At 68.4% G+C, this 55738-nt stretch carries 58 protein-coding genes, 1 tRNA gene and 1 other RNA gene; 31 read left to right on the forward strand and 29 right to left on the reverse strand.

Going from position 1 to position 55738, the window contains the following annotated elements; genetic code table 11:
• The coding region (locus tag A9W96_RS12975) for an SDR family oxidoreductase (RefSeq protein WP_156765226.1) at positions 1-440 on the forward strand (440 nt) is incomplete at its 5' end.
• A 10-nt stretch (positions 441-450) separates the two neighbouring features.
• A complete protein-coding gene (locus A9W96_RS12980) occupies positions 451-1653 on the forward strand; it encodes a cytochrome P450 (protein WP_066868266.1) in 1203 nt (400 codons plus the stop codon).
• A 26-nt stretch (positions 1654-1679) separates the two neighbouring features.
• Here A9W96_RS12980 and A9W96_RS12985 read toward each other — a convergent pair whose 3' ends face one another.
• The 5 genes from A9W96_RS12985 to A9W96_RS13005 form a co-directional block, all read right to left on the reverse strand.
• On the reverse strand, positions 1680-2237 hold the full coding sequence (locus A9W96_RS12985; protein ID WP_067140233.1) for a TetR/AcrR family transcriptional regulator: 558 nt from the start codon (positions 2235-2237) through the stop codon (positions 1680-1682).
• Positions 2238-2309: 72 nt separating this feature from the next.
• Positions 2310-2636: a hypothetical protein gene (locus tag A9W96_RS12990; RefSeq protein ID WP_066868269.1), complete on the reverse strand. Its 327-nt coding sequence runs from the start codon at positions 2634-2636 to the stop codon at positions 2310-2312.
• Positions 2633-3949, reverse strand: a complete 1317-nt coding sequence (locus A9W96_RS12995; RefSeq protein WP_067140235.1) for an aromatic ring-hydroxylating dioxygenase subunit alpha — start codon at positions 3947-3949, stop codon at positions 2633-2635. Before A9W96_RS12995 ends, A9W96_RS12990 begins: the two co-directional genes overlap by 4 nt.
• Positions 3946-4827, reverse strand: coding sequence for an enoyl-CoA hydratase/isomerase family protein (locus tag A9W96_RS13000; protein ID WP_066868273.1), 882 nt, complete (start codon positions 4825-4827; stop codon positions 3946-3948). Before A9W96_RS13000 ends, A9W96_RS12995 begins: the two co-directional genes overlap by 4 nt.
• 102 nt (positions 4828-4929) lie before the next feature.
• Positions 4930-5895: a TIGR03621 family F420-dependent LLM class oxidoreductase gene (locus A9W96_RS13005; protein WP_066868275.1), complete on the reverse strand. Its 966-nt coding sequence runs from the start codon at positions 5893-5895 to the stop codon at positions 4930-4932.
• 139 nt (positions 5896-6034) lie between these two features.
• Between A9W96_RS13005 and A9W96_RS13010 the strand changes: the two genes are divergently transcribed.
• Together A9W96_RS13010 and A9W96_RS13015 are read left to right on the forward strand one after the other, a co-directional pair.
• Positions 6035-6739, forward strand: coding sequence for an SDR family NAD(P)-dependent oxidoreductase (locus A9W96_RS13010; RefSeq protein ID WP_066868278.1), 705 nt, complete (start codon positions 6035-6037; stop codon positions 6737-6739).
• 143 nt (positions 6740-6882) lie between these two features.
• Positions 6883-7272, forward strand: coding sequence for a PPOX class F420-dependent oxidoreductase (locus A9W96_RS13015; RefSeq protein ID WP_066868280.1), 390 nt, complete (start codon positions 6883-6885; stop codon positions 7270-7272).
• Between the two features lie 12 nt (positions 7273-7284).
• On the opposite strand, the gene A9W96_RS13020 is transcribed toward A9W96_RS13015, so the two are convergent.
• The 3 genes from A9W96_RS13020 to A9W96_RS13030 are packed head-to-tail and all read right to left on the reverse strand — an operon-like array spanning position 7285 to position 9193.
• Complete coding sequence (locus tag A9W96_RS13020) at positions 7285-8271, reverse strand: SDR family NAD(P)-dependent oxidoreductase (protein WP_067140238.1); 987 nt, start codon at positions 8269-8271, stop codon at positions 7285-7287.
• A 26-nt stretch (positions 8272-8297) separates the two neighbouring features.
• Complete coding sequence (locus A9W96_RS13025; protein ID WP_067140298.1) at positions 8298-8993, reverse strand: cutinase family protein; 696 nt, start codon at positions 8991-8993, stop codon at positions 8298-8300.
• Between the two features lie 26 nt (positions 8994-9019).
• Positions 9020-9193, reverse strand: coding sequence for a CsbD family protein (locus tag A9W96_RS13030; RefSeq protein ID WP_066868284.1), 174 nt, complete (start codon positions 9191-9193; stop codon positions 9020-9022).
• A 61-nt stretch (positions 9194-9254) separates the two neighbouring features.
• On the opposite strand from A9W96_RS13030, the gene A9W96_RS32175 reads away from it, so the two are divergent.
• Entirely contained in the window at positions 9255-9419 is a 165-nt protein-coding gene (locus A9W96_RS32175; RefSeq protein WP_197498103.1) for a hypothetical protein, read from the forward strand.
• A 15-nt stretch (positions 9420-9434) separates the two neighbouring features.
• Here A9W96_RS32175 and A9W96_RS13040 read toward each other — a convergent pair whose 3' ends face one another.
• A complete protein-coding gene (locus tag A9W96_RS13040; protein WP_066878799.1) occupies positions 9435-10454 on the reverse strand; it encodes a phosphotransferase in 1020 nt (339 codons plus the stop codon).
• 188 nt (positions 10455-10642) lie between these two features.
• Between A9W96_RS13040 and A9W96_RS13045 the strand changes: the two genes are divergently transcribed.
• Positions 10643-11236, forward strand: a complete 594-nt coding sequence (locus A9W96_RS13045; protein WP_066868288.1) for a TetR/AcrR family transcriptional regulator — start codon at positions 10643-10645, stop codon at positions 11234-11236.
• Positions 11237-11288: 52 nt separating this feature from the next.
• On the opposite strand, the gene A9W96_RS13050 is transcribed toward A9W96_RS13045, so the two are convergent.
• From A9W96_RS13050 to A9W96_RS13060, 3 genes are read right to left on the reverse strand one after another with little or no spacing between them, the layout of a single operon-like run.
• Positions 11289-12344 carry a dihydrodipicolinate reductase gene (locus A9W96_RS13050; RefSeq protein ID WP_067140241.1) on the reverse strand — a complete coding sequence of 352 codons (1056 nt, stop codon included), beginning with the start codon at positions 12342-12344 and terminating at the stop codon, positions 11289-11291.
• 38 nt (positions 12345-12382) lie between these two features.
• On the reverse strand, positions 12383-13522 hold the full coding sequence (locus tag A9W96_RS13055) for a hypothetical protein (RefSeq protein ID WP_067140244.1): 1140 nt from the start codon (positions 13520-13522) through the stop codon (positions 12383-12385).
• The gene (locus A9W96_RS13060) at positions 13519-14847 is read right to left on the reverse strand and encodes a hypothetical protein (protein WP_067140247.1); all 1329 of its coding nucleotides are present in this window, start codon (positions 14845-14847) and stop codon (positions 13519-13521) included. The genes A9W96_RS13055 and A9W96_RS13060 overlap by 4 nt, the downstream gene beginning before the upstream one ends.
• Positions 14848-14891: 44 nt before the next feature.
• On the opposite strand from A9W96_RS13060, the gene A9W96_RS13065 reads away from it, so the two are divergent.
• The gene (locus tag A9W96_RS13065) at positions 14892-15230 is read left to right on the forward strand and encodes a hypothetical protein (RefSeq protein WP_066868296.1); all 339 of its coding nucleotides are present in this window, start codon (positions 14892-14894) and stop codon (positions 15228-15230) included.
• Between the two features lie 3 nt (positions 15231-15233).
• Here A9W96_RS13065 and A9W96_RS13070 read toward each other — a convergent pair whose 3' ends face one another.
• The 3 genes from A9W96_RS13070 to A9W96_RS13080 form a co-directional block, all read right to left on the reverse strand.
• On the reverse strand, positions 15234-16619 hold the full coding sequence (locus A9W96_RS13070) for a CHAT domain-containing protein (protein ID WP_067140250.1): 1386 nt from the start codon (positions 16617-16619) through the stop codon (positions 15234-15236).
• The gene (locus tag A9W96_RS13075; RefSeq protein ID WP_067140254.1) at positions 16616-18349 is read right to left on the reverse strand and encodes a hypothetical protein; all 1734 of its coding nucleotides are present in this window, start codon (positions 18347-18349) and stop codon (positions 16616-16618) included. The genes A9W96_RS13070 and A9W96_RS13075 overlap by 4 nt, the downstream gene beginning before the upstream one ends.
• A 97-nt stretch (positions 18350-18446) precedes the next feature.
• On the reverse strand, positions 18447-18905 hold the full coding sequence (locus A9W96_RS13080; RefSeq protein ID WP_197498105.1) for a lipoprotein LpqH: 459 nt from the start codon (positions 18903-18905) through the stop codon (positions 18447-18449).
• A 175-nt stretch (positions 18906-19080) separates the two neighbouring features.
• Between A9W96_RS13080 and A9W96_RS13085 the strand changes: the two genes are divergently transcribed.
• The gene (locus tag A9W96_RS13085; protein ID WP_066868304.1) at positions 19081-19461 is read left to right on the forward strand and encodes a hypothetical protein; all 381 of its coding nucleotides are present in this window, start codon (positions 19081-19083) and stop codon (positions 19459-19461) included.
• Positions 19462-19469: 8 nt separating this feature from the next.
• Positions 19470-20216 carry an enoyl-CoA hydratase/isomerase family protein gene (locus A9W96_RS13090; RefSeq protein WP_067140256.1) on the forward strand — a complete coding sequence of 249 codons (747 nt, stop codon included), beginning with the start codon at positions 19470-19472 and terminating at the stop codon, positions 20214-20216.
• Here the strand turns inward: A9W96_RS13090 and A9W96_RS13095 are convergent, their stop codons facing one another.
• Both A9W96_RS13095 and A9W96_RS13100 read right to left on the reverse strand, forming a co-directional pair.
• A complete protein-coding gene (locus tag A9W96_RS13095) occupies positions 20217-21023 on the reverse strand; it encodes a hypothetical protein (protein WP_067140259.1) in 807 nt (268 codons plus the stop codon).
• A gap of 88 nt (positions 21024-21111) precedes the next feature.
• Positions 21112-21200, reverse strand: a tRNA-Ser gene (locus A9W96_RS13100).
• A gap of 76 nt (positions 21201-21276) precedes the next feature.
• On the opposite strand from A9W96_RS13100, the gene ffs reads away from it, so the two are divergent.
• The 3 genes from ffs to A9W96_RS13115 all read left to right on the forward strand — a co-directional run bounded on the left by ffs (position 21277) and on the right by A9W96_RS13115 (position 24765).
• Positions 21277-21373: signal recognition particle sRNA small type (ffs, locus tag A9W96_RS13105), an RNA gene on the forward strand.
• A 160-nt stretch (positions 21374-21533) separates the two neighbouring features.
• The gene (locus A9W96_RS13110) at positions 21534-22826 is read left to right on the forward strand and encodes an aminotransferase class I/II-fold pyridoxal phosphate-dependent enzyme (RefSeq protein ID WP_156752937.1); all 1293 of its coding nucleotides are present in this window, start codon (positions 21534-21536) and stop codon (positions 22824-22826) included.
• A gap of 52 nt (positions 22827-22878) precedes the next feature.
• A complete protein-coding gene (locus tag A9W96_RS13115) occupies positions 22879-24765 on the forward strand; it encodes a DNA polymerase III subunits gamma/tau (protein ID WP_067140262.1) in 1887 nt (628 codons plus the stop codon).
• A 14-nt stretch (positions 24766-24779) separates the two neighbouring features.
• Here the strand turns inward: A9W96_RS13115 and A9W96_RS13120 are convergent, their stop codons facing one another.
• Positions 24780-26090 carry a class I SAM-dependent methyltransferase gene (locus A9W96_RS13120; RefSeq protein ID WP_197499506.1) on the reverse strand — a complete coding sequence of 437 codons (1311 nt, stop codon included), beginning with the start codon at positions 26088-26090 and terminating at the stop codon, positions 24780-24782.
• The gene (locus tag A9W96_RS13125; protein ID WP_066878798.1) at positions 26087-27478 is read right to left on the reverse strand and encodes an FAD-binding oxidoreductase; all 1392 of its coding nucleotides are present in this window, start codon (positions 27476-27478) and stop codon (positions 26087-26089) included. The genes A9W96_RS13120 and A9W96_RS13125 overlap by 4 nt, the downstream gene beginning before the upstream one ends.
• Before the next feature lie 82 nt (positions 27479-27560).
• Here A9W96_RS13125 and A9W96_RS13130 point away from each other — a divergent pair, with 82 nt between their 5' ends.
• Positions 27561-27998, forward strand: coding sequence for an SRPBCC family protein (locus tag A9W96_RS13130; protein ID WP_066868313.1), 438 nt, complete (start codon positions 27561-27563; stop codon positions 27996-27998).
• Positions 27999-28055: 57 nt separating this feature from the next.
• Here the strand turns inward: A9W96_RS13130 and A9W96_RS13135 are convergent, their stop codons facing one another.
• Complete coding sequence (locus tag A9W96_RS13135) at positions 28056-28817, reverse strand: Rv3717 family N-acetylmuramoyl-L-alanine amidase (protein ID WP_197498099.1); 762 nt, start codon at positions 28815-28817, stop codon at positions 28056-28058.
• A gap of 98 nt (positions 28818-28915) precedes the next feature.
• Between A9W96_RS13135 and A9W96_RS13140 the strand changes: the two genes are divergently transcribed.
• Both A9W96_RS13140 and recR read left to right on the forward strand, forming a co-directional pair.
• Positions 28916-29260 carry a YbaB/EbfC family nucleoid-associated protein gene (locus A9W96_RS13140; RefSeq protein WP_066868317.1) on the forward strand — a complete coding sequence of 115 codons (345 nt, stop codon included), beginning with the start codon at positions 28916-28918 and terminating at the stop codon, positions 29258-29260.
• A gap of 16 nt (positions 29261-29276) precedes the next feature.
• Positions 29277-29888 carry a recombination mediator RecR gene (gene recR / locus A9W96_RS13145; RefSeq protein ID WP_008263246.1) on the forward strand — a complete coding sequence of 204 codons (612 nt, stop codon included), beginning with the start codon at positions 29277-29279 and terminating at the stop codon, positions 29886-29888.
• Positions 29889-29894: 6 nt separating this feature from the next.
• Here recR and A9W96_RS13150 read toward each other — a convergent pair whose 3' ends face one another.
• Genes A9W96_RS13150 through A9W96_RS13160 form a run of 3 tightly spaced genes read right to left on the reverse strand, consistent with a single transcriptional unit; the run spans position 29895 to position 32306 of the window.
• Positions 29895-30317 (reverse strand): hypothetical protein, encoded by a 423-nt coding sequence (locus tag A9W96_RS13150; protein ID WP_066878769.1) that lies wholly within the window; start codon positions 30315-30317, stop codon positions 29895-29897.
• A gap of 11 nt (positions 30318-30328) precedes the next feature.
• Entirely contained in the window at positions 30329-31024 is a 696-nt protein-coding gene (locus A9W96_RS13155; RefSeq protein WP_156749053.1) for a type 1 glutamine amidotransferase, read from the reverse strand.
• Positions 31025-31028: 4 nt separating this feature from the next.
• Entirely contained in the window at positions 31029-32306 is a 1278-nt protein-coding gene (locus A9W96_RS13160) for a Mur ligase family protein (RefSeq protein ID WP_066868323.1), read from the reverse strand.
• A 78-nt stretch (positions 32307-32384) separates the two neighbouring features.
• Between A9W96_RS13160 and A9W96_RS13165 the strand changes: the two genes are divergently transcribed.
• Complete coding sequence (locus A9W96_RS13165) at positions 32385-33377, forward strand: DEDDh family exonuclease (protein WP_067140265.1); 993 nt, start codon at positions 32385-32387, stop codon at positions 33375-33377.
• A 15-nt stretch (positions 33378-33392) separates the two neighbouring features.
• Here the strand turns inward: A9W96_RS13165 and A9W96_RS13170 are convergent, their stop codons facing one another.
• Positions 33393-34067 carry a response regulator transcription factor gene (locus A9W96_RS13170; RefSeq protein WP_066868327.1) on the reverse strand — a complete coding sequence of 225 codons (675 nt, stop codon included), beginning with the start codon at positions 34065-34067 and terminating at the stop codon, positions 33393-33395.
• A 119-nt stretch (positions 34068-34186) separates the two neighbouring features.
• Between A9W96_RS13170 and A9W96_RS32180 the strand changes: the two genes are divergently transcribed.
• The gene (locus A9W96_RS32180) at positions 34187-34342 is read left to right on the forward strand and encodes a DUF6131 family protein (RefSeq protein WP_165827896.1); all 156 of its coding nucleotides are present in this window, start codon (positions 34187-34189) and stop codon (positions 34340-34342) included.
• A gap of 269 nt (positions 34343-34611) precedes the next feature.
• Here the strand turns inward: A9W96_RS32180 and leuA are convergent, their stop codons facing one another.
• On the reverse strand, positions 34612-36468 hold the full coding sequence (gene leuA / locus A9W96_RS13175; protein WP_082972220.1) for a 2-isopropylmalate synthase: 1857 nt from the start codon (positions 36466-36468) through the stop codon (positions 34612-34614).
• 291 nt (positions 36469-36759) lie between these two features.
• Between leuA and A9W96_RS13180 the strand changes: the two genes are divergently transcribed.
• The 4 genes from A9W96_RS13180 (at position 36760) to A9W96_RS13195 (ending at position 41318) form a co-directional block, all read left to right on the forward strand.
• Positions 36760-38025, forward strand: coding sequence for an aspartate kinase (locus A9W96_RS13180; protein ID WP_066868330.1), 1266 nt, complete (start codon positions 36760-36762; stop codon positions 38023-38025).
• Positions 38026-39060 carry an aspartate-semialdehyde dehydrogenase gene (locus A9W96_RS13185; protein ID WP_067140271.1) on the forward strand — a complete coding sequence of 345 codons (1035 nt, stop codon included), beginning with the start codon at positions 38026-38028 and terminating at the stop codon, positions 39058-39060.
• Positions 39061-39068: 8 nt separating this feature from the next.
• Positions 39069-40199, forward strand: a complete 1131-nt coding sequence (locus A9W96_RS13190) for a DUF4185 domain-containing protein (RefSeq protein WP_067140301.1) — start codon at positions 39069-39071, stop codon at positions 40197-40199.
• A gap of 201 nt (positions 40200-40400) precedes the next feature.
• The gene (locus tag A9W96_RS13195) at positions 40401-41318 is read left to right on the forward strand and encodes a DMT family transporter (RefSeq protein ID WP_066878759.1); all 918 of its coding nucleotides are present in this window, start codon (positions 40401-40403) and stop codon (positions 41316-41318) included.
• A 9-nt stretch (positions 41319-41327) separates the two neighbouring features.
• Here A9W96_RS13195 and A9W96_RS13200 read toward each other — a convergent pair whose 3' ends face one another.
• Complete coding sequence (locus A9W96_RS13200) at positions 41328-41615, reverse strand: GlsB/YeaQ/YmgE family stress response membrane protein (RefSeq protein ID WP_066868338.1); 288 nt, start codon at positions 41613-41615, stop codon at positions 41328-41330.
• Between the two features lie 336 nt (positions 41616-41951).
• On the opposite strand from A9W96_RS13200, the gene A9W96_RS13205 reads away from it, so the two are divergent.
• From A9W96_RS13205 to egtE, 9 genes are all read left to right on the forward strand, one after another.
• Positions 41952-42386 carry a hypothetical protein gene (locus A9W96_RS13205; protein WP_197498043.1) on the forward strand — a complete coding sequence of 145 codons (435 nt, stop codon included), beginning with the start codon at positions 41952-41954 and terminating at the stop codon, positions 42384-42386.
• A 153-nt stretch (positions 42387-42539) separates the two neighbouring features.
• Positions 42540-43070, forward strand: a complete 531-nt coding sequence (locus A9W96_RS13210; protein ID WP_067140274.1) for a hypothetical protein — start codon at positions 42540-42542, stop codon at positions 43068-43070.
• A gap of 243 nt (positions 43071-43313) precedes the next feature.
• Complete coding sequence (locus A9W96_RS13215; RefSeq protein WP_067140277.1) at positions 43314-44762, forward strand: catalase; 1449 nt, start codon at positions 43314-43316, stop codon at positions 44760-44762.
• 32 nt (positions 44763-44794) lie between these two features.
• Positions 44795-45466 carry a sensor domain-containing protein gene (locus A9W96_RS13220; protein ID WP_067140280.1) on the forward strand — a complete coding sequence of 224 codons (672 nt, stop codon included), beginning with the start codon at positions 44795-44797 and terminating at the stop codon, positions 45464-45466.
• Positions 45467-45644: 178 nt separating this feature from the next.
• Complete coding sequence (gene egtA, locus A9W96_RS13225; RefSeq protein ID WP_066868346.1) at positions 45645-46958, forward strand: ergothioneine biosynthesis glutamate--cysteine ligase EgtA; 1314 nt, start codon at positions 45645-45647, stop codon at positions 46956-46958.
• Between the two features lie 44 nt (positions 46959-47002).
• Positions 47003-48316: an ergothioneine biosynthesis protein EgtB gene (gene egtB, locus A9W96_RS13230; protein ID WP_066878794.1), complete on the forward strand. Its 1314-nt coding sequence runs from the start codon at positions 47003-47005 to the stop codon at positions 48314-48316.
• Positions 48316-49038 (forward strand): ergothioneine biosynthesis protein EgtC, encoded by a 723-nt coding sequence (gene egtC, locus A9W96_RS13235; protein WP_067140283.1) that lies wholly within the window; start codon positions 48316-48318, stop codon positions 49036-49038. Before egtB ends, egtC begins: the two co-directional genes overlap by 1 nt.
• Positions 49038-50003, forward strand: a complete 966-nt coding sequence (egtD, locus tag A9W96_RS13240) for an L-histidine N(alpha)-methyltransferase (protein ID WP_066868352.1) — start codon at positions 49038-49040, stop codon at positions 50001-50003. The genes egtC and egtD overlap by 1 nt, the downstream gene beginning before the upstream one ends.
• 47 nt (positions 50004-50050) lie before the next feature.
• Positions 50051-51157 (forward strand): ergothioneine biosynthesis PLP-dependent enzyme EgtE, encoded by a 1107-nt coding sequence (egtE, locus tag A9W96_RS13245; RefSeq protein ID WP_231999674.1) that lies wholly within the window; start codon positions 50051-50053, stop codon positions 51155-51157.
• On the opposite strand, the gene A9W96_RS13250 is transcribed toward egtE, so the two are convergent.
• Together A9W96_RS13250 and A9W96_RS13255 are read right to left on the reverse strand one after the other, a co-directional pair.
• A complete protein-coding gene (locus A9W96_RS13250) occupies positions 51154-51834 on the reverse strand; it encodes a class I SAM-dependent methyltransferase (RefSeq protein WP_067140289.1) in 681 nt (226 codons plus the stop codon). The two genes, egtE and A9W96_RS13250, sit on opposite strands and share 4 nt — an antisense overlap.
• A gap of 10 nt (positions 51835-51844) precedes the next feature.
• Complete coding sequence (locus A9W96_RS13255; RefSeq protein WP_067140292.1) at positions 51845-53317, reverse strand: glutamate--cysteine ligase; 1473 nt, start codon at positions 53315-53317, stop codon at positions 51845-51847.
• An 86-nt stretch (positions 53318-53403) separates the two neighbouring features.
• Between A9W96_RS13255 and glpK the strand changes: the two genes are divergently transcribed.
• On the forward strand, positions 53404-54972 hold the full coding sequence (gene glpK, locus A9W96_RS13260; RefSeq protein ID WP_156765229.1) for a glycerol kinase GlpK: 1569 nt from the start codon (positions 53404-53406) through the stop codon (positions 54970-54972).
• 44 nt (positions 54973-55016) lie between these two features.
• Here glpK and A9W96_RS13265 read toward each other — a convergent pair whose 3' ends face one another.
• Positions 55017-55727: a PadR family transcriptional regulator gene (locus A9W96_RS13265; RefSeq protein ID WP_067140295.1), complete on the reverse strand. Its 711-nt coding sequence runs from the start codon at positions 55725-55727 to the stop codon at positions 55017-55019.
• Positions 55728-55738 lie beyond the last annotated feature (11 nt).

Raw genomic sequence — 55738 nt, forward strand, 5'->3', positions numbered from 1 at the left:
GGAAGACGGTCAAGGCCGGTGTCCCGCACCTGCTGGAGGGCGGCCGCGGCGGTTCGATCATCCTGACCTCGTCGGTCGCCGGCAAGAAGGCCTACCTGCACACCGGGCACTACACGTCGGCCAAGCACGGCGTGATAGGGCTGATGCGCGCGTTCGCAGTCGAATTGGGACACAAGATGATTCGGGTCAATGCCGTGTTGCCGACCCATGTGAACACGCCGCTGCTGATCAACGAGGGCACTTTCCACGCGTTTCGCCCCGATCTGGACAACCCTGGACCCGACGATCTCGCGCCGATCTGCCAGACCTTCCACACGCTGCCGATCCCGTGGGTCACCGCCCAGGACATCAGCAATGCCGTGCTGTTCCTGGCCTCCGACGAGGCCCGCTACATCACCGGGGTCGCGCTCCCGGTGGACGCCGGCAGCTGCCTGAAGTAAGGAAGCATCGATGACGGTCACCAACGACACCGACGTCTACTACGACCCCTACGACGTCGACATCAATGCCAACCCGTACCCGATCTACGCGCGGCTGCGCGAGGAAGCGCCGATCTACTACAACGAGCGCTACGACTTCTGGGCGCTGTCAAGGCATTCCGACGTCGAACGCGGCCTGGCCAACTGGGAGACCTTCTCCAACAGACGAAGCGACATCCTCGAGCTCGTCCAGTCGAAATTCGACATGCCCGGCGGCGTCATGATGTTCCAGGACCCGCCCGAACACTCGAGGCTGCGCGGCCTGATGTCGCGGGTGTTCACCCCCCGCCGGATGGCCGCGCTCGAGGACCAGATCCGGCAATACTGCGTGCGCTGCCTGGACCCGCTGGTCGGCTCCGGGGGTTTCGACATCATCGCCGAGCTGGCATCCATGATGCCGATGCGCGTGATCGGAATGCTGTTGGGAATCCCGGAGTCCGAACAGATCTCGGTGCGCGACGCCAACGACGCCAACCTGCGCACCAAGCCGGGTGCGCCGTTGAAGGTCGCCGACGCCGACTCCATCGCCGACGGCCGCATCTACGCCGACTACGTCGAATGGCGTTCCAAGAACCCCTCGGACGATTTGATGACGACGCTGCTCAACGTCGAATTCGACGACGAGAACGGCGTGCACCGCAAGCTGACCCGCAAGGAGGTGCTGCACTACACGCAGGTGGTCGCCGGGGCCGGAAACGAGACCACCGGCCGGCTGATCGGCTGGCTGGCCAAAGTGCTCGCCGAGCACCCCGACCAGCGCCGCGAGGTCTACCGGGACCGGTCACTGTTGACCCGCACCGTCGACGAGACGCTGCGATTCGAACCCACCGGTCCGCACGTCGCCCGTTGGATGGCAAGGGATTTCGAGTGTTACGGCACGACGGTGCCGGCCGGCAGCGCGATGCTGCTGCTGTTCGGCGCCGCCAATCGCGATCACCGCCGCTACACCGACCCCGACACCTACGACATCCGCCGCGACAACATCTCGCACATCACCTTCGGTAAGGGCGTGCACTACTGTCTGGGTGCCAACCTGGCCCGCCTCGAGGGCCGCGTCGCGCTGGACGAGATCCTCAACCGGTGGCCCGAATGGGACATCGATTACGACACGGCGCAATTGGCATCGACGTCGACCGTCCGCGGCTGGGAGCGACTGCGGGTCGTGCTGCCCTGAGAACGGCTGGCGCTTAACCGGCCGCGTCAGCTGCCGCGGCGTTTCTTCGGCGTGGGCATCTCGAATCGGTCCAGGAAGCGATTGACCAACGCGATGGCCTCGTCATGGCCGCCGTGGGTACCGAGGCCCTGCTCGAGGATCAGTGTGCGCCCGATGGAGGCGATGACGACCGCCAGGGCCGCTGGCGGGAATTCGTCCGTGTCGAGCTCGTGCTCGCGAACGATGAAGTTCAGCGCGGTGATCTGCTGTTCGCGCCAGCGCTCCGACCATGCCGAGATTTCGGCCCGAATCTCCTTGCGATGGTTGGCAAGTCCCATGAACTCCAGCAGCAGCCGGGTGTCCTTGGGTTCGATGAGCGTCGCCCAGAAGGCGTGCAGCGGCCGGTCGGAGGACAACGCCTGCTGCTGGCGCTCCAGGTAGATCGCGGCCCCGCGGCGAAAGACGGCCAGATACAGCTCGTCCATGGTGGGGAAGTAGTAGTGCACCAGGGCCGGTTTGACGCCGGCCTTCGCCGCTACCCGCCGTGACGTGGCCGCGGCGTAGCCCTCCTCGAGCATGATCTGACTCGTGGCGGCCACCAGCATGTCGCGCGTAGTCGAGTCACGCGGCTTCGGTCGATGGGATGCGGTCACTGTGTGGTCTTATCACAGGTCCGGTCAGGGAACCGGCTCGGCGACCATGTCGAAGAACGCGGCACCGGAGTCCGGGATGCGGTTCTGTTTGAACACGTTGACGGCGTAGGAGACCAGGATCATCGAATACAGCAGGTGCAGCAGCCTGGTCGCCTCGTCCGGTAACGCGTTGATGTCGAGCCCGTTCAGGTATGCGATCGCCTCCTCCGCTCGTGGGGCGATGGCGTCGTAGAAGGTGACGAGGTCGTCGTAGGGCTTGGCCAGTCGCGCCTCGTAGCGCTGCGCGCGGGTCGGCAACGCCCAATCGTCGACGAACGGTTCGAGGTCGGTGAAACCGGCAGGCAGCGTCATGACGACTCTCCGGATCGATAGGCATCCACCGTGTCGCGAATGACGGTGTGGAACTGGCGGATGAGCAGTTCCTGGTCGCTGAGGTGAAAGCTGTTCTGCGCGCGGGTTTTCAGGGCAGAATGGGTCGCCTCGATCGTGTTCACGTCCTGCATCGCGAACTCGATCGTGCTGTCGACCACCAGTTCCTGGGCCAGGCGTTCGGCGGCGTTGGCCGGTGGCAGGAAATACATGTCGATCTCGTAAATGTGCGAGTCGACCGTCTCGGGCCAATAGGTGTAGGTGATGTAGTAGCCGCGGGCCCAGATCTGGATCGAGATGTTCGGGAACACCCAGAACTGGTCGTTGCCCCACGAGGCGATGTCGCCGCGGTTGAGGAAATTCGGTTGCGGCGCTCCGAAGCCCAGGTCGGGAACGTCGTCGGGCCCGAACAGCCCGGCGCGGAACAGCTTGTACACCCAGCGCTGGTCCTGGCGGGCCGGTCCCGCGGTGCCGGGCTCGCGCGGTGGCAGCGGTGGCGGCCCGGGCACCGAGGTGAGCATGTGGGGCCGGAACAGTTCGTAGTGGTAAGAGTCGACGGGCGGCACCATCTTCTCGGCCTTGGAGACGTCGGGATCGATGAAGCGGCCGTGCACATACGGCGGGTGATACGACTCGCAGACCGAATCGACGGCCAGCTTCCAGTTCCCGTTGATGCGGGTGGAAAACCCGTAGTGCTGCGTCATCCTCTCGAAGGGATAGGCCTCGATGCCCAGCAATCCGTCGCCGAGGAAGTCACGCAACGGCACCGGTGCCCCTTCTTGTTCGGAGGCGAGGTTGACGAAGATGAAACCCGCCCAGACCTCGCAGTGCACCGGGGGCATGCGCAGTGTGCTCCTGTCGAGGTCGAAGAACTCGCCCTCGTTAGTGATGTGGTTGACCTTGCCGTCCAGGCCGTAGCGCCACCCGTGGTACTTGCACGCGAATGCCCTACAGGTGCCCGACGTTTCGCGGCCCGGGTGCTCCTGCCAGACCACCTTGTTGCCGCGGTGCGCGCACACGTTGTGGAAGGCGTGCACGGTGTCGTCGCGGTCTCGGGCGATCACGATCGAGGCGAGGCGCCCGGGCAGATCGCGAGTGAAGTAGGAGCCCTTACGGGGCAGCCGTTCGATGCGTCCAACGCACAACCAGTTTCGCTCGAAGACGGCCTTGCGTTCGGCGGTGAAGAACTCCTCGGAGATCGAGTCCTCGTAGCTGACCGGCGCAGTCCCCAGCTCGGGATAGTCGGTGGTGAACTTGCCCCGCCCGGTCGACAGGCGCTGCTGGATGCCGGTCATGACGGGGCTCCGCCATTGCTCGGTGTCGACCATGGCTCCGCGTCCCAGGCCCGGTCCAGCGGCGCCATCTCGCCGCCGAACGGGAAGAAGGCGCGCTGCGCGTAGGTCTCCCGGGCCAACCCGTGGCCGAGCTCGTCGATGAAGGCACGCTTGAGCGGATTGGTGAACAGCTGCCGCGAGTAACGCAGCGTCAGTGGTGGGCGCTTGACCAGTTCGCGGGCGAGTTCCCAAGCCCTGTCCAGTAATTGGTCCTTGGGCAGCACCTCGTTGACCACCCCCCACTCCTTGGCCTCCTGGGCGCCGAGCTTCATGCCGGTCAGCAGGAAATAGCGGGCCCGGGTGTGGCCGGCCAGAAAGCTCCAGATGACATGCTGGCCGTCGCCGGGCACCTGGCCGCGCGGAAAGTGCGAGGCGTCCTGAAAGTAGGCGTCTTCGGCGGCCAGCACGATGTCGCCGAGCAGCGGCACCTCGGAGTGCATGTTGCACGGCCCGTTCACCGCGCTGATCATCGGCACGTCGACATCGAGCACATTGGTGATCAAATGACGCGCGTACCAGGCTTTTTCGTCGAGCTTCAGCAGGCCGCGGGTGCCCGGCATCAAAAGATAGTCGGGTTTGTCGACCGGGTCGCCGTTGGGCATGCGTCCCCAGTTGGCGTTGTAGTTCTCGCCGGTTCCGGTGTGGATGAGCACCTTGATCTCGCGGTCGCCCGCGATATCGGCGAACACATCCGACATCTCGTCGTGTGCCCGCCAGTCCCACACCAGGCTGCCGCCGTTGGTGTGGCACTGCATCAACAGGATGCCGTCCTCGGAGAGCTCGAGCCGATAATTCGCGTAGCGATCGTGGTATTCGCTGTATCTGGTGCGCTTCGCCATTGGGCCGTCTCATTCCCGACAAATTGTCAGCCAGCTCGTTTGAGCGATCGCCCAAACTCCGATAGCTGCCATGCTTGCACCTGAAGTCGCGGGGGTCAAGGTTCACCGTCCGTGCAGGCGGGCCACCACCGGTGCGAAGGATTCGATCTGTGACTGCTGCACGGTGACGTAGTTGACGCCCAGGCTTTCCCGGCGCGAATGCAGCTTCTCCACAACGTATTCCGCCGAGCCGATCAGGACATTCGGATGGTCCCGTAACAACTCGGCGGTGATGCCCGTCGACGCCGCCAGCCCGGCCAGTACCGCCTCGGGGTCGTCGGTGATCTCGGTGAAGTACGGCGAGCTTTCGACGTCGAGGCGGCCGTAGCGCTCCCCGGCGGCGGCCCGCACGAACCCGATTCGGCGCTCGGCCACCGCCTGTGGGTCCAGCCCGTCGGCGTCGCGCGCCACAAAGGGCACGCTGGAGATGCTGACGATGTCGGCTTCGCGCCCGGCCAGCGTGAGGACGCGCTGTCCGCCGCCGCCGATCATGACCGGCGGATGCGGTTGTTGCACCGGTCGCGGCCGGCCCGCATAGCCGCGTACCCCGACGAACTCGCCCGAGCAGTCGAGTTCCTCGCCCCGCCAATGGGCCTTGATCAGCGAGACCACCTCGGCCAGCTTGGCGATCCGCCGGCCCGGCCGGTCGAATTCGAGGCCCATCGCGGCGTACTCGACGCCGCTCCAGCCGGCGCCGATACCGAATTCGAGCCGGCCCTCGGAGAGCAGGTCGAGCGTCGCCGCCTCCTTGGCCAGCACCGCGGGCACGTGGTAATCGATGCAGAAGACGCGGCAACCGATGCGCAAGGTGTCGGTCCAGGCCGCCGCCGCAGCCATCGCCGCGACCGGTGCCAGGTCCTGGCGCGGGGTGCGCGCCTGGCGCTGCGCGGGCCCCGGCCCCAGGTAGTGGTCGGCGAGGAAAAGCGTTGTGTAGCCGAGGTCTTCGACGCGGCGAACGGTGTCGCGCCACGCGCGCGCGTCGGCGGCATTGGTCGCCTGCACTCCGAACCGAAACGGGGGTCTGCCCATCAACGGACCCTAAGCGGGGCGGCGGAACCGAATCAAGGCGAATCCGAGATGTCGCGTCTTGACCGTCGCGGCGGCCGGGTGATAGGCATGTGGAGCCCATGTTTGGGCGGTCGCTCAGGAAAGCCGAGGTGATGCGCGCGTGAAGACGGCGGTCGTTACCGGCGGCGCCTCGGGGATCGGCCGTGCCGTCGCCGAGCGGTTGCGCAGCGACGGGTTTCAGGTGGCCGTGCTCGATCTGGCTGTCACCGATGACGGGTTCGGTTATGGCGCCGATGTCACGGACCGCGCTCAGGTCGATGCCGCGATAGCGGCCATCCGCAAGGCGTTTGGCCCGATTCTGGTGTTGGTCAATGCGGCAGGCGTGGAAGGGTTCGCGAAGTTCTCGGACATGTCCTTCGAGCAATGGTCGAAGGTGATCGACGTCAACCTGCACGGCGTTTTCCACACCGTCCAGGCCGTGCTGCCCGACATGGTCGAGGCGAAATGGGGGCGCATCGTCAACATCTCGTCGTCCAGCACGCACTCCGGGCAGCCGTTCATGGCTCACTACGTCGCCGCGAAGTCCGCGGTGAACGGGCTGACCAAATCGCTGGCCCTCGAATACGGACCAGTGGGCATCACCGTCAATGCGGTGCCGCCGGGCTTCGTCGATACCCCGATGCTGCGCAGCGCCGAGCGGCGCCACCTGCTCGGTGGGACCGTGGAGGACCACATCCAACGCACCCCGGTGCGTCGCGTGGGCAAGCCGGAGGACATCGCCGCGGCCTGCGCCTTCTTTGTCTCCGAGGAGGCCGGCTACATCACCGGCCAGATACTGGGCGTCAACGGCGGGCGCAACACCTGAACACCAAACACTTGGATTCCCAACGGGATTGATGCGCGAGCGGGATGCTCCGCTGGTCGGCGGCGCCGGGCTGACCATCCCATGATTGGGAAGTTCGCGATCGGGGAATGGGTGGGGCATCCATCCACAGACAAGGAATCCCGGTGGCCACCAGCTTCAAGGACGTCATTCAATCCAAATACCTGCTGTTGACGACATTCACCAAGGACGGGCGTCCGAAACCGACGCCGATCTGGGGCGTGCCCGACGGTGACGACAAATTGTTGGTGATCACCGACGACGGCTCGTGGAAAACCAAGCGAATCAACAACACTCCCAGGGTGACAATCGCCAAGAGCGCGGCGCTGGGCAAACCCAAGAGCGACGAGGTCGAAGCCGTCGCCCGGGTGTTACCGAAATCCGAGACGCGGCGGGTCTACAACGCCGTCCTCAAGCGGTATTGGTATCACGCGTGGTGGTTCTATGCGCACACGATCGTCCGCGGCGGCATCGACAAGGTGCACGTCGGCCTGGAGATCAAGCCCGCGGCCTGACAGCCCGCGCGGCTAGGAGCCCTCGGAGCGAATGGCCTCAAAAGTATCTCCGACCGTCTCCTGCGGATCCCGGTAGGTGATGCCGAGTTCTCGTTCGCTCGGGGAATCGTCGGAGGCCGGCATTTGCGTGTAGTACTGCATTCCGGCCCATGTGAACGGCGTTTCGAAGGGCAGGAAGCGGTTCGCTCGATCCAGCACCGCGCCCGCCACGCGCAGCGCCGTGTCCGGGATGGGGACGGCGACCATCGGCGTCCCCGCGACCTCGCCGAGCAGGTTGGCCAGGTCCGCCGCGGGCACCCGATGACCGCCGGCGGTGTAGCGGCGGGGTCCGTGCCCGGGTTCGAGTAGGGCCGCGTGCAGCGCGGCCAGGTCCCGTACGTCGACGATCAGCCACGCCGCGCTGCGGCCCGGGATCGCGTGCATCTGCAGCGCGGATCGCACACCCTCGCCGGCCTCGCCGAACTGGTCGCCGACCGGCGGGCCGAGCACCATGCCCGGATAGGTGATGTTGACCGGCGCGCCGGCATCCTGCAGGCCCCGGGCGTAGATCTCGACCTGTGCCTTGGAGGTTCCGTATCCATCCGCGCCGCCCACCACCGGCAGGTCCGCCGTCAACGTCTCCAGGTCGGGATGGAACAGCGCGGTGAAGCTGGATACGTGGACGATGGGGTCCAGGCCCAGCTCGACCGACTGCCCCAGGACGTTCTGCGCGCCTTGCATATTGGTGGCGAGCATCTCGGCGGTCTGACGGGGGTCGGTGGCCACCAGTGCGGCGCTGTGCACGACGGCGTCGCAGCCCTGCAACGCCTCCCGCACGGCGACCCGGTCGGTGATGTCGGCGACGGCGAAGTCCGAGACGTCCACGCCCAGCTTGGCGACGGTGGTCTGCAACTTGTCGGGGTTTCGCACCAGGAACCTGACGGAGTGCCCGGCATCGGAGATGGCCTTGGCGGTCCAGCCGCCGACGAATCCGGTACCGCCCGTGATCAGAACCCGCATGGCCTCATTCTGCAAGACCGCCGAATCTACAGGTGGCTCGAGGCGAAGTTGGCCGCTTGGTTCGTCATGCCGTTGATCGGATATGACGTGTGCGCGGCGAAATCACTGCCGTCGCCCTTGCCGCAGACCGGGTCACCCTGCGCGCACAACTCCAGGGTCTTGGGCTGATACAACGGGCCGATGGTCAGCGGCGGTGCGTTGTACTTCTGCAGGAACTGACCCGACGGCGTTCCGAACAGCGTCACGGCGGCGACGTGCTTGGCGACGTCGGGCGGCATCGGCGGGGGTACCGCGGACGCGGGCACCCCCGGGGGCACGGCGGCCGAGGTGGTGTATCCCGCGACGGCAGCGCCCTGCGAGTAGCCGCCGAGCACCTCTTTGGTGTTGGGACAGTTCGCGGCCATCGACTCGATGTGCGAACTGGCGTCGCGGATACCGTCGATGACGGTCAACGGAAAGTCCGGGCTCGAAAAGTCAGTGCTGGCAGGGTAATTCACCGGATACACGGTCAGTGACCTGCCGCCGACCTGTGAGCGCAACGCGTCGACGAAGGGCTGGCCGATCCCGCCGACGCCGGGCGCCTCGCCCGATCCCCGGGCGAAAACGACCTCGACGTCCGGGCACGGCTCGGCCGCCGCGGTCGGCGCCGGCGCGCCGGCCATCAGCGCACCGCACACCGCCGCCGCGGAAAGCAGACTAATCGACAGTCGGCGCGCCAACATGGCGGCCGACCCATCGCGGCAGTTCATTACTTCTTGAAGGCGTCCTTCACCTTTTCACCGGCGTCCTTCAGGCTGGACTTCGCCTGGTCCGCCCTGCCCTCGTTTTTGGTGTCGTGATCGCCGGTCGCCTTGCCGACTGCCTCCTTGGCCCGGCCGCCGAGGTCCTCGATCTTGTTCTTCAGCTTGTCTTCGTTGCTCATGCCGCTGTGGCTACCCAGCAATGGCGGCTGCCAAAACCCGCGCTGCTGTCATCATGGATTCGTGAGCACCGCAATCGTGGTGGCGGTAGTGGCGGGGTTGATGCTGCTCGGCATCGGCATGGTGATCAATCAGCTGCTGCGCCTGAGGCGCTATTTGGGGGACTCGCCCACCGTGCAACCCCCCGGTACGGATGCTGACCCGCCTCCGGACCCACCGACCCCCTGACGGGGTGCCGCGAGTTCAGCTCGCAATCGCGGCGATCGCGGCCGCGCTCTCCAAGTCGCCGAAGGCGACCGCGTATCGCTGAGCCAGGGCCGCGGCGACTTCGACGCGTTGCCAGAGTCCCCCGCCGGCGCTGGCCGTGCACAGCCACAAAGCCAACCCGTGTGCGACCGACGCGCGATAGCGCAACCAAACCTCTGCCGGGGACGGAATCTCGTTGGCGGACAGCGCGAGCGCATCGCGGTATTCGTCGAGGAGGCTGCGTTCGTGCCTGCGGCGATCATCAACCGTCAGAGCGCCCTGCAGGAAGTAGCCGAGGTCAAGTGACCAGTTTCCCCGGCGCGTCATCTGCCAGTCCAGGAACCCTACTTCGCCGTGTGGCGTGACGTAGGTGTTGCCGATGTGTGGATCGCCGTGCAGCAACGTCTGGGGCGATGAGGTCAGGGTCCGGATGTACGGCTTCCACACTGACTCGACGAGATGGTCGATGGTCAGATTCAGCACCTCGGCGGGAGTGTCGTGATCGAGGAGTTCCAGGGCCGACGGCAGCGGGGCGTATTGCAGGCCGTCGAAGGGCAGGAACGGTTCGAGCCAGACGAGACCCGGATGTCGCAGTACGCGCTCGCCCCAGTATCGGCCGTGCAGTCGGCCCAGGGCGCGCACTCCGGAGGCGGCCTCCTCGACGGTCAGCGGGCGGAGCGAGTCACGCGGATCCGCCGCGCGTGCGTTCAGATCCTCCATGACCATGATGAAGTCGTAGGCGTCTTCATCGATCACAGCGGTGTACACCGCCGGGTGTTCGAGCGGCAGGGGAACACCGGACATGAATAACCGCGGCTCGTGGAACATCCCGCTGGTCATCCGGATCAGCTCTTTGTGAGCCGGATCGGCGGCCTTGACGAATACGGTGGCCGGACCGTCGCCGGCCGAGTAGCTCAGCGCTAGTCGGGCGCGCCGGTTGGTGCCGTCGTCGCGGAGCTCGACGGCCACCTCGTCGACGACGGCATCGGGGTGACTCTCCGCGAGGGCCGCCGACATCCAGGCCGGGGTGATGTCGTCCCAGCTCTGCGGCACCGACAGCGGCAGCGTGCGCACCAGGATCCTCTCGTCGTGGCGGCCGTGGTGTGCCAGTAACGACACGGACCGTGTCGTTACTGGCTAGGAGGGGAAGTTACCGCATGTGGCGCACCCTTTGGAAGGGCTCGGGCTGATCTAAGCTCGCCCTCATGCCTCAGATGAGGGGCGGCAGACCGCGCGACATGCAGCTTGACGATGCGATCCTGGTGGCCACCCGGGATCTGTTGGCGGTGGGCAGTTACGCCGAGTTGTCGATGGAGAAGGTGGCCGCCCACGCCAAAGTGGGCAAGAAGACGTTGTACCGCCGCTGGCCGTCGAAAGCCCCACTCGTCGCAGATGCCGTCTTGGACGCCTACGGTCGAGGCGGCTCGTTCGAGGTCCCCGACACCGGCGACCTACGAGCCGATCTGCGCTCCTGGCTCGTCGAGCACGCGGAATTCATCGCCGACCCGGCGAGCGCAGCGCTCATACGGGCGCTGATTGCCGCCGCGGCCGCAAGCGCGGCGGATAACGAGGCGCTCTACCAACAGCTCAGCATCCCCCAGCACGCCGGGCTGTTGGCCCGCCTGCGCCGCGCCGCCGGCGACGGCCACTTGCAGGCCGACGCGGATCTCGATTCGGTCGCGAACGCGCTGATCGGCACCCTGCTGCTGCGCGTGCTGACCGGCATACCGGCCGGCGGCCCGCCCGCGACCGAGTTCGACGGACTCCTCGACGCACTTCTCGACGGCGCCGCGCGCTGATCCGCGAAGGCGGCTATCCCAAGCCAGGTCGGCGACGGACGGCGCTTGGGAACTAGATCTTTGCGTTGCCGCGCGGCAGTGTCAGCGGAAGATCGGCGTAGGTGGCGATGCCTGGCGCCGCGGCGACGACGGCGGCGATCCCGTTGATGGCCGGCACGGCCGTCATGATGTGGCCGAGGTCCATGAATTCCTCGAGCGTCGTGGCCTCGAAGTACGGCGGCGGCAGGAAGCCGACCTTGGTGGTGACCGTGGGCTGGCCGTCGATCTGGATGACCCAGCCATCCTGCTCGATCTTCCAGTCGGGTTCCAGGGTCTGGCCCTTTTTCCACCGGACGTTGAGGTCGATCAGCGTCTTGTCGTTGACGACGCCCTGCCAGCTGATGTAGGCGCCCGCGACGTGTCCGGCCGGGATGGTCCAGGACGCCATCACGAGATCCTCGGTGGTCTGGGCGAACTCGGCGACGCAGCGCACCTCGTCGAGCTCGACGCCCAGCGCGTCACCCACCAACCGGACGGCCTCGCCGAAAATGGCGGTGCCCTTCGCCGCCATCGCCGGTAGGTCGGGATGGTCGATCGGCTGGCCGAAGCCGACGGGCTTCTCGGTCTCCGGCGAGTCATAGAAGGTGGTGTCGGCGGCCTCGTTGACGGTGACCTTGTCGATCCGGTTGCAGACCATGGCCGACACGATGGCCAACAGTTCGGCGAAGCCGGGGCTGACTCCGGACCCGAAGATGGTGGAGCCGCCCTTCTCGCAGGCCTCCAAGATGCGGTCGCGACCCTCGCCGAGATTGTGGCCGGTGATGAACGACGCCGTGGTCACCACGTTGACGCCCGCGGACAGAATGCGGACCAGTTCGTCCACGTTGATCCACATCGGGTTGTAGACCACGCAGTCCGGCTTCAGCGCCAGCAGCTCATCGATGTCGTTGGTGGCCGCGATCCCGAGCGGCTCGATCCCGACGAGTTCGCCGGCGTCACGGCCCGCCTTCTCCGCCGACCAGGCGTAGCAGCCCACCAGTTCGAGGGTTGGGTTGGTCACGATCGATTTCAGCGAGCTCTTGCCGACGTTTCCGGTGTTCCACTGAACCACTCGATAGGTGTTTGGCACTCGCTCAGCATAGGGAATGACCGGGGTTCTTAGTAGGCCTAATAGGCAGATTCCGAGGCCAATATTTCGGCGAGGAAGGCGTCGCGCGGCGGCCGATCCAGCCGCGACCGAGCCCAGCGCCGCACCCGCTCCCGGATCTGCGGGGATTCCGTGGTTTCTGCGCCCACCAGAACCGAGGTCGCCGACCAGTCGTGGTCCCAGGCCGCCGACTCCGTCAGGGGGCGCCCCTGGCGGTCGGCGAGCTGGACGGTTGCGCGGCCGGTGGCGTCCAGGGTGCCGCGGCCCTCGATGGCTGCGGAACGCAGCCGCACCGCGATGCCGGTGGCCGGGTCCGGCCCGATGACGGCGGCCTGCACCACGGCGACGACCGTCGAGTCGCGGGCCTCGATGCTCCAGTCGACGGTGTTTTCGCCGGCATCGAAGACCGCGGGCGCAACCCCGCTCCAGGCGATGGTGGCGACACCACGGGCTATCGCGCCCGCGCCGCGCGGACCCGCGCCCGCGCCGGCGGCCAGCGCGTAGTCATCGCGGCGATCGGTGGGCAATGCCAGAACGAAACTCGAATCATCAAGCGCCGCAGTGAGTTCAGACCATTCGTCGCCACCGACGCCGACCTCTTCGGCGAGGCCGGCGCCGGCCCGGACCAGGTCCACGACGCGTGAATCATCGCTGCGCACCTGGCTCATCAGCGCGGCGGCGTGCGGCGCAAGCAGCTGTGCCACATCCGAATCCAGCGTGTCGTCGGCGAAGAAGCCCTGCGCGCCGGCGGTCAGCAGCGCAACCTCGACGTCAAGCAGCGCGCGGTCCAGGCCGGCGAGTCCGTCCTGCCTGCTGGCGGGCCACCACCGGCGCAGCCAATGGCCGGTGGCGAGCCTGCGCAGCGGGGCGACCGAGCCCGGCGCCGGGTCGACGCCCGCGAGCTCGATCGTGCGCGGTGGACCGGTCGCGCCGTCCACGGCCGACACCAGCGCGACGTGTCCGGCTTCACCGAGGACGCGCCACAACCAGTCCGCGCGCGACACGTCGGTGAACGTGAGGTGCGGCGCCGCGTCGTCGGGGTCGTCCAGCGTCCACGACAGCACCGCACCGCTGACCTCCAGCAGGGCGATCAGAGGTGTTGCGGCAGCGGGGTTTACCGGCCCTGTGCTCCAAAGCCCGGAATCGGCAACCAGTCTCATCCGGCCACCTGCAATTCCAGCATCGCTTTGATTCGCTGCCGGTGATCCAGACTCACCGACCGGGCCACTCCGTCCAGCAGCGCGCGCACGTCGTCGACGTCGTCACAGCGTTCCTGCCAGACGTCACGTCCGTGCAGCCGCGCCCACAGCCGGCTCAGGTAGGGCTGCGCGAAGGCCGCGAGATCGTCGACCACTTGCCGTTGCCGTGGATGAATCGGGCCGTTCTCGGCCAGATACCGCCGGGCGTGCAACACGTACGCTTCCTTGCGCAGCCGCGCCTGTATCTGCGTGGCCAGGTCGTAGCGGCACGATGCGGACGGGTCCAGCGGAGCCAGCTCGACCGCGACCTCGATGCCGGCCACCAGCGTGGCTTGGTTGTCCTCGGCCAGCAGCCCCCACGGCGCGCAGGCCCGGTCGACCTCTTCCTCGCACAACATGGGGATTTCGGGTAGCGCGTCACGATCCAGGGCGCGTCGCAGGGTCGCCCGCACCCGGTCCACCACACTGCGATCCAGCGGGCGATCACCGTCGGCACCCGGTGAAATCGCCGGAGGGCGTTGCGGGGCAACCGAACTCAGTCCCAGCTCGACGATCGACCAGGGCAATTGGCCGGTATCGGTGCGGGCCAGCGCGCCCAGGTTATACGGGGTGGGGTCGGTGATCATCGCCGACCAGGCGCGCTGACGGGCCGCCGCGGCGCCATGGCCGGCGACGGCACCCAACACCGTGCCGAGCTCGGCCCGCAACGGCTCGATGACGGCTTCTCCCGCCCGGACGTCGCGCCAACTGCGTTCCAACTGTTCGGCCAGCGTGGCAACGACATCGGCATCGGCCACGTATCGATGCAGGACCTCGATCGCGGTGCGATCGCGATCGCGGTGGATCTCGCCGAGCACTGCCGCCGCGGTCTCGTAATCCTGCGGCGTCGGTGGGCCTTTCGTCACGGCGAGTTCGAAGCAGACCGGGAAATACAGTTCCTGGGCGTTCCCGGTGCGAATCCGCTGCCTGCGGCGCTCGAGCTTGAGCGCCTCGAACCAGGCTGCGGCCGAACGCAATTCGGAGCCGCAGCCGATGATGAGATCGTGCATGGCCGCCGCCGTCTCGGGCGTGACGACCGGGGCCGAATAGCCGGGATTGGATCGCAGCCGCAGCACCAACGGGTCGAGGATGCGTTTGACGGTCCGGCTCAACGGGCCGCCGTCGTCACCGCTGAGCACCTCCACGCCGGGGCCGATGGCCCGCCACGCCGCCTCGATCACCGAGCGCCGCGGATGGCCCGCCGCCTCGCCCACCGCGGCGGTCGCTACCTGCGGGTCGGCGCTCATCTGCACAGAATAGGGCCATCGCAAACTTTGCGGCAGCCATAAAGTTGGGTTCGGTAGCCGGTGCGCGGCGGGACGCTGATCGCATGAACACACTGTTGCCGCTGGCCGACTGGCTCCGGTCGCGCCGCCGTCGCGACGCCGGAAACCGCACCGTGGGGGTCGGCACCGTGCGCAAGGTCAAGCGCCAGGTCTTCATCGAGGTGGTGGCCGTTTCGGGCGAGACGTTCATCGGCAAGCTGGCGCGATGCGACGGTGGCCCGGACCTGTCCGTGCTGCGGCCGGGCCTGGTCGTGCTGGTGGCCTTCGATCCGACGGCCCGCGAGGAGCTTTCGCTGCCCGACGACGTGCTGGCCGTACACGCGGCCTGGGTGGCCTCGTTGTGAGCGCTACCGCGCGCCGTCCACGGCGAACGTGACCAAGGCCGCCCAATACAGCGGGCTGGCCTCGACATCACCGTCGCGCCAGCGCCGCATCCGCTCCCGCTGCCACCGATTCACCGCGCATCCCGCCTCCTCGGCGGTGTCGTGGGCGGTGTCCACGGCAGCCACCAGATCGGCCATCGGATCGCCCGGCTGGTCGCCGACAGTGTCGGTCGACCCGGTGAATTGCCGGTAGGCGGCGGTCGTCGGCAGCGACCACAACGTCGCGGTCACCAGCTGCGCGCCGTTCAGGATCATCGCCGCCACCAGCCCGGTGGCCTCGTCGAACTGATAGTCACCGCCCGATCCGCAGGCCAGCAGCGCTACCCGGGGCGGCATCGGCAACCGCAGGGTCATCAGGTCCGAGGCGGTCAGTGGGCGATGGTCGCCGATCGCGTCGGCATCGCCGGGGATGTCCGCCGTATCGGCCAAATGCAGGGCCGCCCGGTCCGCCCGGGTCGGGTGATCGTGCTGGTCGTCCGCCGAACTCGCATGCCCGACGTAGAGCAGTCGGCACGGGTGCTGACCGAGCAGGCCGGCGAGCCACCCGCGGTCGGCGTCCTGGCGGCGGAACAGGTCGACGCTGGTGTCGGCGTGTGGCAGCACGGGCCGGCGCCGCATGACGGCGGCGAAGTGCTGCGCCACCGGCGTGTCCGGCGCGGGCCGACCCAACACCGATCCGAGGGCGGAATCGGGCCGTTGACCAGGCACCCGAGGATCCAGAATCAGCAGCGGTGGCCCATCACGCCGGGCCTCCCAGTCGCCCGGCGTGCGCGGCGAGTGCACGATGTTGGGCGGCACCGCCATCAGCACGTCGACCAGTTCCATCAACCGATGGCCGTCGGTCAATTCCGCGATTTCGGCTAGCCGCCAGGGGATTTGGGCCGCGGTGCGGCCGCTGGAGGTGATCGCATCCTGGCGCGCACGCACCAGTTCTTCCTTGCTCGGACCCGATTTCGGGATCGCCAGCAGCCCCCACGGCACCCGGGCCAGCCGTGCGCTGGGCGAGACGAACAGCACCGCCCGCGGCGAGGCCGCGCATTCGGCCAGCAGCTGCCACCCCGCCGTGCCGATGAGCAACACCCCGAGGATGTAGGCGACTGTGAGTTCGGTGTCCGGCGTGGCGAACGGTCCCGTGGTCAGCGCGCGCCCGATGGCGTCGCGGCGGCTTTCGGCGCCGTGCGGCTCGGGCAGGGCAGCGGTGAGTTCCTGCAGCGCGGCCAGCAGCAGCGGTTCTTCCAGCACCCAGGTGACGGTTCTGGACGGCTGGCCGACGATCCGCAGACTGGCGTAGGTGGCGATGCCGAGGTCGGCGTAGCGCAGCACCAGGGTCAGCCGGTCGGGCTCACTCATGGGAACGTCGACCAGGCGGGCTCGGCCGCGGTGACCTCGCGCCCGTAGCGCTGCAAAGCCAGCGCCCGATAGTGACTCAGGATCGGCGCCGCCCCCGGTTGCATTTGCAACGGCGGCAACGGGCCCAGCCTGGTCAGCGACGCGCCACCCGCAATCGGCGGGCCCGCGGCGGCCAGCGCGGCGGGCTCCGTTTCCGCCTCGACGGGAACCGATGCGACAGCCGTCGAAGCCCATTCGCCGATCCGCGGTCGCTGCAGCCCCTCGAAAGCGCCTCGCGCGCTGTGATATTCGACCAGCTCGCTGATCAGCGCGGTGTTCTCCCACTCCCAGGCGACCGCGAAGGCACCGGCCAGGATGGGCGCCGAGATGCCGGTGGCCCAGCGTGCCCGCGCATCGGCGTCGGCGATCGAATAACGCACCGAGTCGACCGCCAGGGCGGCCGGCACCTTGAGCTCGGCTGCCTGTTCGAGCTTGGACATTCCGCGCCAGTACTCCGGCGTGCCGACCTCGCCGCGCAGGATGCCGAGCCCCTCGGCCTGGCGCGCCTCGGTTTCCTGCAGCGTCTCGTCGGGGTCGCCCGAGCTGTCAAAACCCAGGTCCGCCAAAGCGTCGGCGCGCCAGACCGTTCCGAGCTGATTGTCCAGCTGGGCGTACTGCAGCCAGCTGCTGCGTGGCGAGGAGTCCAGCAATTCGCGGGCCTGCGCGATGAGCTCGACGGCGTCGGAAAAGCGGCTCCAGAAGATGGCGATCCAGCTGCGCTGCAACAGGATCCGATGCAGGGGCAGCGGCTTTCCCAGTTCGCGCCAGTGCCGTTCGGCATGTCCCCAGCATTCGTCGGCGGCTTCCAGGGCACCGGATCCCAGCCGGGTGAGTCCCAGGTACAGCCAGCACCGGGCGACGTCGTTGGCCCGGTCGTGGCGGGCGATGACGGGGTAGGCCTGACCGACAAGTTCCTCGGTGCCGGCATGGTCGTTGGCCGCCCAGCGCGCCGCCGCGCGCTCCAATTGCGCTCCGGCTGTGGCCAGTTCCCAACCCATAGCCGCCGCCCGCGCTTCGGCGCGGCGCAGCCACGGCTCGGCCTCCTTCAACCGCCCCGTCTCCACGCAGAACCTGCCGTACCCGGTGGCGCCGGTGATCCACAGGTGGTCGGCGCGCTCACCGCCATCGCCGGCTTGACGGATGTTGTCAAGAACCTGTTCCCACAACGGAACTGACCGCACATGCAGGTCGTCGTCGCACAACGCGGTGGCGCACAGGATCCGCGCGTGGGTGCACAGGTACCGGTGTTCGCCGGCGAGGTCGGGGTGGTCTTCTCCGGAGTCGTTGGCGCACAACGACTCCAGCCCGGCCGCCGCGGCCTCGTGATTGCCCAGCGCGGCGGCCAACCCGGTGCGCAGGAACTGCGCCCGTCGCGAGTACCGGCGGGTCATCCGCGCGATCTCGCCGTCGGACAGTCGCACCCGCTCGGCCGCATCCGGCATCGTGCCCGCGGCGATAGCGGCGTAGATCGCCAGGCAGTCTTCGATGCGCCGGACGGATTCGCGGACCCCGTCGTACGCCCCGCGCGCCAGGTAGATCTCGCCAAGCTGCCCAAGGGCTTCCAGCATGAGGTCATCCCGGTCGTCGCGTTCGATCCGCGGAATTAGCGACAGCAGCAGTTCGCGGGCACCGGACTCATCGACGGCGAACGCCAAACGACGCGCCTCGTCCAATTCGTCCGGGATCGACACGGCTGCATCATAAGTCCGCGAGTGCTGCCTGGTTGGCCAAACCGCGAGCGGCGGACGCGTGAGTGAGGCACGTCCGCCGCTCGAGGGCCGCAACCGATCAGCCGCAGGACACCTTGATGTTGAAGTCCTTGGTGATCATTCCCGCCATCGGGTTCTTCATGTCGGCGCCCTGCGCCTGACCGGTGATGGTGTAGGTCTTGCCGTCCACCGCGACGTTGGCCGAACCCACCTTCGCGCCCATGTTGTCGCTGACCGCCAGGGCGTTGCCGTCGACAACCAGGGCCAGCGACTGCACCTTCGGGTTGGCCTCGTCGGTGAGCACCACGGCCAGCGCCTGCTGGGCGCCGCCAGTGGAGCCGCTGCCGATGTTGATCTTGCCGCCGGTCCGCACGCAGGTCACCGACGCGGGGTTCACGCCCGCGAGGTCGGTACCGCCCACCTTGACCTGCGCGCTGGTGCCCGTGGAGGCGCTGGGCGCCGTGCTCGACGCCGGTGCGGCCGAGTGGCCGCCGCTCGAGCACCCCACCAGGGCCACTGAAGCCGCGGCGCAGCCCAGGGTCCCAATCGCAGCTGCGAGAAGACGTTTCACTTGTGGTTCCTTCCTTCGTGCGCCGCCCCGATGGCGTCGTCCTGGCGTCAGTACAGACCGCGACAGCCGCTACCGATCCCAAATTTCGGCCGGCCCGGCGGTAGGCTGCGTCGGTGTCGGAGCCGGCGAAGGGAGTACCGCGATGCTCAGCGTGAAATGGCTGGAAAAGCCTGAGGCCCATGACTTTCCGGCCGCAGCGGATTACCTCAGCATGCTTGCGGGCGCACAAACCGTGAAAAAGGCGATCAAAAAGCTCAAGTCCGGGACGGTGACACACCGCAAGGCCAAGGACATTCTGCGGGCGGCGCGGCTGGGCCTGCTGCCGGTGGACAATCCGCACGTCGCCGCGGACCTGACCAAGATCGAGAAGGGCCTGCCGCTGTCACCCATCCTGCTGGTGCGCGGTGACTTCCGCACCGGGGTTCCGGTGCAGATCGCCGACGGCTACCACCGCGTCTGCGCGAGTTATCACACCGACGAGAACACGGACATTCCCGTGGTCCTCGCGGCCATCGGCGGCTGAACGAAGGGATGATCGTGATCGACATCGACACCGTGGGATCCGTGCAGGTGCTGACCCTGTCGTCGGGTCCGGTCAACGCCCAGGATGTCGAGCTGCTCGAAGAGCTGGCTTCGGCGGTGAACGAGCTGGCGCGTTCGGACGCCGGTGCGCTGGTCGTCACCGGTGCCGGCCGCGCCTTCAGCGCCGGCGTCGACCTCAACCGAGTGGTGCAGGGCGGCGCCGGCTACACCGATCGGCTGGTCCCCGCGCTGTCCGCGGCCTTCGAGGCGATGTTCGGCTATCCGGGACCCACCGTCGCCGCGATCAACGGCGCCGCCATCGCGGGCGGCTGCGTCCTGGCGTGCGCCTGCGACCGCCGCCTGATCAGCCCGCAGGCGCAGATCGGCGCGGCCGAGGTGCGCGTCGGGGTCCCGTTCCCCGTCGCCGCGCTGGAGGTCATGCGTTACGCGTGCGGGGTGCACGCCGACGAGGTGCTGCTGGGCGGCCGCAACTATCGGGGCGCGGAGGCGGTGGCCCGCGGACTGGCCCACCGCGTCGTCGACGACGAGCTCCTCGAGGCGGCGCTGGCGGAGGCGTCGGACCTGGGCAGCATCCCGCCCGACGCCTACCGGCAGACCAAGACCCAGCTGCATGCCCCGACGACGGCGCGGATCCAGGAGGCCCGCGGTGTGGATGACGAGGTTCGCCGGATGTGGGGCACGGACGAGACGCTGGAACGGATCGCCGCCTATGTGGAGCGGCTGCGGCGCCGCTGACTAGTTCTCGTCGACGGTTTCGTCCAGGGCGACACCGGTCGGCGTGCGCCTGCGCCGCATTCGGTGCGACCCCTTGCCGGTCGGGCGCCGGTTCCGCAACTTGGCCCGCGACTCGTCGGGCTCGTCGCCCTCGGCCGCTTCGGCGTCCTCGATCGGTGTTGCCTCGGTTGCCGGCTCCGGCTTGGGCTCGGTGGCCACGGCGGGCTCCGCGGCCGGCTCAGCCTGCTCGGCGTCCGCGGTCTCTTCGACTTCCCCGGCGGCGGTCTCCTCCTCGTCCGCCTCGGCCTCGTCGGCGGCCGTCTCGGTGTCGGCCTCCTCGCCCTTCTTGCGCCGCACGCGACGCTTCTTGGGCTTCTTCGCCTTGATCGGTTTGGGCGGCGGCGGGGGCAGCTCGGCGACGAAGGAGAGGTAGAAGGCGAAAAAGCCGAGCAACGCGATCGCGGCGGCGGCGCCGTAGATGCCGAACAGCCACCGCCCGGCGGCGTCCAGGCTCAGCCAGATCTCGCTGATCGCCGTCCCGATGATCAGCACACCGGCCAGCACGTGGGCCACGATCGACCAGATCCTGATGGACAAGGCCAGCTGCGGCGTCCCCAGCTCGGGCTTGCGGGTGCGCAGCTGGGTAAACACCACCGGCAGCGCCGCGAGCGCAATGAGGGCGCCCGTCACGATGCGCAGCGCCATCCCCAGCGTGCGTGAGGTGTCGCCCATCAGCTCCGGCCAGCGGGGCAACACGAAGAAGAAGTAGAGGGCGCCGGCAGCGAGGGCGAACACCAGGTGCCATGGCACGGCGATCTTGCGCCCCATACCCCTCCTCGTGCTGGTGAATTCACGCCAGCCTAAGGCGGCCGACCCGAATCCATATCAATTCGTACCTGTCCGCTAGGCGGACAAATGGCGGAGGATGCGGGATTTGAACCCGCGAGGGCTGTTAACCCAACCCGCGTTCCAGGCGAGCGCCATAGGCCACTAGGCGAATCCTCCGTGGCCATGGTAACCGAGGGCCCAACGGCCGCCGCCAGTTGCTCGTCGTCCACCCCGGGGCAGGTATTAGACTCATCGCTGGACCCCGCGCGGCGTCTATCCTGTGAACTCCCCCAGGGCCGGAAGGCAGCAAGGGTCAATGGGCTCTGTCGGGTGCGCGGGGTCCCCTAGGTCAAATGGGTGCCGACCCGCTGCGCGCGGGGCTGCCGCGCTTGCGATCGCCGCTATGCATCATCGGTGACGACCCGCCGCGCCCGGTCCCCCCGCAAGCGGGAGGTACCCCCGGCGCCGCGCTTGCGGCCGCCACCAATGCCGACAGCGAAAGGGTTCACGGTGTCGCTGGAGTCCCTCACCCCGGCCGAGCTCGCGGCCGCAAACGCCCGCCACCAGCAGGATTACGCGGCCCTGCAGGCCAAGAAGCTTTCTCTGGACCTGACCCGCGGGAAACCGGCCCCCGCCCAGCTGGACCTGTCCAACCAGCTGCTGAGCCTGCCCGGCGACGACTACCGCGACAGCGAGGGGACCGACGCCCGCAACTACGGCGGCCTGCACGGCCTGCCCGAACTGCGGGCCATCTTCGGCGAGCTGCTCGGCATCCCGGTGCAGAACCTGATCGCGGGCAACAACTCCAGCCTGGAACTGATGCACGACCTCGTCGCCTTCTCGATGCTGTACGGCGGCGTGGACTCGCAGCGGCCCTGGAAGGACGAACCGACCGTCAAGTTCCTGTGCCCCGTCCCCGGCTACGACCGGCACTTCGCCATCACCGAGACGATGGGCATCGAGATGATCCCCGTCCCGGTGCTGTCCGACGGGCCCGACGTCGACCTGATCGAAGAGCTGGTCGCCGCCGACCCGGCCATCAAGGGCATGTGGACGGTGCCGGTGTTCGGCAACCCGACCGGGGTCACCTACTCCTGGGACACCGTCCTGCGGCTGGTCCAGATGCGGACGGCGGCGCCGGACTTCCGGCTGTTCTGGGACAACGCCTATGCGGTGCACACTCTGACGCACGACTTCATCCGGCAGGTCGACGTGCTCGGGCTGGCGGCCGCCGCCGGCAACCCCCATCGCCCGTACGTGTTCGCATCCACCTCCAAGATCACCTTCGCCGGCGCCGGCGTGAGCTTCTTGGGCGGATCGCTGGGCAACATCGCGTGGTACCTGCAGTACGCGTCGAAGAAATCGATCGGACCCGACAAGGTCAACCAGCTGCGGCACCTGCGCTTCTTCCGTGACGCCGACGGCGTGCGCCTGCACATGCTGCGGCACCAGCAGATCCTGGCGCCGAAGTTCGCCCTGGCCGCCGAGATCCTGGATCAGCGGCTCAGCGACTCCAAAATCGCGTCCTGGACCGACCCCAAGGGCGGCTACTTCATCAGCCTCGACGTGCTGCCCGGCACGGCCAAGCGGACCGTCGCGCTGGCCAAGGACGCGGGTATCGCGGTGACCGAGGCCGGTGCGTCGTTCCCGTACCGGAAAGATCCGAAGGACACCAACATTCGGATCGCGCCGACCTTCCCGTCGCTGCCGGACCTGCGCGAGGCCGTCGACGGCCTGGCCACCTGCGCCTTGCTCGCGGCGTCGGAGTCGCTGCTGGCGTCGTCCGCCTCGAGTGTGAACTAGCCGACCCCGCCGGGCCGCATCGTCGTCGGCGGACGCCGGTAACCTGCTGACCGTGGCCCTCTACCGCAAATACCGACCGGCAACCTTCGCCGAAGTGGTGGGTCAGGAGCACGTCACCGAACCGCTGTCGATCGCCCTGGAAGCCGGCCGGATCAACCACGCGTATCTGTTCTCCGGGCCACGCGGCTGCGGGAAGACCTCCTCGGCGCGCATTCTGGCCCGCTCGCTGAACTGCGCGCAGGGGCCGACGGCCACCCCCTGCGGGGTCTGCGATTCCTGCCAGGCGCTGGCGCCCAACGCCCCCGGCAGCATCGACGTGGTCGAACTCGACGCCGCCAGCCACGGCGGTGTGGACGACACCCGCGAGCTGCGCGACCGCGCGTTCTACGCGCCGGCCCAGTCGCGCTACCGCGTGTTCATCGTCGACGAGGCGCACATGGTGACCACGGCGGGATTCAACGCGCTGCTCAAGATCGTCGAGGAGCCCCCCGAGCACCTGATCTTCATCTTCGCCACCACCGAACCGGAGAAGGTGCTGCCGACCATCCGGTCGCGCACCCATCACTACCCGTTCCGGCTGCTGCCGCCGAAGACCATGCGCGCGTTGATCGCTCGGATCTGCGAACAGGAGGGCGTCGCCGTCGACGACGCCGTCTACCCGCTGGTGATCCGCGCCGGCGGCGGCTCGCCCCGCGACACCCTTTCGGTGCTGGATCAGCTGGTGGCCGGCGCCGAAGGCGCCCACGTGACCTATCAGCGGGCGCTGGGCCTCCTCGGCGCCACCGACATGGCCCTGATCGACGACGCCGTGGACGCGCTCGCCGCCGCCGACGCCGCGGCGCTGTTCGGTGCGGTGGAGTCGGTGATCGATGCCGGCCACGACCCACGGCGTTTCGCCACCGATCTGCTGGAGCGGTTCCGCGACCTGATCCTGCTGCAGGCCGTCCCGGACGCGGCGAGCCGCGGCGTGGTGGACGCGCCGGAGGACGTGCTGGAGCGCATGCGTGAGCAGGCCACCCGGATCGGGCCGGCAACGCTGACCCGCTACGCCGAGGTGGTGCAGGCCGGGCTGGGGGAGATGCGCGGAGCCACCGCGCCGCGCCTGCTGCTCGAGGTCGTGTGCGCGCGACTGCTGCTGCCCTCGGCCAGTGACACCGAATCCGCCCTGCTGCAACGCGTCGAGCGCATCGAGACCCGGCTGGACATGTCCATTCCCGGCTCCGAGGCCACCGCCGCTGCGCCGCGCAGCGCGCCGGCGGCGGCCGAACCCGAGGCACCCGCCCGGTTCACCCGGCGGTCCGCGGCGGGCGCCGCCAAGCCCGAGCCGAAACCCGAGCCCAAGCTCGAGGCCAAGCCGGTCCCGGTCGCCGAACCGACCCCCGAGCCGCCCCCGGCGCCCGCGCCCGAACCGGCCGCGGCCCCGCCGCCGGCGGCCGAATCAGACTCTGCGCCAGGCGAACTCAACACCGCCGCGGTGCGCAGCATGTGGCCGACGGTGCGCGAAAAGGTCCGTCAGCGCAGCCGCACCACCGAGGTGATGCTGGCCGGTGCGACCGTCCGGGCCCTCGAGGGCAACACGCTGGTGCTGAGCCATGAGTCGGCGCCGCTGGCCAAGAGGCTCTGCGAACAGCGCAACGCCGACGTCATCGCCGAAGCGCTCAAAGACGCGCTCGGCGTCAACTGGCGGGTGCGGTGTGAGGCGGGCGCGCCGGCCGCCGTGCCGACGGCCCCGCCCGCCGGCGGGGGAAGCGGCCCGGCCGTGCCCAGCGCGCCGGAGCCCGCACCCGACCCGGATTCCGCGCGGCGCGACGAAGAAGAGGAACACATGCTCGCCGAAGCGGTCCGCGACGAGCCGTCGGCGCCGCGCCGCGACCCCGAAGAGGTCGCGCTGGAATTGCTACAGAACGAGTTGGGCGCCCGCCGCATCGACAACGGCTAGCCGAGGCGGGCGGGTCAGGGCGTCCACCACGGCCGCAGCGGCAGGTTGTCGTCGCCGCGCGGGTCGACCTTGGCGGCCAGCACGTGATGCAGCTGAAGGTTGTTCTGTTCGAACGCCACCCGCGATGCCGCCATGTACAGGCCCCACACCTTGGCGGTCGGCAAGCCGACCTCGGCGACGGCCGCGTCCCAGTGCTCGACCAGATTGCGGCACCAGTCGCGCAGCGTCATCGCGTAGTGATGGCGGAAGTTCTCCGCGTGCAACACCTCGAAGCCCGCATCCTGGATGTCGCTGGTGATGCGGCCCGAGCCGGTCAGCTCCCCGTCCGGGAAGACGTAGCGATCGGTGAACCCGCCGGCGAACGAGGTCGAGGTGTTGTCGTGGCGGGTGATGCAGTGGTTGAGCAGCAGCCCGCCGGTGCGCAGCTTCGACTTCAGGAAGCCGAAGTAGGCGGGGTAGTTCTTGACGCCGATGTGCTCGGTCAGCCCGATCGAGGACACCGCGTCGAACCGCGTCTCGCCGACGTCGCGGTAGTCGCTGTGCCGCACCTCGGCCAGCTCGGTGAGGCCTTCGTCGGCGATCGCCCGCTGCGCCCACTTCGCCTGCTCGGCCGACAGGGTGGCGCCGATGGCCCGCACGCCGCGGCGCGCGGCGTAGCGCACCATCCCGCCCCAACCGCAGCCGACGTCGAGCAGCCGGTCGCCCGGCTGCAGCCGCAACTTCTCGAAGATCAGCCGGTACTTGTTCTGCTGGGCGTCCTCCAGCGTCGCCTCGGCGTTGGGATACACCGCGCAGGTATAGGTCATCGATGGGCCCAACACCAGTTCGTAGAAGGTGTTGGAGACGTCGTAGTGGTGGTGGATGGCCTCGGCGTCGCGGGTCTTGCTGTGCATCAACCCTTCGGTGACCCGGCGCCACCGCGGCCGGGTTTCCTGGGGTGGCGGTGACACCGGCAGCAACCGCTCGAAGCCCATCGAACGGACGACATTGGCCAGCACCCGTGCCGGTGGCCGCTTGAATTCGACCCGATCGGTCAGCGTCTTGAGCAGTTGGTAAGGATCACCCGGATGCACGCCGTATGCCTGCAGGTCGCCCGCCACATAGGCGCGGGCCAGGCCGAGCTCGCCGGGCGCGGTGGCCAGGTAGGTGGCGCCGCGGGGGGTCCGAAGGTCCAGGCCCAGTTCGGCGTCCTCGCTTCCGGCGGTGCTGCCGTCGTAGGCGGTGAACTTCAGCGGATGTCGGCCGGTCGCGGCGAAGACCTCCAGGATCTCGGCCATGCTGAGTTTGCCCGTCGACGAGCGGTGCGGTTCTTTTGTCGTCGTCATCGCCGTTGCACCGCCTTTGCGTAGAGGTCGAGTAAGCGAGAATCGGGGTCATAGGTTTTCTTGACGGTGTTGTAGGCCTCGCCGCCGTACAACTCGTCGAAGTCCTCGCGGGAGTAGAACGAGTCGGAGTACAGCGACTTGTGCCCGTCGAGCTCGCTCACCTTGGCTTCGATCATCCGGTTGGTGGCGCCCTCGCATGGGCCGGCCGGCACCGACGACCAGAAGCCCACGTTGACGTAGGTGTGATCCGGCCGCATCGGGTACAGCGGCCAGCCGTCGTGGTCGCGCAGACGCAACGGGCACAACCAGATTGGCGTGATGGGGACGCTGTCGAGGAACCACTCCAAAAACTCGCAGGTCCGTTCGACCGGCACCTCGACGTCTTGCACCACCCGTTCGCGCGGTGGTCGGCCGTTGCGCTTCTCGATCCGGTCGGCGATGCCGAACCGCTGATCCAGCGCGATGAGCTTCCAGTAGAAGCTGCTGCGCCGGTAGCGGCGCGGCCACCAGCGGCGCAGCCGCGGGTCCTGGACGCCGAACGCGCGCGAGCACCAGAACCAATCGGTGTCCCAGCGCCAGAAGTAGTCGTTGATGGTCAGCCGGTCATCCTTGGTGGCTTCGACGCCCGCGGAGTCGTGCCGGATGGACTGGTAGTAGATGTCGCGGCCGGTGTAGTCGCTGACCGGGCCGGGAGTGGTGGTCCGCCGGCCCACACACAGGTAGCTTTCATCGGCGCTGAAGACCACGCCGTCGAGGTAGTCCACCGGCGTCCCGCCCTGCCCGCCGGTGTCGATGATGCGTTCCATCGCCGCGACCAGATCCGGCAGCGAGCGGAATCGGACGTGACGCAGCGCCACGAACGGCGCGACCGGTTCCAGCTCGATCCGAAGCCGTGTCGAATAACCAAGCGTCCCATAGGAATTCGGGAAGGCACGGAAGAGGTCGGCGTGCTGGGTGCGCGACGCGGTGAGCAAATCGCCAGCGCCGGTGAGGATGTCCATCTCCAGCACGGATTCATGCGGGAGGCCGTTGCGAAACGACGACGACTCGATGCCCAGTCCGCTCACCGCGCCGCCGAGGGTGATGGTCTTGAGCTGGGGGACGACCAGTGGCGCAAGGCCGTACGGCAGCGTGGCGGCGACCAGGTCCGCGTACGTGCACATGCCGGCCACGTCGGCGGTGCGGGTTTCGGGATCCACGCTCAGAACCCCGGTCAGTCCCGACGTGTCCAGGCCGGGCGCATCGCGTTTGGTGCGGGCGCGGAACAGATTTGACGTCGGCTTGGCCAGCCGGACGGCAGACGTTGCCGGGATGGATCGATAACTTGCCATCATCCGGTCGACGCCGGACTTGTGGGCCGAGAGTGCAGATCCAAGGACAGGCACCAGATATACCCTAGTCTTCGACAACAGCCCGTGCACCCGTCGCGAGCGGGCGGTACCGGGGAAATCAGCATGAGGAGGGGTCGCCTTGGGACAGGTGAGCGCAGAGAGCACCATCTTGATCAACGCGGAGCCCGCGGCAACCCTTGCCGCCGTCGCGGACTACCAGAACGTCCGCCCGAAGATTCTGTCGCCGCAGTACAGCGACTACCAGGTGGTGCAGGGCGGTCAGGGCGCGGGCACGATCGCCAAGTGGAAGCTGCAGGCCACCAAGTCACGCGTGCGCGACGTGCAGGCCGACGTCGACGTGGCCGGGCACACCGTCATCGAAAAGGACGCGAACTCGTCCATGATCATCAACTGGACGGTGGCCCCCGCCGGGCCCGGCTCCAGCGTCACCGTGAAGACCACCTGGACCGGCGCTGGCGGCGTGAAGGGCTTCTTCGAAAAGACCTTTGCGCCGTTGGGGCTGAAGAGGATTCAGGGCGAGGTGCTGGCCAACCTGAAGAAGGAACTGGAGAGCTGACCTAGCGGGGCGACGATGGCGGCCGGAACGGCCGGTTGAGGAGCCCCGCAATCAAGCTCAGCGCGCCTGGCCCTGCGAGGCCAAGAACCCCGCGACGCCGCGGACCAGTGCGTCGGCGTACTTCTGCCGGCCCTCGGCGGATTCCATCAGCGCCGAGTCTGCGGGGTTCTTCATGTTGCCGCACTCGACGAGGATGGACGGGTACTGCGCCAGGTTCAGGCCGGTCAGATCCGAGCGGCCGTAGAGACCGTTCTGGCCGATGTAATTGGCCGGCGGGATGCCGGAGCCCTGCATCTGGTCGCGCATGATCCGCGCGTACTGCACCGACGGGCCCGCCTGCACCTGGTTGAGCGGCGGCGCCGAGTAGTTGACGTGGAATCCCCGCCCGGACGGCGGACCGCCGTCGGCGTGAATGGACAGGACCGCGTTGGGATGCAGCGCGTTGGCCGCGTTCGCGCGTTCGTCGACGCACGGCCCCAGGCCGGTGTCGTTGGCGCGGGACAGCGCGGTCCGCACGCCGAGGGCGCTCAGTTCGGCGCGCACCCGCAGCGCGGTGTCCCAGGTGAAGCTGTGCTCCATGTAGCCGGTGTTGGTCGCGGTTCCGCTGGTCTGACAGTCCTTCGTGCCGCCACGGCCGGTGGGCACCTGACGGTTGATGGAGCCGTCGTTGGAGCCGTTATGGCCCGGGTCGATGAAAACCACCATGCCGGCGATGTTGGACGGGACCGCCCCCGCGGTGGGCATGATCGCCGTCGAAGCGGCGACGAGCACACCGACCGCCAATTTGATCCCGACACGTCTGCTCAGTCGTAGGTCCACGGCGCAAAGCTAACGCCGAGCGGTCTACGCTGGGGGTTTCGAATCGCCGGAGACTCACGAGCGAAACCAACTCGAGACCAAGATGCGAGGGGATTGTCATGCAACCCGGAGGCGACATGTCGGCGCTGCTCGCCCAGGCGCAGCAGATGCAGCAAAAGCTCATGGAAGCCCAGCAACAACTGGCGAACGCCGAGGTGCATGGTCAGGCCGGCGGGGGTTTGGTGCAGGTCGTCGTCAAGGGCAGCGGCGAGGTGATCGCGGTGAAGATCGACCCGTCCGTCGTCGACCCATCGGACATCGAGACCCTGCAGGATTTGATCGTCGGCGCGATGGGGGACGCGTCCAAGCAGGTCACCCGGATGGCCCAGGAGCGGTTGGGGTCGCTGGCCGGCGGCTTCGGTCCCCCGCCGGGGCAGCCGCCCGCGCCGGCGCAGGGGCTCTAGGCGCTCCGCCACCGTCATGTTCGAAGGACCCGTCCAGGATTTGATCGACGAGCTCGGCAAGCTGCCGGGCATCGGGCCCAAGAGCGCTCAGCGCATCGCGTTCCACCTGTTGTCGGTGGAACCGCCGGACATCGACCGGCTGACCGCGGTGCTGGCCAAGGTTCGCGACGGCGTGCGGTTCTGTGCGGTGTGCGGCAACGTCTCCGACAACGAGCGGTGCCGGATCTGCGCGGATCCCCGCCGGGACGGCTCGCAGGTGTGCGTGGTCGAAGAGCCCAAGGACGTCCAGGCCGTCGAGCGCACCCGCGAGTTCCGCGGCCGCTACCACGTTTTGGGCGGTGCGCTCGATCCGCTGTCCGGGGTGGGGCCCGATCAGCTGCGGATCCGCGAGCTGTTGAGCCGGATCGGCGAGCGGGTCGACGACGTCGACATCACCGAGGTGATCATCGCCACCGACCCGAACACCGAGGGCGAGGCGACGGCCACCTACCTGGTGCGGATGCTGCGCGACATCCCCGGCCTGACCGTGACCCGGATCGCGTCGGGGCTGCCGATGGGCGGGGACCTGGAATTCGCCGACGAGTTGACGCTCGGTCGCGCGCTGGCCGGGCGCCGGGCCATGGTCTGACGTTCGTCAGGCCTTGCTCAGCTGGAAGGGCCGGGTGACGGTCTTCCCGGGCTCTCCGCCACACGCGTCCGTCGTCGTCTGCTGGCCTTCGCCGGCGAGCGACACGGCATCGAAGCTGTAGTCGACGGTCACCGGAGCGATTACGCCGTTCGGGCACTGCGCCTGGGCCGTGCCGCTGTGCGTCCATCGCCCGTTGGCGAGGTGGAACTCCCAGCTGGTGACCAACGTCCCGCCATCTTGGGAGGTCGCCCGGGTGCAGTCCGATCCGCACGGGACGAAAAGCCAGGCGGTCGGTTTGTCGTTGTCCGTGTAGAGCACGTTGTACCGGCCGTTCAGCACTTCGGGGTTGGCGTGCGCCGGTGCCGACGACGCGAGAAACGCGGCGGTCAACGCGGCGCCGGCGGCAAGTCTGTGGCTGATCTTCGTCATCTCGTTTCGTCCTAGCGGGCCGCCAGCCGCTCGCGGCGCAGCAAGTCGACCTCCGGCATCGGCAGCGGCGCCAGCTCGCCGACCACCGTGCCGAGCAGCAGGTCGGCCAGCTGCGGGTTGCGGGCCAGGCATGGGCCGTGCATGTAGGTCGCGATCACGCTGCCCTGCACTGCGCCGTCGAAGCCGTCACCGGACCGGTTGCCCGCGCCCTTAACCACCGCGCCCAGCGGCGACGCCGCCGGCCCCAGCACGGTGCCGCCGCGGTGGTTCTCGAATCCGGTGAGGCGCTCGGTCAGGCCCGCCAGCAGCGGCTTGGTCGCCAGCTCGCCGATGGTGCGCACCTGTTGCGGCGACGTCGTCGCGTCCAGCATGCCCACGCCGTCGACGCGTTCCCCGGCCGACGTTTCATACCAGTGCCCGAGCACCTGAACGGCCGCGCAGATCGCCAGCACCGGAGCGCCCCGGTCCGCGGCGCGCTGCAGGCCCGGGTATTTGATCAGGTGCCGGGTGGCCAGGCGCTGCGCGTAGTCCTCCGCGCCGCCCAGCGTGTAGAGATCCAGCGACTCGGGAACCGGGTCGGCCAGCGTGATCTCGACGATCTCGGCGGCGATGCCGCGCAGCCGGAGCCGTTGCCGCAGCACCAGCGCGTTGCCGCCGTCGCCGTAGGTGCCCATCACGTCGGGCAGCACCAGCCCGATCCGTACCACCGAGTCAGCCATGGCGCGCCAATGCCCGTTGCAGCTGCAGGAACGCCGTGTAGTTGGCGACGACCTCCACCCGTCCGGGCGGGCACGACGCGATCGCGGCGACGGTGTCGTGCACCAGGGTGTGCTCGACGCCCGCATAGCCGAGCCGCACCGCCAGGTCGGTGCCGCGCTCCCCGGCGGCCACCACCGCGGTCTCCTCGCGCTGCTGAAGCTCGCCGGATTCACCTCGTGCACGAGGCTCACCGGCGAGAAGCTCGAACCGCACGTCCCAGAGCCACGACAGGTCCTCCCCGTCGGGCACCTGGCCGTTGACCGAGATGACCACCCCGGCCGCGTGCTTGTCCACCATCGACAGCGCCTCCTGCCAGCCGGCCGGGTTCTTCGCCAGGAGGATGCGCACCTCGTGCGCGCCGACCCGGACCGTCCGATAGCGCCCGGCGACCTCGTCGACGGTCGAGACGGCCGCCACCGCCTTGCCGGGATCGGCGCCCAACGCCACGGCGGCCGCGACGGCCTGGGCGGCGTTGCCCCGGTTGACCGCGCCGGGCAACGCCAGCCGCATCGGCAGCGAGAGGCCGTCCGGCCCGTAGAGGCTCTCGTCGTCGAACCACCACTGCGGGCTAGGGCGTTTGAAGTCCGCGCCCGTGGAATACCAGTGGCCCCGGTCGCGGACGATGACCTCGCCGCTGCGCGGGCAGCTGACCGAGTCGTTCGACCACGACCCACCCGCGGCCACCCACACCACGTTCGGGCTGTCGTAGGCGGCCGAGGTCATCAACACGTCGTCGCAGTTGGCCACGACGACCGCCCCCGGGTGCCGGGCCAGGCCCGCGCGCAGGGTCCGTTCGATGACGTTGATCTCGCCGACCCGGTCCAGCTGGTCGCGCGACAGGTTGAGCAGCACGACGACGCCGGGGTCGACGGCGTCGGACACGTGCGGGACGTGCATTTCGTCGACTTCCAGGGCCGCCAGCGGCGCACCCCGGTTGGCGGCGAGCGCGGCGATCAGGCCGGCGTCCATGTTGGCGCCCTCGGCGTTGGTGGCCACCGAACCGAGCGTCGCCAGCGCGGCCGACGTCATGCGGGTGGTGGTGGATTTGCCGTTGGTGCCGGTGACGATGACGGTGCGCCGTCCCGCGGCGAGTTGCCGGAGCACCGAGCGGTCCAGCGTCATCGCGATCAGGCCGCCGATCATCGCCCCGGCGCCGCGGCCGGTCACCCGCGACGCCCAGCGCGCGCTCGCCCCTGCGGCGAGGGCCAGACGGGCACGGGTGGTAACCACCCCGGAAGTTTAAATGTGCCACCCCGACACGGCGTCTTTCGACCGGGTGATGTCGGTCGGCCGTGCCATCCTCAGTGCATGAGCGGGGTGCCCTGGGGTCGGCCGGCCAGCGAGCCGGACGCGGGCTGGGCCGTCGTTGACGTCGAGACCTCGGGCTTCCGGCCGGGCCAGGCGCGGATCATCAGCGTGGCCGCGCTCGGTCTGGACGCCGACGGCATCGTCGAGCACTCGGTGGTGAGCCTGCTCAACCCCGGCGTGGACCCGGGCCCCACCCATGTGCACGGCCTGACCGCCGCCATGCTGGAAGACCAGCCGCAATTCGCCGACATCGTCGGCGACGTGGCCGAGGTGCTGCGTGGGCGCACCCTGGTCGCCCACAACGTGGCGTTCGATTACGCGTTTCTCGCCGCCGAAGCCGAACTGGCCGAGACCGAACTGCCCGTCGACAGCGTCATGTGCACTGTGGAGCTGGCCCGGCGGCTGGACCTCGGCATCGACAACTTGCGGCTGGAGACGCTCGCGGCGCACTGGGGCGTCACCCAGGAGCGGCCGCACGACGCCTTCGACGACGCGATGGTGCTGACCGGTGTGCTGGCTTCGGCGCTCAAGCTCGCCCGCGAGGGCGACATCTGGTTGCCGATCCACCCGGTGACCCGGCGCCGCTGGCCGAACGGCCGCGTCACCCACGACGAGCTGCGCCCGCTGAAGGTGCTCGCGTCCCGAATGCCGTGCCCATATCTGAACCCGGGCCCCTACGTCGGCGGCCGACCGCTGGTGCAGGGCATGCGCGTGGCGCTGGCCGCCGAGGTCGGCCGCACGCACGAGGAACTCGTGGAACGGATCCTGCATGCCGGGCTGGCCTACAGCGACGCGGTCGACCGGGAGACCTCGCTGGTGGTCTGTAACGACCCCGCCCCCGAGCAGGGCAAGGGCTACCTCGCGCGGCAGCTGGGGGTGCCGGTGCTCTCCGACGCGGAGTTCATAGCCGGCATCGGCGCGGTGATCGGCGGCACCAGCATGGACGAATTCACCGACGTCCGGGCGCTGGATCAGCAGCTCGCGCTGTTCTGACAGCTGCTTTGCCCGTCAGGGGCCGCCGTGCCAGTGTTCGATGCGGTGATGGTCGGGAGCGAATCCGTGCTCGACGCCCCACAACACTGCCTGGGTGCGACTGCCGAGGCCGAGCTTGCGATAGATCGTCCGAATGTAGGACTTCACGGTGTTAGGACTCAGGTAGGTCAACCGCGCCACGTCCGCGTTGCTCTTACCCTGGGTGATCAGCGCAAGGATCTCCGCTTCGCGATCGCTGAGTCCTTCACCGCGACCCGGCCAGTCCAGCCCGGGCGCGCTGCGCGCCCGGCCTGCCACCGGACTGATGACCACTTCACCGGAATGCACGGCCTCTAAAGCGGCAACCAGCTCGCGCGCCGGAAGAGTCTTGGAGAGATAGCCTCGCGCGCCGCGCTGCCGTGCGCTAGCGATGAGATCGGGGTGAAAGTTCCACGTATATACGACGACTCGGCGCGCTCGCGGGTTGGCAACCAGAATTCCGATCTCTTCGTGATCGGATTCGGGTTGGGCGAATGAGTCGTACAGCACGATGTCGACCGCGTCATCGACGGGCATGGTGGAGTCGAGTTCTGCGATGACGACGCGGTCTCGGTACGGGTCCAACATGTTGGCTACGCCCTTGACGACAACGTCGTAGTCGTCGACGAGCGCGATGGTGATCGGCGTTCGGGATCGCGACTCGGGTGGCATGCCGACGAGATTACCTACCTAAGGGTGTATTGGTACCCCCCTTAAGGGTGGTCGACTGAGCTCAGCGTCGGGCAACCGGCCGAACCAAGCAGTCAGGCATTTCAAGGGGAAGGCGCACCATGATCATTCTCGGTATCGTCCTGCTGATCGCGGGATTTCTGCTCAAGATGTCCATCTTGTGGACCCTCGGGATCATCCTCGTTGTGATCGGAGCAATCCTGGCGGTCCTGGGAAGCACCGGCCGGGCGGTCGGCGGCCGACGGCATTACTTCTGAGACGGCCGCCGCGCATCGCCTGGGACGCACTGCCGCGAGTTCTCGAGTGGCTGCTCGCCGTTTAGCGTTCAGGGCCCATCAGCGGGGGACGCCCCCCCCCCCCGCCCGCCCGCGCCGGGGGGCCCGGACTGCAGGTGGTTTATACACCCCACCACGCCGGGTGAACCGCCCACCAACCCCTGCTCGCCGTTTAGCGTTCCGGGCCCATCCGCGGGGGACTCGCCGCCACGGCGCCGTGGCGGCGAGTCCCCCGCTTTAGCGCTGTTTGATCACCCGCGAGCGGCGCGGTTGACCGCCGACACGACCGCGCGCAGCGACGCCGAGGTGATGGACGGCGCGATGCCGACCCCCCACACCGTCTGACCGCCGACCGGACCTGATGGGTGCCGACCCGCTTCGCCCGGCAACGCCGCGCTCGCGATCGACACCGACGCCTCCACGTAGGCCGCGGCCTGCGCGTCGTCACCGGCGCTCATGGCGTGTTCGGAGTAGTCCAGGACGGCCACGTCGAAGCCGACACCGCCGAGCGCGTGCACGAACGCGGCCAGCGGGCCGTTGCCCTGCCCGCTGATCTCGGTCTCCACCCCGTTGATCTTGACCGTCGCGGTGATGCGGGTGACCCCGCTGTCGTCCTCCGCCGCGTCGACGCGCTGCTTGATCCGCTCCAGCGGCAGGACCGGGGCCAGATACTCCTCGGAGAAGGCATCCCACATCTCCTTGGGGCTGACCTCGCCGCCTTCCCCCTCGCTGATCTTCTGCACCACCTGGGAGAACTCGATCTGCAGCCGGCGCGGCAGGGCCAGGCCGTGATCGGCCTTCATGATGTAGGCCACCCCGCCCTTGCCCGACTGCGAGTTGACCCGGATCACCGCCTCGTAGGTGCGCCCGACGTCCTTGGGGTCGATCGGCAGGTACGGCACCTGCCAGAGCATGTCCTCGACGTCCGCGCCGGCCTCATCAGCGTCGACCTTCATCTGGTCCAGGCCCTTGTTGATCGCGTCCTGGTGGCTGCCGGAGAACGCGGTGTAGACCAGGTCGCCGCCGTACGGGTGCCGTTCGTGCACCGGCAGCTGGTTGCAGTACTCCACGGTGCGGCGGATCTCGTCGATGTTCGAGAAGTCGATCTGCGGGTCCACGCCGCGGGAGAACAGGTTCAGCCCCAGTGTCACCAGGCACACGTTGCCGGTGCGCTCGCCGTTGCCGAACAGGCAACCCTCGATGCGGTCGGCCCCGGCCTGATAGCCCAATTCGGCTGCGGCGACGGCGGTTCCGCGGTCGTTGTGCGGGTGCAGGCTCAGGATGACCGATTCGCGGTTGGCCAGGTTGCGGCTCATCCACTCGATCGAATCGGCGTAGACGTTGGGCGTGGCCATCTCGACGGTGGCGGGCAGGTTGAAGATGATCGGGTTGTCCGGGGTCGGTGCGATGATCTCGCCGACGGCGTCGCATACCTGTTTCGCGTATTCGAGCTCGGTGCCGGTGTAGGACTCCGGCGAGTACTCGAACCGCCACCGGGTGCCGGGGTATTTGGCGGCTTCCTCGACGCACTTGCGGGCGCCTTCAGTCGCGATGGCCTGCACCGCGGCGCGGTCGGCGCGGAACACGACGCGGCGTTGCAGGATCGACGTCGAGTTGTAGAAGTGCACGATGGCCTGCGGCGCGCCGTCGCACGCCTCGAAGGTGCGCTCGATCAGCTCCGGCCGGCACTGGGTCAGCACCTGGATGGTGACGTCGTCGGGGATGGCGCCGTCGGTGATGATTTCGCGGACGAAGTCGTAGTCGGTCTGGCTGGCCGACGGGAATCCGACTTCGATTTCCTTGTAGCCCATGCGAACCAACAGATCGAACATGCGGCGCTTGCGTGCCGGGCTCATCGGGTCGATCAGCGCCTGATTGCCGTCACGCAGGTCCACCGCGCACCACAGCGGCGCATGAGCGATGACCCGGTCCGGCCAGGTCCGGTCGGGCAGCCGGATGGGCTCGACCTCTTCGGCGAAGGGCCGGTACCGGTTAACCGGCATGGACGAGCCGCGCTGCGGGTTCCAGGTGGGCTGCCCGGGCGCTGGTGGGCCCGCGGGCGAGACGATGGTGCGTGTCGAACTGAATGCGTCGGGATTGGAAGTCACGGTGATTGCTCCGGGGTATCAGAAGGGAACTTCAGACCGGCGCATCGCGAACACCCGCGACGGGAAGCCGGTCTGGATCAGACCCCGTCGCGGCGTCCGAGGAGGAGCACCCGCTGCACGTCCTGCACTTTACCGCTTATGGCGCCTTGTTAAAAATGCCGCCGAGACGGTAGCGAATGCGCGGGCCGGGGAACCAGGTATCGCGACGTAAATCACCATGCGGTGGCACGTATTCTGTTGTGGACTTATACGCGAATTTTCGATGTCCAGGGCCGGAGAGGCGGGAAAACCGTGGCGCTCGTCGTGCAGAAGTACGGCGGATCCTCAGTGGCGAACGCCGATCGGATCCGCCGCGTGGCCGAGCGCATCGTCGCGACCAAGAAACAGGGCAACGACGTGGTCGTCGTCGTCTCCGCCATGGGCGACACCACCGACGACCTGATGGACCTGGCCCAGCAGGTGTGTCCGGCGCCGCCGCCGCGCGAACTGGACATGCTGCTGACCGCCGGTGAGCGCATCTCCAATGCCCTGGTCGCGATGGCGATCGAATCGCTGGGCGCGCAGGCACGCTCATTCACCGGCTCGCAGGCGGGCGTGATCACCACGGGCACCCACGGCAACGCCAAGATCATCGACGTGACGCCGGGACGCCTGCAGGCCGCGCTCGACGAGGGGCGCATCGTGCTGGTGGCCGGTTTCCAGGGCGTCAGCCAGGACACCCGGGACGTGACCACGCTGGGCCGCGGCGGGTCGGACACCACTGCGGTGGCGCTGGCCGCGGCGCTGCGCGCCGACGTGTGCGAGATCTACACCGACGTCGACGGCATCTTCAGCGCCGACCCCAGGATCGTGCACAACGCCCGCAAGCTGGACACCGTCACCTTCGAGGAGATGCTCGAGATGGCGGCGTGCGGCGCCAAGGTCTTGATGCTGCGCTGCGTCGAATACGCGCGCCGCTACAACATTCCGGTGCACGTCCGATCCTCTTATTCGGAAGACCCGGGCACCACCGTCGTCGGATCGATCAAGGACATAGCCATGGAAGACCCCATCCTGACCGGAGTCGCGCACGACCGCAGCGAGGCCAAGGTGACCGTCGTCGGCATTCCCGACATCCCCGGATATGCCGCCCGCGTCTTCCGGGCGCTCGCCGATGCCGACGTGAACATCGACATGGTGTTGCAGAACGTCTCCAAGGTCGAGGACGGCAAGACCGACATCACCTTCACCTGCTCACGGGACAGCGGGCCCACCGCGGTGGCCAAACTCGATGCGCTCAAGGACGAGATCGGGTTCAGCCAACTGCTCTACGACGACCACGTCGGCAAGGTGTCGCTGATCGGGGCGGGCATGCGCAGCCACCCGGGCGTCACCGCCACCTTCTGTGAGGCCCTGGCCGAGGTGGGTGTCAACATCGAGCTGATTTCCACCTCGGAGATCCGGATCTCGGTGCTGTGCCGCGACACCGAACTAGACAAGGCCGTCGTGGCGTTGCACGAGGCGTTCGAGCTCGGCGGCGAGGAGTCGGCGACGGTGTATGCGGGGACGGGTAGATAAATGGTTGCTATCGGAGTTGTTGGCGCCACCGGCCAGGTCGGCCAGGTGATGCGCCGGTTGCTCGACGAGCGGGACTTCCCCGCGACGACGGTGCGGTTCTTCGCCTCGGCGCGCTCGCAGGGCCGCAAGCTGGAGTTCCGCGGCCAGGAGATCGAGGTCGAAGACGCCGCGACGGCGGACCCGAGTGGGCTGGACATCGCGTTGTTCTCCGCCGGCAAGGCGATGTCCCTGGTGCAAGCGCCGCGGTTCGCCGCGGCCGGGGTAACGGTGATCGACAACTCGTCGGCTTGGCGCAAGGACCCGGACGTGCCGCTGGTGGTGTCCGAGGTGAACTTCTCCCGCGATGCCGGCAACCGACCCAAGGGCATCATCGCCAACCCCAACTGCACCACCATGGCCGCCATGCCGGTGCTCAAGGTGCTGCACGAGGAAGCCAGGCTGCAACGCCTGGTGGTGTCGAGCTATCAGGCGGTATCGGGCAGCGGGATCGCCGGGGTCGAGGAGCTGGCCACCCAGGCACGCGCGGTCATCGACGGCGCCGAGCAGCTGGTGCACGACGGCAACGCCGTAGCGTTTCCGGCGCCCGAAACCTACGTCGCGCCGATCGCCTTCAACGTGATCCCGCTGGCCGGCTCCCTGGTGGACGACGGCTCCGGTGAGACCGACGAGGACCAGAAGCTGCGCCACGAGAGCCGCAAGATCCTCGGCATCCCCGAGCTGGCGGTCAGCGGCACCTGCGTGCGGGTGCCGGTGTTCACCGGGCACTCGCTGTCGATCAACGCCGAATTCGAACGACCGCTGTCGCCGGAGCGGGCCCGCGAACTGCTCGACGGCGCGCCCGGGGTCAAGGTGGTCGACGTGCCGACCCCGTTGGCGGCCGCCGGTGTCGACGAGTCGCTGGTCGGCCGGATCCGGCGCGATTCCGGGGTGCCCGACGGCCGCGGCCTGGCGCTGTTCATCTCCGGTGACAACCTGCGCAAGGGGGCGGCGCTGAACACCATCCAGATCGCCGAGTTACTCGCCGCCGAGTTGTGAATCCGCGGGTGAGTTCCGCGACGCGGTTCTCGCTTCTTGCGGCGTCATTGCTTGTGCCGCAATGCTTTTGGATAGCGCATGCCGACCCGCCCGCTCCGGCGCCCGAGCCGGTGCTGCAGCCGTTGGCGCCCGGTCAGGTGCTGCGGATCGGCCCCACCGCCGGAACCGGCACGCCGACAGGGGATTACGGCATCGGCGCGACCGATCTGTGTGAGTTCGTCGAGTTCCCAGCCGAATTGCTCCAAGTGTGCGGCGACAGCTTCGCGGGTCAGGGCGTCGGCTTCGGCGGTTGGTACGCGCCCGTCGCGTTGCGCGTCGACACGTCCTCCGTCGACGATCCCGGCGGGGTGCGCTACACCGGGGTCACCGGCATCAGCAATCCGCTGCTGGCCGATCCCGCCCCGCCGGGGGCCTCGCAGTTACCCGCCGGGGTGGTGCAGATCAACCGGCGCAACTACCTGATGGTGACGACGACCAAAAACCTCGAACCGCAGACCTCCCGGCTGGTGACGGCCGAACCGGCGCGCGCGGGCTGGCAGACGATCCCCGGGTCCAAGCGGCCCGCCTCGTATCAGGGTGGCTCGCAGACGCAGATCAGCGGCTACTACGACCCGATCCCCACCCCGGAGTCACCCAGTGGGTGGGTGTACATCGTGGCCGACAGTTTCACCCGCCGGGACCCGGTGGTGCTCTACCGGGCCACACCGCAGACGTTCACCGACCGGTCCCGGTGGCAGGGTTGGGCGGCGGGTCCGCAAGGGGGCTGGGGCAAGCCGCCGACGCCGCTGTGGCCCGACGCGGTGGGTGAGATGTGCATCCGGCAGATCGACGGCAAGGCGGTGCTGTCCTATTTCAACGCCGTCACCGGCAACATGGAGGTCCGGGTGGCCGACGACCCGACGTCGCTCGGCGACGCGCCGGTCACCACGGTGGTGCAGCACGACGAGTGGCCGGACCCGGCGGAAAGCCTGCCGCCGCCCTACGACAATCGGCTGGCGCAGCCCTACGGCGGCTACATCTCACCCGGCTCGACGCTCGACGAGCTCCGAATATTCGTCAGCCAGTGGGACACCCGCGCCCGGGTGGCGGCGCCGTACCGGGTGATCCAGTTCGCGGTCAATCCGCTGCGGGCCGACTAGCAGCCTCTAACGGCTCCCAGGCGCACAAGTTGCGGGCGCCGTCGCGATCGACTCCCCGATGACCCCATCGGGAGCGCGACAAGCCAGATGGTTGGCCGGGCGTCCTCGGGTTGGGTTAGTGCGTCGTCAGGTAGGAAACCCCGTCATTCGTATACATCCGCAGCGGTGTGCATCGGATCGAACATTGCAAAGGAGTCAGCTATGTCAAACGCCGGTATCGCGCTGGTGCTCGCCCTATGCGCGGCACTGGCATCGGCGTTTGGGAATGTGATTCGTCAGCGCTCCGCGCAAGAGATCACCGACGAACCAGTCGGCCACCTCGCCCTGTTCCGCAAGTCGCTGGGCGACACTCGGTGGTGGTTGGGCAGCGCGGGGGCTGTCGCCAATTACGCCCTGCTGGCCGCGGCGTTGGGCATTGGGTCGGTAATGCTGGTGACGGCGCTGCAGGTGACGGCACTGCTGTTCGCTTTGCCGATCTATGCGCGGCTGACGCATCACCGGATAACCCGCTGGGAATGGGCCTGGGCGGCGCTGCTGGCAGTCGCGTTGGTCGCGTTCATCATGATCGGTCAGCCGGAGGCGGGCCAATCGCGGGGATCGCTGACAAGCTGGACCGTCGTCGTCATGGTGATAGCCCCGCTGTCGGCGTTGTGTGTCTTGGGCGCGCGGATGTGGCCGGGTCGTCCGCCCGCGGCGGTGCTTCTGGCGGTGGTGGCGGGTTTGTCGCTGGCGGTGTTCGCGGTGCTGACCAAGGGCGTCGTCGATGCGCTGGGAGGCGGCTTCGGTGCCCTGCTCCGCGCGCCCGAGCTGTATGTCTGGATACCGACCGCACTGGCCGGGATGATCTTTCAGCAATCGTCATTCCGGGCCGGCGCATTGACAGCCTCGATGCCAACGGTGATCGTGGCCGAGCCGATCGTGGCATCGGCGCTTGGGGTAATCGTGCTGGGCGAGACCCTCCACGCCTCGGGCCCCAAGGCTTTCGCCCTGGTAGTCGCAGTGCTGGTGGTTATCGTCGCGACCTGGGCCTTGGCCCGCGGTAAGGCCGCCTCAATGGCCGCTCGCGCCGGAAGCGACACGAACACGACGGCCGAGCCTGAGCCGCCGTCGGACCGCTAGGCGGAGGCGCTACCGTCGTCCCGCCCGATTGGTGATGCGACGCCCGGTGACGCCGAGGTAGATGCTTATGAGGATGCACGCGAAGACGATGCCAACCAGGAAGGGAATGATCTTGAATCCGCCATTTTGGTTGGAGTAGCCCAGTTTGTAGGACACCCAGGTTCCAAGGAATGAGCCGAGTGCGCCCAATACCACAGTCATCACGACGCCGATGTTCTGCTTGCCGGGCATGATGAGCCTGGCCAGTCCGCCCACGACGAGTCCGACGAAGATGGCACCGATAATTGTCCCGATCACTTGAAACTCCTCTGGTTGAACAGGTCACATCGCTTTGATGTGGACAGAGATACCCGTTTCTTGGCCTGTTGAGCCCGCTAATCCCCGCGGGCGTCGAGGGCGATGCAGCACGTAGGGCTTACTTCCCGATCCGAGTCGACGACATCGACGCCGTGGCTTGCGGTCCAACGCGCGGAGGTAACAGTTCGCGGCCAACTTGCTGCGGCCCGAATAGCGCGTTTTCGCCCGCTGACCGGGGGCTTTACTTCACAGCTGCTACATAAGTAGCGCATAGCCGCCACTACTGTTAACGGCTTCATCATTTGTCTCATGAGTGAAACATCTGAATCCCCCACTGTGCGGCACTCCACCGCCACTGCACCGGTCGCCGCCGAAGCGGCGGCGGCCTACCGGGCCCCGCGGGTCTTCCAACTCGCCGCGTGGGTCGCCATCGTCGCCGGCATCGTGTTCATCGTCGCGGTCATCTTCTTCACCGGCTTCATCCTCGGCCACCGGGGCGGCCATCACGGACACCACCACAAGCACCACCACGCGATGGTGCACCACCGTGGCCCCGGCGGCCCCGGCAACTTCGGCGGCCCGGGCGCACCGGGCGCACCGGGCGGTCAGGGTGGTCAGGGCGGCCAGACCGGGCCGGGAGCCACCAGCACCGCGCCGGCTCCCTCGGGCGTGCGTCCCAGCGGCATGGCCCCGGGCCAGCTCCCGCCGTCGGTCCTGCACTCGGCGGCCGCGCTGGGACAGACCCCGAGCGTCATAGTGCTGACCAACTGAAAACCCCTCGCCAACCGTGGCCCGGCGCTCCACTCGAGCGCCGGGTCACCTGTCTTTTGCGGTAACCGGCCCCTAACCGCCGCATCTCGATTCACCACAATTTTGTCGGCGGGGCCTGTTAGGGACCGGGTGTGCGCGGCAATATGGCAAGGCATGAGCGAGACACCCGAAGAACGAGTTGAGCCCACCGCCGAGCCGACCCCAGCCGCACCGGTCACCGCGCCACCCCCGGACCGGGTGAGGCCGCCGCGCCTCTACACGGCGGCGGCCTGGGTGGTGATCGTCGCCGGCATCGTGTTCATCCTCTCCTCGCTGTTCTTCGTCGGTGCCTTCATCTGGAAGCACCAGCACCCCTGCCACCATCACCACGGCATGTTTCACCCCGGCGGCCCCGGACCGGGCAATGGGCCCTGGGGACCCGCTGGTCCCGGGCCGGGCAACGGACCTGGGCAGTACGGCGGTCCCGGCGGCGGCTACGGCCCGTGGTACGGCGGACCCGGTGGCCCGGGTGGACCCGACAACGGGCCGTGGGGATACGGCCCCGGGGGTCCCGGCTTGATCGTTCCGATGCCCCCGAGCGGTCCGGGCGGTCCCGGCGGGCCGCATGGCGGCCCGGGTGTCAGCGGCCCCGGCCAACCGCCGGCCGTCAGCGCGCCCCCCGGTGCGCCGGCGCCGCGCCCGTGACGGCGCCCGCTGCACTCACGGCCTATTTCCAGCCCCAAATGGGTAAGGACCCGTAGTGGGCAACCGACGGTGTTGCTCAAAATTTTCTTGACCGGATCCAGAAAAGGGGAATACTCGGTTGCAGGCCGGAAGGCCCGGGTCGCGGACAGCCACGCCGAACCTGCTTGATGAGCAAGCGAATTCGGTGTCGTCGTGCGCGATCCGGGGCTCTGCGGCCTTCCGCCCGGTGACGAGGAGAGCGTAATGACGGAGCGTTTCACGACCAATGACGCCGGTATCGCTGCGCCGAGCGACGATCAGTCGCTGACGATCGGCCCAGACGGCCCGATTCTGCTGCAGGACCACTACCTGATCGAGCAGATGGCGATGTTCAACCGCGAGCGCATCCCGGAGCGCCAGCCACACGCCAAAGGCGGTGGCGCGTTTGGTCATTTCGAGGTGACCAACGACGTCAGCCAGTACACCAGGGCCGCGGTGTTCCAGCCCGGCACCAAAACCGACATGCTGGCCCGGTTTTCGACGGTCGCCGGTGAGCGCGGCAGCCCAGACACCTGGCGGGACCCGCGTGGCTTCGCGCTGAAGTTCTACACCACCGAAGGCAACTTCGATCTCGTCGGCAACAACACGCCGGTCTTCTTTATGCGCGACCCGTTGAAGTTCCAGCACTTCATCCGGTCCCAGAAGCGCTTGCAGGCAAGCAATGTGCGCGACCACAACATGCAGTGGGACTTCTGGAGCCTGTCCCCGGAATCGGCGCACCAGGTGACCTGGCTGATGGGCGACCGGGGGATCCCCAAGACCTGGCGCAACATGAACGGCTACAGCAGCCACACCTACAGCTGGATCAACGCCGCCGGCGAGATCTTCTGGGTGAAGTACCACTTCATCACCGATCAGGGCATCGAGTTCCTGACCCAGGAGGACGCCGACCGGCTGGCCGGTGAGGACGGCGACTACCACCAGCGCGACCTGTTCGAGTCGATCGAGCGCGGGGACTACCCGAGCTGGACGCTGAAGATGCAGATCATGCCGTACGAGGAAGCCAAAGACTACCGGTTCAACCCGTTCGATCTGACCAAGGTGTGGCCGCACGGCGACTACCCGTTGATCGACGTCGGCAAGATGACGCTGAACCGCAACGTCACCGACTACCACGCCCAGATCGAGCAAGCGGCCTTCGAGCCGAACAACACCGTGCCCGGCACGGGGCTGAGCCCGGATAAAATGCTGCAGGCGCGCGGCTTTTCGTACTCGGACGCGCATCGCGCCCGGCTGGGGACCAACTACCGGCAGATCCCGGTCAACACCCCCAGAGTCGAGGTGAACAGCTATTCCAAAGACGGCGCCATGCGGATCAACAACGTGTCCGACCCCGTGTATGCGCCCAATTCCTACGGTGGTCCGCACGCCGATCCGGCCCGCGCCGCCGAGGTGCGCTGGCATGCCGACGGCGACATGGTCCGCTCGGCCTACACACTGCACGCCGAGGACGACGACTGGGGACAGGCCGGCACCATGGTCCGCGAAGTTCTCGATGACGCGGCCAGGGAACGCTTGGCGCACAACATCATTGGTCACGTCTCCCAAGGCGTGAAGGAACCGGTGCTGTCGCGGGTGTTCGAGTACTGGCGCAATGTCGACCCCGACCTCGGCAAAAAGGTCGAGGAAGGCGTGCGGGGCAACGGGGGCTGACCGCTCGTCGGGTCGCCTGGCATGATCGCTGCATGACCACGCGGGTTGCGCAGGTTGCCCAGACGCGCGGGGCCGCGGTCGTCGTCGGCCTGGCCTTGGCGGGCACCATCGCGGTTCCGGTCGCCGCCGCGCACCCGTCGGAGCCCGGCGTGGTGAATTACGCCGTCCTGGGCAAGGGGTCGGTCGGCAACATCGTCGGCGGCCCCATGGGGTGGGAGTCGGTGTTCACCCAGCCCGGGCAAGGCGACTGGGTCGACCTTCCCGAGTGCAACAACTGGGCCGACATCGGCCTGCCCGAGGTGTACAACGATCCCGACCTGGCCTCGTTCAACGGGGCTGTCACCCAGACGTCGGCCACCGACCAGACGCACCTGGTGAAACAGGCCGTCGGGGTGTTCGCCACCAATGAGGCGGCGGCCCGGGCGTTTCATCGCGTGGTGGATCGAACCGTGGGCTGCTCGGGGCAGACCACCGCGATCCACCTGGACAACGGCAGCACGCAGGTGTGGTCGTTCGACGGCGGCCCGGCCGGCCCGGCCGACGAGAACTGGACCAAGCAGGAGGCGGGCACCGATCGCCGGTGCTTCGATCAAACCAGGCTGCGCGAAAACGTGTTGCTGCAGGCAAAGGTGTGCCAATCCGGCAATGCCGGACCCGCGGTCAACGTGCTAGCTGGGGCGATGCAGAACGCGCTGGGTCAATAATCGAGCGATTGGGTAACCGTCTTCCCCGAGCACGTCAAAGTGCGCAGAAGGGAATATGTCGGGGGCGTCTGATAGATGAAGCACTAGACGAAGTAGTGCCGATTATCGTTCGATTAGCTGCGCAGGGAAGCGGTCCGCAGGTGCGTGTTCAGACTGCGGGGCCCGAAGGGATCGTGATATGACGTTCGCGCCGATCACCGCCGCGGCTTCGCGACCGGAGTCGCGGGCGGCCGGTGCCGACCCTGCCCCCGACCTGAGCATCGCCGAGCCGGCCGACTCGGCGGCCGTCGCGCAATACATCGCCGAAGGCTGTCTGGTGGACGCCCCGCTGGGCCGGGTGGGTCTGGAACTGGAGGCCCACTGCCACGACCCGGCCGACCCGCACCGCCGGCCGAGCTGGGATGAAATCGCCGACGTGCTCGCCGCGCTGCCCGCGATGCCGGGCGGTAGCAGGATCACCGTGGAACCGGGCGGCGCCGTCGAACTGTCCGGGCCGCCGGCCGACGGCGTGGCACCCGCCATCGACGCCATGCGCCGGGACCAGGCCGTGCTGCGGCCGGCGTTTGCTGAGGCCGGGCTGGGCCTGGTGTTCCTCGGCGCCGACCCGCTGCGGCCGCCCCAGCGCATCAATCCCGGCGCCCGGTACCGCGCCATGGAACGGTTCTTCGCCACCAGCCGCTCCGGGGAGGCGGGCGCGGCGATGATGACGTCCACCGCCTCGATCCAGGTCAACGTGGACGCCGGCCCGCGGGAGGGCTGGGCGGCGCGGGTGCGCCTGGCGCACGCCTTGGGGCCCACCATGATCGCGATCACCGCCAATTCGCCGATGCTGGTCGGCGACTTCACCGGCTGGGTGTCCAGCCGGCAGCGGGTGTGGGGCCGGATGGACTCGGCGCGCTGCGGGCCCATCCTGGGGGCCAGCGGCGACGACCCCGGCACCGACTGGGCGCGGTACGCCCTCAAGGCGCCGGTGATGTTGGTGCACAACCCCGACGCCGAGGCCGTCACCCATTGGGTGCCCTTTGCCGACTGGGTCGACGGCCGGGTGCTGCTCGGGGGTCGCCGTCCCAGCCTGGCCGACCTCGAATATCACCTCACCACGTTGTTCCCGCCGGTGCGCCCCAGGCAGTGGCTGGAGATCCGCTACCTGGACAGCGTGCCGGACCCATTGTGGCCCGCCGTGGCGTTCACCCTGGTGGCCCTGCTCGACGACCCGGCCGCCGCCGACGTCGCGGCCGAGGCCGTCGAACCGGTGGCGACCGCCTGGGACACCGCGGCCCGGGTGGGACTGCGGGATCGGCGGCTGTACCGGGCGGCCAACGCCTGCGTGGCCATCGCCGCGGCGAAAGCGCCCGCGGAACTCGGCGATTCGATGCAGCGATTGGTCCGCATGGTCGAGCAGGGCCGATGTCCCGGCGACGATTTCGCCGACCAGGTGATCGAGCACGGCCTGGCCCCCACCGTGCGGCGACTGGCGCAAGGGGAGTTGTGACGTCACCTGATGATTCCGACCCGCTGCGCCCGGCTGCGCCGCGCTTGCGGTCGTCATGCCGAGAGACGATCGCCGACGACTTGGCGCGGACGCGGACGCGGACGTTGAGACTCGTCGAGTTCGACGACGCCGAACTCTGCCGGCAGTACGACCCGCTGATGAGCCCGCTGGTGTGGGACCTGGCGCACATCGGTCAGCAAGAAGAGCTGTGGCTGCTGCGGGGCGGGGATCCGGCCCGGCCGGGGATGTTGCCGCCGGCCGTCGAGGGGCTTTACGACGCCTTCGTGCATTCCCGCGCCAGCCGGGTCGATCTGCCGTTGCTGTCGCCGGACAAAGCGCGGGCCTATTGCCGGACCGTGCGATCCGCCGTGCTCGACGCGCTCGACGCGCTGCCCGACGACCCCGCCGGCGATGACGCGGCCTTCGTCTACGCGATGGTGGTCAGCCACGAAAACCAGCACGACGAGACCATGCTGCAGGCGTTGAACCTGCGCAGCGGCGCCCCGCTGTTGCGCGGCACGTCGACGCTGCCGGCGGGTAGGCCGGGGCTGGCGGGCACCTCGGTGCTGGTGCCCGGCGGCGAGTTCGTCCTCGGTGTGGACCCCGCTAGCGAACCGTACTCGCTGGACAACGAGCGCCCGGCCCACGTCGTCGACCTGCCCGCGTTCCGGATCGGCCGGGTCCCGGTCACCAACGGCGAATGGCGGCAGTTCGTCGACGACGGTGGCTACGACCAGCCCCGCTGGTGGTCCGAGCGCGGCTGGCGGCACCGGCAGGGCGCGGGTCTTGACGCGCCGCAGTTCTGGAGTTCCGACGGCGTCACCCGCACCCGGTTCGGCCACGTCGAACACATCCCGGCCGACGAACCCGTCCAGCACGTCAGCTATTTCGAGGCCGAGGCGTACGCGGCCTGGGCCGGCGCCCGGCTGCCCACGGAGATGGAATGGGAGAAGGCCTGCACCTGGGATCCGTCCACCAACACCCGGCGCCGCTACCCCTGGGGTGAGCGCACACCGGACGAGGCGCTGGCCAACCTCGGCGGCGCGGCGTTGCGTCCCGCGCCGGTCGGCGCCTATCCCGCCGGCGCTTCCGCATACGGGGCCGAGCAGCTGCTCGGCGACGTCTGGGAGTGGACCAGCTCCCCGCTGCGGCCGTGGCCGGGTTTCGTCCCGATGCTCTACGAACGCTATTCACAGCCGTTCTTCGACGGCGACTACCGGGTGCTGCGCGGCGGCTCGTGGGCGGTCGAACCGGGCATCATGCGGCCGAGCTTTCGCAACTGGGACCACCCCTACCGGCGCCAGATCTTCTCCGGCGTCCGGTTGGCGTGGGACGTCCCCGACGCCGGGTCCGCCTGATGTGCCGGCACCTGGGCTGGCTGGGAACCGACGTCACCGTTTCCTCGCTGGTGCTCGACCCGCCATTCGGGCTGCGGGTTCAGTCCTATGCGCCGCGCCGCCAAAAGCACTGCCTGCTCAACGCCGACGGTTGGGGCGTGGGGTTTTTCGACACCGCCGCCGAAGCCGCACCAGGGCCCGGCGTGCCGCGCCGGTGGCGCAGCCAGGCGCCGCTCTGGGGTGACGTGTCGTTCGATTCCATCGCGCCCGCGCTGCGTAGCCACTGCGTGGTGGCCGCCGTGCGCTCGGCGACCGTCGGCATGCCGATCGAGGCCAGCGCGACCGCTCCGTTCACCGACGGCCAGTGGTTGTTGTCGCACAACGGAATCGTGGACCGAAGCGTGCTGCCCACGACTTCGCGGGCCGAATCGGTCTGTGACAGCGCCATATTGGCCGCGGTGATCTTCGAGCGCGGCCTCGACGCGCTGGGGCGGACCATCGTCGAGATCGGGGAAGCCGACCCGGGCGCCCGGCTGAACATCCTGGCGGCCAACGGCTCTCGCATGGTGGCGACGGCCTGGGGCGACACACTGTGCATCCTGCGCCGCCCCGACGGTGTGGTGCTGGCCAGTGAACCCTATGACAACGACTCCAACTGGGAGGACGTTCCGGACCGTCACCTTGTCGAAGTCACTGCCGACGGCGTCACGATGACGCCGCTGGACCAGTCGAGAGGATCTTGATGACGCTGTCGCTGTCGAACCACCTGGCCGCCGACTCGGCGTACCACGCGTTGCGCCGTGACGTGCTCGACGGCCTGCAGAAGACGCCAAAGTCGCTGCCACCCAAGTGGTTCTACGATGCGGTGGGCAGCGAGCTGTTCGACCAAATCACCCGGCTGCCCGAGTACTACCCGACCCGCGCCGAGGCGGAGATCCTGCGCGCGAGGGCGGCCGAAGTGGCGTCGGTGAGCGAGGCCGACACGCTGGTGGAGCTAGGCAGCGGCACGTCGGAGAAGACCCGGCTGTTGCTGGACGCCCTGCGCGAGCGTGGCTCGCTACGCAGGTTCGTCCCGTTCGACGTCGACGCCAGCATCCTGTCGACGGCCGCCGCGGCCATCGCGCAAGAATACGCCGGGGTCGAAATCAAGGCCGTCTGCGGTGATTTCGAAGAGCACCTGACAAAGATCCCCGAAGGCGGGCGACGGCTGTTCGTATTCCTGGGGTCGACGATCGGCAACCTCACGCCCGGGCCGCGCGCGGAGTTCCTCGCCGCCCTGTCCGCGCAGCTGCGGCCCGGCGACAGCCTGCTACTGGGCACGGACTTGGTCAAGGACACCGAGCGACTCGTGCGCGCCTACGACGATGCCGCCGGGGTGACGGCGGCGTTCAACCGCAACGTGCTCGCGGTGGTCAATCGGGAACTCGACGCGGATTTCGACGTCGACGCCTACCGGCACGTGGCCCGGTGGAACGCGGCGGAGGAACGCATCGAGATGTGGTTGCGGTCCGACCGTCGCCAGCGGGTGCGGGTCGGCGCGCTCGAGCTGACCGTCGACTTCGAGGCCGGCGAGGAGATGCTCACCGAGGTGTCGTGTAAGTTCCACTCCGACAAGGTGACTGACGAACTGGCCGCCGCGGGGTTGCGCCGCACCCGCTGGTGGACCGACGCGGCGGGCGACTTCGGGTTGTCGTTGGCCGTGAAGTGACCGGCAGCAACGTGCTGGCCGACCAGTGGCGGTCAGCCCGCCCGCCAATGGCCGGACTGCACCTGGACAATGCGGCCTGTTCACGGCAGAGCCTGGCGGTGATCGAGGCCACCGCGCAGCACGCTCGCAACGAATCCGAAGTCGGCGGCTACGTCGCGGCGGAGGCCGCCACACCGGTGCTCGACGCCGGACGCGCGGCGTTCGCCGCGCTGGCCGGAATGCCCGACGCCGAGGTTGTTTTCACCACCGGCTCGCTGAACGCCCTGGATCTGCTGCTGGGCGGCTGGCCTGCCGAGCGACGAAAGGTGGCGTGCCTGCCCGGCGAATACGGGCCCAACCTGGCGATGCTGGCCGCCCACGGATTCGACCGGCAACTGCTACCGACGCTCGAAGACGGCCGGGTCGCGCTTGACGAGGTGGCGCTGGCGCTGGACACCGACCCGCCGGACCTGGTGCATCTGACCGCGGTGGCCAGTCATCGCGGTGTCGTGCAACCGGTTTCGATGGTCGCCCGACTGTGCCGGGAATTGGGGCTGCCGCTGGTCGTCGACGCGGCGCAGGCGCTGGGCCAGGTGGACTGCGCGGTGGGCGCCGACGCGACCTACTCCTCGTCGCGCAAGTGGATCGCCGGCCCGCGCGGTGTCGGTATCCTCGCGGTGCGCCGGGAGCTGATGGAAAGCCTGCACCCCAGGCTGGCCGCGCCGCAGTGGGCCAGCAAGGACGGCGCACCGACGGTGGCCGAACAATTGGAATTCGGCGAAGCGAATGTGGCCGCGCGGGTGGGGTTTTCGCTGGCGCTGGGCGAGCACCTGGCGGATGGGCCGCAGGCGGTGCGTGCGCGGCTGGCCGAGCTGGGCGGACTGAGCCGCAGCATACTGTCCGATGTCGCCGGGTGGACGGTGGTCGAAGAGGTCGAAGAGCCCAGTGCCATCACCACTTTGGCGCCGAACGAGGGCGCCGACCCGCAAGCGGTGCGGGCCTGGCTGCTCGCCGAGCGACGGATCCTGACCACCTTCGCCGGCGTGCAGCGGGCGCCGCTGGAGCTCACCGGACCCGTGCTGCGGATCTCACCGCACGTGGACACCACGGCCGCCGACCTCGAGACGTTCGCCGAGGCGCTCATCGCCGCCACCGCGGCGACCGCAACCGGCTAACCGGCTTTGTGCGCGGTCAGCAAGTAGGCCGGCATCTTGCGCCGGCCCTTCTCGTCGAGTTCATGCTGCGGAAATTCGAACGGCGCGTCGGGGATGTTGACCGGGTTGGACAGGATGAAAGCGGGGCGAACCTCGTCGATCTCCCAGTATTTGCTCACCGCGGCGCGCAGTTCGTCCTCGTCGACCTCGTTGGGCTTGGTTTCCAACTCGGCGGGGAAGGCGCCCTTGGCGAACACCAGGATGAACAGGTTCGCCCCCGGGGCGGCGGCCCGGTGTATCGACCTCAGGTAGCCGTCGCGGCCCTCTACCGGCAGCGAGTGGAACAGCGTGCTGTCCACCACCGTGGAGAACCGGCCGTCGTAGCCGGAGAACGACGTGATGTCGGCCTGCACGAAGCTGGCCGTGGTCAGGCCGCGCTCTTCGGCGGACTTGGTGGCCGCCGCGACGGCGGTCGGCGTGAGGTCGACCCCGACCACGGTGTACCCCTGGGCGGCCAGCGCCAGGGACAGCTCGGCGACCCCGCAACCGGCATCCAGCACGTCGCTGCGGAATCTGCCGGCCGCGACCAGCGCCGCCAGTTCCGGTTGCGGCTCGCCGATGTTCCACGGCGGCGGACCCTCGAAGTGGGCCTGCTCGCGATAGGCGCTGTCCCAGTCCATCACTTGATCAGATGACATGGGTTTCAACCTACTCCCAGGTGTGCACCGGCTCATTGGCATGCATGTGATCGCAGTAGCGGCGCAGCATTTCGGCCAGCGCCGCGGGCCTGCTCATGCCGCCGTCCTGCAGCGCCCGCACGGTGGACACCTGCCAGCTGGCACCGTTGCGCCCCGTTCGCGCCCGGCCCTCGATCACCCCGAGGAACCGGTCGCGCACCTCGGCGTCGACGCCCCAGCGCTGCAGACCCTCGTCGGCGATCGGCAGCAGTGTGTCGAGCACCAGGTCGCGTGCGCTCACCTCACCCACTCGGGGCCAGTGCAGCCGCGCGTCGATGCCGGAGCGCGCCGACGCCAGGAAATTGGCTTCTGCCACACCGAAATCCATGTGCTGGCACAGCGGATCGTCGGCTTCGGACAGGCTGCGCAGCACCCCGTAGAAGAAGGCCGAGTTCGCCAGCATGTCGACGACGGTCGGCCCGGCCGGCAACACCCGGTTCTCCAGTCGCAGATGGGGGCGACCGTCGACCACGTCGTAGACCGGGCGGTTCCACCGGTAGACCGTCCCGTTGTGCAGGCGCAGTTCGGCGAGCTGCGGGATGCGTCCGGCGGCCAGCTCGGCCACCGGATCCTCATCGGAGACCTCGGGCAGCAGGGATCCGAAGTAGCGGATGTTCTCTCGGTAGAGGTCCAGGATCGAATCGATCCACTGTTCGCCGAACCACACTCGCGGGCGCACGCCTTGGGCTTTCAGCTCCTCGGGCCTGGTGTCGGTGGACTGGGTGAACAGCTCGATGCGGGTTTCCGCCCACAGCAGGTGCCCGAAGAAGAAGGGTGAGTTGGCGCCCAGCGCCAGCTGGGGGCCGGCCACGATCTGCGCCGCATTCCAGTTGGCGGCGAACGTTTCCGGCGCCAACTGCAGATGCAATTGCATGCTGGTGCAGGCTGATTCGGGAGCGATCGTGGCGGTGTGCCAGCTCAGCGGTTCCGGACCGGAAATGTCGATGGGGATGTCTTCACCGCGGGCGGTGAAGATCGAGTCGTTCAGCGCGGCGTAGCGGGTGGATTCGCTCATCCAGCCGTGGTCGAGGTGTTCGGGCATCAGGGTGGGCAGGATGCCGATCATGACGATGTGGGCGCCGCCCGCCGCGCCCGCCCTGGCCTGCGCGTCGTTCAGGCTGGCCCGCACCTCGGCCTCGAGATCGAGCCCGGAGTGCCCGGGCAGCGCGTGTGGCGGGACGTTGAATTCGATGTTGTAGGCGCCTAATTCGGTCTGATAGGCCGGGTCACCGATGGCGTCCAGCACGTGACGATTGGACATCGCCGGCTGGTAGTCGGCGTCGACGAGGTTGCACTCGATCTCCATGCCCGTGAGCGGTTGCTCGGACTCGAAGCATGACCGGGCGAGCATCGTCTCGAAGACATCCACGCACAGCTGTACCTTGCGCCGGTATTCCCGCCGTTGTGCGCTGTCGTACGTGGTGCGCTTGACCTCTTCGCCCACACCGCAGATGCAACAGGGTTACCGCGCGTAACGCAAGCTCCCACGAGTCGCGGTTCCCGTCTCGTTCGTCCGGCGGGTAGACCATGATGGTCTTCGACGCAACAGTGTTCCGGGGTGAAGGAGAGCAGTTGGCCGAGTTCGCCGAGTTCGTCGCCGCCATCGACCAGGGCACCACCAGCACTCGCTGCATGATCTTCGATCACGACGGTGCCGAGGTGGCTCGCCATCAACTCGAGCACGAGCAGATCCTGCCCCGCGCCGGCTGGGTGGAGCACGACCCGGTGGAGATCTGGGAACGCACCTCCTCGGTGCTGACGTCGGTGTTGAACCGGGCCAACCTCAGTACCAAAAACATTGCGGCGCTGGGCATCACGAATCAGCGCGAGACGACGCTGGTGTGGAACCGCAAGACCGGACGGCCCTATTACAACGCGATCGTCTGGCAGGACACCCGCACCGACCGCATTGCCTCGGCGGTCGAACGCGACGGTCGCGGCGACGTGATTCGCCGCAAGGCGGGCCTGCCCCCGGCCACCTATTTCTCCGGCGGCAAGCTGCAATGGATTCTGGACAACGTCGACGGGGTGCGTGAGGCCGCCGAGAGCGGCGACGCGCTGTTCGGCACCACCGACACCTGGGTGCTGTGGAACCTGACCGGGGGTCCGCGCGGCGGCGTGCACGCCACCGACGTGACCAACGCCAGCCGGACCATGCTGATGAACCTCGAGACGCTGGACTGGGACGACGAGTTGCTGTCGTTCTTCTCCGTGCCCCGTGCGATGTTGCCGAAGATCGGGCCGTCGTCGTCCCCGCAGCCCTATGGCGTGACGACCGAGACCGGGCCGGCCGGCGGTGAGGTGCCGATCGCCGGGATGCTCGGCGATCAGCACGCGGCGATGGTGGGCCAGGTGTGCCTGTCCGAAGGGGAAGCCAAAAACACCTACGGCACCGGGAATTTCCTGCTGCTCAACACCGGCGAGACGATCGTGCGGTCCGACAACGGCCTGTTGACCACCGTCTGCTATCAGTTCGGGGACGCCAAACCAGTGTACGCGCTCGAGGGTTCGATCGCGGTTACCGGGGCGGCCGTGCAGTGGCTGCGCGATCAGTTGGGCATCATCAGCGGAGCCGCCCAAAGCGAATCGCTGGCGCGTCAGGTCGATGACAACGGCGGGGTCTATTTCGTGCCCGCGTTTTCCGGATTGTTCGCGCCGTACTGGCGATCCGACGCGCGCGGCGCGATCGTCGGGCTGTCGCGGTTCAACACCAACGCGCATCTTGCGCGCGCCACGCTGGAGGCGATCTGCTACCAGAGTCGCGACGTGGTGGACGCCATGGCGGCGGATTCCGGTGTGCGCCTTGACGTTTTGAAGGTCGACGGGGGCATCACCGGCAACGACCTGTGCATGCAGATCCAGGCCGACGTGCTAGGGGTGGACGTGGTACGGCCGGTCGTCGCCGAGACGACCGCGCTGGGCGCTGCCTACGCGGCCGGCTTGGCGGTGGGGTTCTGGGCCGACCCGGCCGACCTGCGGGCCAACTGGCAAGAGGGCAGGCGGTGGGAGCCGGCGTGGAACGACGAGCAGCGCGCCGCCGGTTATGCGGGCTGGCGCAAAGCCGTGCAGCGGACCCTGGATACGGTCTCCGTAACCTGAGGGGTCACGCGACGTGACCCGATCCAGGGCCCGCTCAGCGGCACTCAGTCTTCGCCGAGGATGCCGTAGATCTCACGCCGCGCATTGTTGAGGATCTCGACGATGCGCTGCTGCTGTTCGGCGGACGCGGTGTGGGCGGACTGGCCGACCGCGCCGAACAACTGGCCTACCGCCGCCCGCAGATTCAGGTGCCCCGGGTCGGCGCCTTCGGTGATCTCGTCCCACGGCGGGGTCTCGATCTTCTCGGCCGCTGCGCGGCCCTGCTCGGTCAGCTCGAAAAGCTTCTTGCTGCCTTCGGTTTCGCTCGCGGTGATCAGGCCTTCGTCGTCGAGCAGCTGCAGCGTCGGGTACACCGAACCGGGGCTCGGCTTCCACAGTCCGTTGCTGCGCTCGGCGATCAGCTGAATCATCTCGTAGCCGTGCATCGGCCGCTCGGCCAGCAGCTTGAGGATGGCCGCTCGCACGTCACCGCGCTTGCCGCGACCCGGGCCGCCCCGGCGCCATCCGCCGCGCCGGCCACCGGGGCCGAAGCCCGGACCGAAACCGGGACCGAAGCCCGGGCCGAAACCGGGACCGAAGCCGAGCGGGCCGTCGTGCCCGCCGGCGTGGTCGCGTAGATGCTCGCGAAAGTCCCGCCGGGCCTGGCGCCGCGCTTCGTGCAGGGCGCGCCGGTCGACCGGGCCGGAGCCGAAACCGAATCCGAAGCCGGGTCGGCCGGCGAATGGACCTTCTGGGGGAGTGAATGGGTTGCTCATTGGTGTGTCCT

Source organism: Mycobacterium sp. 1245852.3 (assembly GCF_001669335.1).
Taxonomy (GTDB): Bacteria; Actinomycetota; Actinomycetes; order Mycobacteriales; family Mycobacteriaceae; genus Mycobacterium; species Mycobacterium europaeum_A.

Coding starts and splice junctions, on each gene's coding strand:
- A9W96_RS12980 (WP_066868266.1), top strand. CDS start 451: ATGACGGTCACCAACGACACCGACGTCTACTACGACCCCTACGACGTC.
- A9W96_RS12985 (WP_067140233.1), bottom strand. CDS start 2,237: ATGCTGGTGGCCGCCACGAGTCAGATCATGCTCGAGGAGGGCTACGCC.
- A9W96_RS12990 (WP_066868269.1), bottom strand. CDS start 2,636: ATGACGCTGCCTGCCGGTTTCACCGACCTCGAACCGTTCGTCGACGAT.
- A9W96_RS12995 (WP_067140235.1), bottom strand. CDS start 3,949: ATGACCGGCATCCAGCAGCGCCTGTCGACCGGGCGGGGCAAGTTCACC.
- A9W96_RS13000 (WP_066868273.1), bottom strand. CDS start 4,827: ATGGCGAAGCGCACCAGATACAGCGAATACCACGATCGCTACGCGAAT.
- A9W96_RS13005 (WP_066868275.1), bottom strand. CDS start 5,895: ATGGGCAGACCCCCGTTTCGGTTCGGAGTGCAGGCGACCAATGCCGCC.
- A9W96_RS13020 (WP_067140238.1), bottom strand. CDS start 8,271: ATGCGGGTTCTGATCACGGGCGGTACCGGATTCGTCGGCGGCTGGACC.
- A9W96_RS13025 (WP_067140298.1), bottom strand. CDS start 8,993: ATGTTGGCGCGCCGACTGTCGATTAGTCTGCTTTCCGCGGCGGCGGTG.
- A9W96_RS13030 (WP_066868284.1), bottom strand. CDS start 9,193: ATGAGCAACGAAGACAAGCTGAAGAACAAGATCGAGGACCTCGGCGGC.
- A9W96_RS13040 (WP_066878799.1), bottom strand. CDS start 10,454: ATGTCGGCGGCCCTCGCGGAGAGTCACCCCGATGCCGTCGTCGACGAG.
- A9W96_RS13045 (WP_066868288.1), top strand. CDS start 10,643: ATGCCTCAGATGAGGGGCGGCAGACCGCGCGACATGCAGCTTGACGAT.
- A9W96_RS13055 (WP_067140244.1), bottom strand. CDS start 13,522: ATGAGACTGGTTGCCGATTCCGGGCTTTGGAGCACAGGGCCGGTAAAC.
- A9W96_RS13060 (WP_067140247.1), bottom strand. CDS start 14,847: ATGAGCGCCGACCCGCAGGTAGCGACCGCCGCGGTGGGCGAGGCGGCG.
- A9W96_RS13070 (WP_067140250.1), bottom strand. CDS start 16,619: ATGAGTGAGCCCGACCGGCTGACCCTGGTGCTGCGCTACGCCGACCTC.
- A9W96_RS13085 (WP_066868304.1), top strand. CDS start 19,081: ATGCTCAGCGTGAAATGGCTGGAAAAGCCTGAGGCCCATGACTTTCCG.
- A9W96_RS13090 (WP_067140256.1), top strand. CDS start 19,470: ATGATCGTGATCGACATCGACACCGTGGGATCCGTGCAGGTGCTGACC.
- A9W96_RS13095 (WP_067140259.1), bottom strand. CDS start 21,023: ATGGGGCGCAAGATCGCCGTGCCATGGCACCTGGTGTTCGCCCTCGCT.
- A9W96_RS13120 (WP_197499506.1), bottom strand. CDS start 26,090: ATGACGACGACAAAAGAACCGCACCGCTCGTCGACGGGCAAACTCAGC.
- A9W96_RS13140 (WP_066868317.1), top strand. CDS start 28,916: ATGCAACCCGGAGGCGACATGTCGGCGCTGCTCGCCCAGGCGCAGCAG.
- recR (WP_008263246.1), top strand. CDS start 29,277: ATGTTCGAAGGACCCGTCCAGGATTTGATCGACGAGCTCGGCAAGCTG.
- A9W96_RS13150 (WP_066878769.1), bottom strand. CDS start 30,317: ATGACGAAGATCAGCCACAGACTTGCCGCCGGCGCCGCGTTGACCGCC.
- A9W96_RS13165 (WP_067140265.1), top strand. CDS start 32,385: ATGAGCGGGGTGCCCTGGGGTCGGCCGGCCAGCGAGCCGGACGCGGGC.
- A9W96_RS13170 (WP_066868327.1), bottom strand. CDS start 34,067: ATGCCACCCGAGTCGCGATCCCGAACGCCGATCACCATCGCGCTCGTC.
- A9W96_RS32180 (WP_165827896.1), top strand. CDS start 34,187: ATGATCATTCTCGGTATCGTCCTGCTGATCGCGGGATTTCTGCTCAAG.
- A9W96_RS13185 (WP_067140271.1), top strand. CDS start 38,026: ATGGTTGCTATCGGAGTTGTTGGCGCCACCGGCCAGGTCGGCCAGGTG.
- A9W96_RS13195 (WP_066878759.1), top strand. CDS start 40,401: ATGTCAAACGCCGGTATCGCGCTGGTGCTCGCCCTATGCGCGGCACTG.
- A9W96_RS13210 (WP_067140274.1), top strand. CDS start 42,540: ATGAGCGAGACACCCGAAGAACGAGTTGAGCCCACCGCCGAGCCGACC.
- A9W96_RS13215 (WP_067140277.1), top strand. CDS start 43,314: ATGACGGAGCGTTTCACGACCAATGACGCCGGTATCGCTGCGCCGAGC.
- A9W96_RS13220 (WP_067140280.1), top strand. CDS start 44,795: ATGACCACGCGGGTTGCGCAGGTTGCCCAGACGCGCGGGGCCGCGGTC.
- egtA (WP_066868346.1), top strand. CDS start 45,645: ATGACGTTCGCGCCGATCACCGCCGCGGCTTCGCGACCGGAGTCGCGG.
- egtC (WP_067140283.1), top strand. CDS start 48,316: ATGTGCCGGCACCTGGGCTGGCTGGGAACCGACGTCACCGTTTCCTCG.
- egtD (WP_066868352.1), top strand. CDS start 49,038: ATGACGCTGTCGCTGTCGAACCACCTGGCCGCCGACTCGGCGTACCAC.
- egtE (WP_231999674.1), top strand. CDS start 50,051: ATGGCCGGACTGCACCTGGACAATGCGGCCTGTTCACGGCAGAGCCTG.
- A9W96_RS13250 (WP_067140289.1), bottom strand. CDS start 51,834: ATGTCATCTGATCAAGTGATGGACTGGGACAGCGCCTATCGCGAGCAG.
- glpK (WP_156765229.1), top strand. CDS start 53,404: ATGGTCTTCGACGCAACAGTGTTCCGGGGTGAAGGAGAGCAGTTGGCC.
- A9W96_RS13265 (WP_067140295.1), bottom strand. CDS start 55,727: ATGAGCAACCCATTCACTCCCCCAGAAGGTCCATTCGCCGGCCGACCC.